Source organism: Shewanella sairae (genome assembly GCF_023283535.1).
Taxonomy (GTDB): domain Bacteria; phylum Pseudomonadota; class Gammaproteobacteria; order Enterobacterales; family Shewanellaceae; genus Shewanella; species Shewanella sairae.
This window is the reverse complement of the sequence record NZ_JAKILT010000024.1, coordinates 1-57671: the sequence shown is the minus strand read 5'-3', so window position 1 is coordinate 57671 and position 57671 is coordinate 1. Positions and strand designations below refer to the sequence as shown.

At 42.6% G+C, this 57671-nt stretch carries 56 protein-coding genes and 4 tRNA genes (1 of these 60 running past the window's edge); 15 read left to right on the top strand and 45 right to left on the bottom strand.

Translation table 11 applies throughout. The features are described from left to right. The 3 genes from L2748_RS11770 to L2748_RS11760 form a co-directional block, all read left to right on the top strand. Positions 1–195, top strand: the end of a protein-coding gene (locus tag L2748_RS11770; protein ID WP_220782728.1) for a hypothetical protein. 1344 nt of this gene lie to the left of the window's left edge; the window shows 195 of its 1539 coding nt (coding positions 1345–1539); the start codon falls outside the window, past its left edge; it ends in the stop codon at positions 193–195. Positions 196–320: 125 nt separating this feature from the next. Then, the gene (locus L2748_RS11765) at positions 321–2141 is read left to right on the top strand and encodes a hypothetical protein (RefSeq protein WP_220782727.1); all 1821 of its coding nucleotides are present in this window, start codon (positions 321–323) and stop codon (positions 2139–2141) included. Positions 2142–2198: 57 nt separating this feature from the next. Then, positions 2199–3641, top strand: coding sequence for an OmpA family protein (locus L2748_RS11760; protein WP_220782726.1), 1443 nt, complete (start codon positions 2199–2201; stop codon positions 3639–3641). Positions 3642–3777: 136 nt separating this feature from the next. Here L2748_RS11760 and L2748_RS11755 read toward each other — a convergent pair whose 3' ends face one another. From L2748_RS11755 to L2748_RS11715, 9 genes are all read right to left on the bottom strand, one after another. Continuing rightward, on the bottom strand, positions 3778–4701 hold the full coding sequence (locus L2748_RS11755) for a hypothetical protein (RefSeq protein ID WP_220782725.1): 924 nt from the start codon (positions 4699–4701) through the stop codon (positions 3778–3780). A gap of 2 nt (positions 4702–4703) precedes the next feature. After that, on the bottom strand, positions 4704–5381 hold the full coding sequence (locus tag L2748_RS24545; RefSeq protein ID WP_220782724.1) for a tetratricopeptide repeat protein: 678 nt from the start codon (positions 5379–5381) through the stop codon (positions 4704–4706). Positions 5382–5665: 284 nt separating this feature from the next. Continuing rightward, the gene (locus L2748_RS11745) at positions 5666–5995 is read right to left on the bottom strand and encodes a YbaB/EbfC family nucleoid-associated protein (RefSeq protein ID WP_202719971.1); all 330 of its coding nucleotides are present in this window, start codon (positions 5993–5995) and stop codon (positions 5666–5668) included. A 99-nt stretch (positions 5996–6094) separates the two neighbouring features. Then, positions 6095–8992 carry a DNA polymerase III subunit gamma/tau gene (gene dnaX, locus L2748_RS11740; protein WP_220782723.1) on the bottom strand — a complete coding sequence of 966 codons (2898 nt, stop codon included), beginning with the start codon at positions 8990–8992 and terminating at the stop codon, positions 6095–6097. 199 nt (positions 8993–9191) lie between these two features. Next, the gene (apt, locus tag L2748_RS11735) at positions 9192–9743 is read right to left on the bottom strand and encodes an adenine phosphoribosyltransferase (RefSeq protein ID WP_220782722.1); all 552 of its coding nucleotides are present in this window, start codon (positions 9741–9743) and stop codon (positions 9192–9194) included. Between the two features lie 247 nt (positions 9744–9990). Then, entirely contained in the window at positions 9991–10359 is a 369-nt protein-coding gene (locus L2748_RS11730) for a YbaN family protein (protein WP_220782721.1), read from the bottom strand. Between the two features lie 282 nt (positions 10360–10641). Next, entirely contained in the window at positions 10642–11397 is a 756-nt protein-coding gene (locus L2748_RS11725) for an HvfC family RiPP maturation protein (protein ID WP_220782720.1), read from the bottom strand. Continuing rightward, positions 11397–12245, bottom strand: coding sequence for an HvfB family MNIO-type RiPP peptide maturase (locus L2748_RS11720; RefSeq protein WP_220782719.1), 849 nt, complete (start codon positions 12243–12245; stop codon positions 11397–11399). The genes L2748_RS11725 and L2748_RS11720 overlap by 1 nt, the downstream gene beginning before the upstream one ends. A gap of 79 nt (positions 12246–12324) precedes the next feature. Beyond that, on the bottom strand, positions 12325–12753 hold the full coding sequence (locus L2748_RS11715; RefSeq protein ID WP_220782718.1) for an HvfA family oxazolone/thioamide-modified RiPP metallophore: 429 nt from the start codon (positions 12751–12753) through the stop codon (positions 12325–12327). Positions 12754–13149: 396 nt separating this feature from the next. Between L2748_RS11715 and dusC the strand changes: the two genes are divergently transcribed. Together dusC and L2748_RS11705 are read left to right on the top strand one after the other, a co-directional pair. Continuing rightward, the gene (dusC, locus tag L2748_RS11710; protein ID WP_220782717.1) at positions 13150–14094 is read left to right on the top strand and encodes a tRNA dihydrouridine(16) synthase DusC; all 945 of its coding nucleotides are present in this window, start codon (positions 13150–13152) and stop codon (positions 14092–14094) included. Positions 14095–14223: 129 nt separating this feature from the next. Continuing rightward, positions 14224–14580: a TraR/DksA C4-type zinc finger protein gene (locus L2748_RS11705; RefSeq protein ID WP_220782716.1), complete on the top strand. Its 357-nt coding sequence runs from the start codon at positions 14224–14226 to the stop codon at positions 14578–14580. Between the two features lie 112 nt (positions 14581–14692). Here the strand turns inward: L2748_RS11705 and L2748_RS11700 are convergent, their stop codons facing one another. The 13 genes from L2748_RS11700 to trmJ form a co-directional block, all read right to left on the bottom strand. Next, positions 14693–17338, bottom strand: coding sequence for a TonB-dependent receptor (locus L2748_RS11700; RefSeq protein ID WP_220782715.1), 2646 nt, complete (start codon positions 17336–17338; stop codon positions 14693–14695). A gap of 928 nt (positions 17339–18266) precedes the next feature. Next, a complete protein-coding gene (gene ndk / locus L2748_RS11695; protein WP_220781760.1) occupies positions 18267–18698 on the bottom strand; it encodes a nucleoside-diphosphate kinase in 432 nt (143 codons plus the stop codon). A gap of 229 nt (positions 18699–18927) precedes the next feature. Next, entirely contained in the window at positions 18928–19098 is a 171-nt protein-coding gene (locus L2748_RS11690; RefSeq protein ID WP_220781759.1) for a hypothetical protein, read from the bottom strand. 189 nt (positions 19099–19287) lie between these two features. Continuing rightward, the gene (gene iscX, locus L2748_RS11685; protein ID WP_220781758.1) at positions 19288–19485 is read right to left on the bottom strand and encodes a Fe-S cluster assembly protein IscX; all 198 of its coding nucleotides are present in this window, start codon (positions 19483–19485) and stop codon (positions 19288–19290) included. 262 nt (positions 19486–19747) lie between these two features. Further along, positions 19748–20086 (bottom strand): ISC system 2Fe-2S type ferredoxin, encoded by a 339-nt coding sequence (fdx, locus tag L2748_RS11680; protein ID WP_220781757.1) that lies wholly within the window; start codon positions 20084–20086, stop codon positions 19748–19750. A gap of 8 nt (positions 20087–20094) precedes the next feature. Beyond that, on the bottom strand, positions 20095–21957 hold the full coding sequence (gene hscA, locus L2748_RS11675) for a Fe-S protein assembly chaperone HscA (RefSeq protein ID WP_220781756.1): 1863 nt from the start codon (positions 21955–21957) through the stop codon (positions 20095–20097). 68 nt (positions 21958–22025) lie between these two features. After that, positions 22026–22550 (bottom strand): co-chaperone HscB, encoded by a 525-nt coding sequence (gene hscB / locus L2748_RS11670; RefSeq protein WP_220781755.1) that lies wholly within the window; start codon positions 22548–22550, stop codon positions 22026–22028. Positions 22551–22568: 18 nt separating this feature from the next. Continuing rightward, positions 22569–22892 carry an iron-sulfur cluster assembly protein IscA gene (gene iscA, locus L2748_RS11665; RefSeq protein WP_220781754.1) on the bottom strand — a complete coding sequence of 108 codons (324 nt, stop codon included), beginning with the start codon at positions 22890–22892 and terminating at the stop codon, positions 22569–22571. Positions 22893–22906: 14 nt separating this feature from the next. Continuing rightward, positions 22907–23290 carry a Fe-S cluster assembly scaffold IscU gene (iscU, locus tag L2748_RS11660; protein ID WP_028767228.1) on the bottom strand — a complete coding sequence of 128 codons (384 nt, stop codon included), beginning with the start codon at positions 23288–23290 and terminating at the stop codon, positions 22907–22909. Between the two features lie 41 nt (positions 23291–23331). Then, positions 23332–24546 carry an IscS subfamily cysteine desulfurase gene (locus tag L2748_RS11655; RefSeq protein ID WP_220781753.1) on the bottom strand — a complete coding sequence of 405 codons (1215 nt, stop codon included), beginning with the start codon at positions 24544–24546 and terminating at the stop codon, positions 23332–23334. Between the two features lie 82 nt (positions 24547–24628). Beyond that, positions 24629–25090 (bottom strand): Fe-S cluster assembly transcriptional regulator IscR, encoded by a 462-nt coding sequence (gene iscR / locus L2748_RS11650; protein WP_220781752.1) that lies wholly within the window; start codon positions 25088–25090, stop codon positions 24629–24631. A 196-nt stretch (positions 25091–25286) separates the two neighbouring features. Beyond that, the gene (gene cysE, locus L2748_RS11645; protein WP_220781751.1) at positions 25287–26108 is read right to left on the bottom strand and encodes a serine O-acetyltransferase; all 822 of its coding nucleotides are present in this window, start codon (positions 26106–26108) and stop codon (positions 25287–25289) included. Positions 26109–26129: 21 nt separating this feature from the next. Then, positions 26130–26894, bottom strand: a complete 765-nt coding sequence (gene trmJ / locus L2748_RS11640) for a tRNA (cytosine(32)/uridine(32)-2'-O)-methyltransferase TrmJ (RefSeq protein WP_220781750.1) — start codon at positions 26892–26894, stop codon at positions 26130–26132. Positions 26895–27051: 157 nt separating this feature from the next. Here trmJ and suhB point away from each other — a divergent pair, with 157 nt between their 5' ends. The 3 genes from suhB to L2748_RS11625 all read left to right on the top strand — a co-directional run bounded on the left by suhB (position 27052) and on the right by L2748_RS11625 (position 29104). Beyond that, positions 27052–27852, top strand: coding sequence for an inositol-1-monophosphatase (gene suhB, locus L2748_RS11635; RefSeq protein WP_220781749.1), 801 nt, complete (start codon positions 27052–27054; stop codon positions 27850–27852). A gap of 380 nt (positions 27853–28232) precedes the next feature. Continuing rightward, a complete protein-coding gene (locus L2748_RS11630; RefSeq protein ID WP_220781748.1) occupies positions 28233–28640 on the top strand; it encodes a phosphate-starvation-inducible protein PsiE in 408 nt (135 codons plus the stop codon). A 212-nt stretch (positions 28641–28852) separates the two neighbouring features. Continuing rightward, entirely contained in the window at positions 28853–29104 is a 252-nt protein-coding gene (locus L2748_RS11625; RefSeq protein WP_220781747.1) for a PilZ domain-containing protein, read from the top strand. Positions 29105–29170: 66 nt separating this feature from the next. Here the strand turns inward: L2748_RS11625 and L2748_RS11620 are convergent, their stop codons facing one another. Then, a complete protein-coding gene (locus L2748_RS11620; RefSeq protein WP_220781746.1) occupies positions 29171–29413 on the bottom strand; it encodes a YecH family metal-binding protein in 243 nt (80 codons plus the stop codon). Positions 29414–29647: 234 nt separating this feature from the next. On the opposite strand from L2748_RS11620, the gene L2748_RS11615 reads away from it, so the two are divergent. The 3 genes from L2748_RS11615 to L2748_RS11605 all read left to right on the top strand — a co-directional run bounded on the left by L2748_RS11615 (position 29648) and on the right by L2748_RS11605 (position 33608). Then, entirely contained in the window at positions 29648–31327 is a 1680-nt protein-coding gene (locus L2748_RS11615) for a sensor histidine kinase (protein WP_220781745.1), read from the top strand. Continuing rightward, the gene (gene btsR / locus L2748_RS11610; RefSeq protein WP_220781744.1) at positions 31324–32034 is read left to right on the top strand and encodes a two-component system response regulator BtsR; all 711 of its coding nucleotides are present in this window, start codon (positions 31324–31326) and stop codon (positions 32032–32034) included. The genes L2748_RS11615 and btsR overlap by 4 nt, the downstream gene beginning before the upstream one ends. A 134-nt stretch (positions 32035–32168) precedes the next feature. After that, complete coding sequence (locus L2748_RS11605; protein ID WP_220781743.1) at positions 32169–33608, top strand: carbon starvation CstA family protein; 1440 nt, start codon at positions 32169–32171, stop codon at positions 33606–33608. Between the two features lie 106 nt (positions 33609–33714). On the opposite strand, the gene L2748_RS11600 is transcribed toward L2748_RS11605, so the two are convergent. The 10 genes from L2748_RS11600 to L2748_RS11555 all read right to left on the bottom strand — a co-directional run bounded on the left by L2748_RS11600 (position 33715) and on the right by L2748_RS11555 (position 42108). Next, positions 33715–34263: a YaeQ family protein gene (locus tag L2748_RS11600; RefSeq protein WP_220781742.1), complete on the bottom strand. Its 549-nt coding sequence runs from the start codon at positions 34261–34263 to the stop codon at positions 33715–33717. 99 nt (positions 34264–34362) lie between these two features. After that, entirely contained in the window at positions 34363–35274 is a 912-nt protein-coding gene (locus L2748_RS11595) for a precorrin-2 dehydrogenase/sirohydrochlorin ferrochelatase family protein (RefSeq protein ID WP_220781741.1), read from the bottom strand. A 54-nt stretch (positions 35275–35328) separates the two neighbouring features. Then, positions 35329–35688, bottom strand: a complete 360-nt coding sequence (locus tag L2748_RS11590; protein ID WP_220781740.1) for a rhodanese-like domain-containing protein — start codon at positions 35686–35688, stop codon at positions 35329–35331. Beyond that, positions 35688–36005: a putative signal transducing protein gene (locus L2748_RS11585; protein ID WP_220781761.1), complete on the bottom strand. Its 318-nt coding sequence runs from the start codon at positions 36003–36005 to the stop codon at positions 35688–35690. Before L2748_RS11585 ends, L2748_RS11590 begins: the two co-directional genes overlap by 1 nt. A gap of 256 nt (positions 36006–36261) precedes the next feature. Next, the gene (gene secF, locus L2748_RS11580) at positions 36262–37209 is read right to left on the bottom strand and encodes a protein translocase subunit SecF (protein ID WP_220781739.1); all 948 of its coding nucleotides are present in this window, start codon (positions 37207–37209) and stop codon (positions 36262–36264) included. A 13-nt stretch (positions 37210–37222) separates the two neighbouring features. Further along, the gene (gene secD, locus L2748_RS11575; RefSeq protein ID WP_220781738.1) at positions 37223–39073 is read right to left on the bottom strand and encodes a protein translocase subunit SecD; all 1851 of its coding nucleotides are present in this window, start codon (positions 39071–39073) and stop codon (positions 37223–37225) included. A 17-nt stretch (positions 39074–39090) separates the two neighbouring features. Then, a complete protein-coding gene (gene yajC / locus L2748_RS11570; protein ID WP_012154722.1) occupies positions 39091–39423 on the bottom strand; it encodes a preprotein translocase subunit YajC in 333 nt (110 codons plus the stop codon). Between the two features lie 30 nt (positions 39424–39453). After that, the gene (gene tgt, locus L2748_RS11565) at positions 39454–40587 is read right to left on the bottom strand and encodes a tRNA guanosine(34) transglycosylase Tgt (protein WP_220781737.1); all 1134 of its coding nucleotides are present in this window, start codon (positions 40585–40587) and stop codon (positions 39454–39456) included. Positions 40588–40772: 185 nt separating this feature from the next. After that, complete coding sequence (gene queA / locus L2748_RS11560) at positions 40773–41810, bottom strand: tRNA preQ1(34) S-adenosylmethionine ribosyltransferase-isomerase QueA (protein ID WP_220781736.1); 1038 nt, start codon at positions 41808–41810, stop codon at positions 40773–40775. A gap of 124 nt (positions 41811–41934) precedes the next feature. Next, positions 41935–42108: a hypothetical protein gene (locus L2748_RS11555; RefSeq protein WP_220781735.1), complete on the bottom strand. Its 174-nt coding sequence runs from the start codon at positions 42106–42108 to the stop codon at positions 41935–41937. 163 nt (positions 42109–42271) lie between these two features. Here L2748_RS11555 and L2748_RS11550 point away from each other — a divergent pair, with 163 nt between their 5' ends. Further along, positions 42272–42865: an acyl carrier protein phosphodiesterase gene (locus L2748_RS11550; RefSeq protein ID WP_220781734.1), complete on the top strand. Its 594-nt coding sequence runs from the start codon at positions 42272–42274 to the stop codon at positions 42863–42865. 107 nt (positions 42866–42972) lie between these two features. Further along, the gene (locus tag L2748_RS11545) at positions 42973–43626 is read left to right on the top strand and encodes an RluA family pseudouridine synthase (RefSeq protein WP_220781733.1); all 654 of its coding nucleotides are present in this window, start codon (positions 42973–42975) and stop codon (positions 43624–43626) included. A 64-nt stretch (positions 43627–43690) separates the two neighbouring features. Here L2748_RS11545 and L2748_RS11540 read toward each other — a convergent pair whose 3' ends face one another. After that, positions 43691–44101 (bottom strand): hypothetical protein, encoded by a 411-nt coding sequence (locus L2748_RS11540; protein WP_220781732.1) that lies wholly within the window; start codon positions 44099–44101, stop codon positions 43691–43693. Positions 44102–44384: 283 nt separating this feature from the next. On the opposite strand from L2748_RS11540, the gene L2748_RS11535 reads away from it, so the two are divergent. Continuing rightward, complete coding sequence (locus tag L2748_RS11535) at positions 44385–45755, top strand: Gfo/Idh/MocA family protein (RefSeq protein WP_220781731.1); 1371 nt, start codon at positions 44385–44387, stop codon at positions 45753–45755. 107 nt (positions 45756–45862) lie between these two features. On the opposite strand, the gene sstT is transcribed toward L2748_RS11535, so the two are convergent. The 7 genes from sstT to L2748_RS11500 form a co-directional block, all read right to left on the bottom strand. Beyond that, a complete protein-coding gene (gene sstT / locus L2748_RS11530) occupies positions 45863–47086 on the bottom strand; it encodes a serine/threonine transporter SstT (protein WP_220781730.1) in 1224 nt (407 codons plus the stop codon). A gap of 183 nt (positions 47087–47269) precedes the next feature. Next, positions 47270–48196 (bottom strand): chemotaxis protein, encoded by a 927-nt coding sequence (locus L2748_RS11525; RefSeq protein WP_220781729.1) that lies wholly within the window; start codon positions 48194–48196, stop codon positions 47270–47272. 66 nt (positions 48197–48262) lie between these two features. Continuing rightward, positions 48263–49804, bottom strand: a complete 1542-nt coding sequence (locus L2748_RS11520) for a phospholipase D-like domain-containing protein (protein WP_220781728.1) — start codon at positions 49802–49804, stop codon at positions 48263–48265. A 26-nt stretch (positions 49805–49830) separates the two neighbouring features. Beyond that, positions 49831–50301: a dual specificity protein phosphatase family protein gene (locus tag L2748_RS11515; protein ID WP_220781727.1), complete on the bottom strand. Its 471-nt coding sequence runs from the start codon at positions 50299–50301 to the stop codon at positions 49831–49833. A 226-nt stretch (positions 50302–50527) separates the two neighbouring features. Next, complete coding sequence (locus L2748_RS11510) at positions 50528–51847, bottom strand: DEAD/DEAH box helicase (RefSeq protein WP_220781726.1); 1320 nt, start codon at positions 51845–51847, stop codon at positions 50528–50530. A gap of 129 nt (positions 51848–51976) precedes the next feature. Further along, a complete protein-coding gene (locus L2748_RS11505; RefSeq protein WP_220781725.1) occupies positions 51977–52513 on the bottom strand; it encodes a methylated-DNA--[protein]-cysteine S-methyltransferase in 537 nt (178 codons plus the stop codon). Then, the gene (locus L2748_RS11500) at positions 52510–54033 is read right to left on the bottom strand and encodes an AlkA N-terminal domain-containing protein (protein ID WP_220781724.1); all 1524 of its coding nucleotides are present in this window, start codon (positions 54031–54033) and stop codon (positions 52510–52512) included. The genes L2748_RS11505 and L2748_RS11500 overlap by 4 nt, the downstream gene beginning before the upstream one ends. 211 nt (positions 54034–54244) lie before the next feature. On the opposite strand from L2748_RS11500, the gene L2748_RS11495 reads away from it, so the two are divergent. Further along, positions 54245–56074: an ABC transporter ATP-binding protein gene (locus L2748_RS11495; RefSeq protein ID WP_220781723.1), complete on the top strand. Its 1830-nt coding sequence runs from the start codon at positions 54245–54247 to the stop codon at positions 56072–56074. A gap of 918 nt (positions 56075–56992) precedes the next feature. On the opposite strand, the gene L2748_RS11490 is transcribed toward L2748_RS11495, so the two are convergent. The 4 genes from L2748_RS11490 to L2748_RS11475 all read right to left on the bottom strand — a co-directional run bounded on the left by L2748_RS11490 (position 56993) and on the right by L2748_RS11475 (position 57670). After that, positions 56993–57068, bottom strand: a tRNA-Ala gene (locus tag L2748_RS11490). A gap of 46 nt (positions 57069–57114) precedes the next feature. Next, positions 57115–57190 (bottom strand) — tRNA-Glu (locus tag L2748_RS11485). A gap of 76 nt (positions 57191–57266) precedes the next feature. Continuing rightward, positions 57267–57342 (bottom strand) — tRNA-Glu (locus L2748_RS11480). A gap of 252 nt (positions 57343–57594) precedes the next feature. Continuing rightward, a tRNA-Glu gene (locus L2748_RS11475) sits at positions 57595–57670 on the bottom strand. Position 57671: the final 1 nt, after the last annotated feature.

Below are 57671 nucleotides of genomic sequence, written 5' to 3'. Positions count from 1 at the left end.
TCTAGTGCAATTAGTATAAATGACTTAGCTGAATGTAGCAGACTCGCCAAATTAACTGAGCATAATAATGTTGCCGTTATATACAAGGGTCAAGAGCCGAGTGAACTCGTAAAAACGATGGCACAAGTTGATAGTGGCGCTAAGTCAGTCATGGTTATGACTGACTGCACAAGTGAACAGGTTGGCGTTAACTAAAGATTTCAACACTCTTAGTCATTTTATTAAGCTCAACCATCCTTTAGGATAATTGTATAAAAATACTCAATTTGGATAATTAATAACTCAACACTACAGAGCTTTCTATTTGTAAGGAAACAAATATGTTTGTCAAAAAATTAGGACTCGTTTTACTTTCTTCCAGTTTATTAATCGCTTGTGGCGGTTCAGACTCAGAAGACGTTACACCTCCAGTTGAACCTCAACCTGAAGTCACACCGCCAGTAACAGGTACACCTGATCCAACTGAATATAACCATCAAGTACAAGGTGTTCTTGCTTTTGAGGGCGCAATTGCTGGCGCAGATATTTGTGTCGACCTCAATACAAATACCCTTTGCGATACAGATGAACCCACCTCAACAACCGATAATGATGGCCGCTACCAAATTGACTGGAACAGCGAAGTAGAGACACCTAATTACTACCTTGTTGCAAACTGGATTGATACCACACGTAGCAATGTCTCGCAGCCAAAGATGCTATCTCGTTCATTTAAAACAAATAAACTAAACCTAGCCAAGGTTGATGGCAAACATTCAAATCGTACTGACATTTTTAATGATGGCAATGCCAAACTCGTTGCATTAAGCGACCACCAGGGTGCAATTAACGCATTAACTCATATCGATTTTAAGCGATATGAACAAATGCTCGCGCAAGACTTAAGCGAAATTGAAATAGCAGATTTGCGCTTGCAACTCAGCTGGTTAATTGATGGGTTATACGCTCCAGATTCAAACATTGCATACCAAGTGACGCCAACTCTATCTAGCTCTGAACAGTTTAACACTACCTATCAGACACATATGCACGTTGCAGCGCTGATAGGCGACCAACTCAATGCCACTTTAGCGATTGAAAAAGTACTGACTTTCAGCGGACCTACCATCACAGCACTGGCTGATGAAAACCAAGTTTCTATGAGTGAGTTCTTAGCAGATGACCCAATTGAAGTGAGGTATATAGTTAGCGATAGTCTTATTGCACAGGGGTATATTGAAACGCCTTTCGATGAGAAAATCATGAATGACAACGACTGGCAAGTTCTCCGTGACAACCTATTTAATGATGGAGTAAACCACGACTTCAGTTTAAATCCACCGAGTAGTTTAAGTACATTTACACTCGAATATGGCGAGGCAACAAAATTCATCGTCGGCTATGTGCATGAAGGTGGCTTAATCGGCAAAGAACATGAACTCACAATGAGTTCACGTGAGGAGCTATGCTGGGATAATCAATCTAACTCTTGGAAAGATTCAGATACTAGTTACCCTAGCAATGGGGAAACGACCAACAACACTATCAGCTTCTCCACTTCTGGTACCAGTGTTCAAACCAAATTAAAGTTTGAAAAATATAATACAAACAGCGATACCTGGCTTTCCATTATTAACGCTCAGCCCGCTGCATTTAAATTCAATCAAGTGGATTGGCCAGAATATGTTTATCGCTACTATATAAAACAAGATGACGATGTAATGTGCAAAGCTGCAAATGCATCAATCTTTGTCATGCCTGCTGCATCTGTAGATGCATTAACCTCTGATGATATCGCGAGAACCGTCTGGAGTGTGTTTTATCCTCATAACGTGATTACCGATGAAGATAAACGGGAAATCAAAGTGAGTTACACCGCTGGTGAATATAGCACTTTCATTTGGGAACACGATACCAGCCCTAATGGCTCGCCATTAATCCGCATTTCCGAACTCATAGACCCAACCAATGGTCAATCCCTGTCCACTTTTCAGGAATATATAGTCCAAGATGGATTTTTAATTGAGGTAGATGTTAATAAGTCATCTAGTTTTGACGACTTTAGCGACCACTTGCTAATCAGTTACGACGGTGAAACTAATGGTTTTAGTCAGCACTTTTTAGCACACATAAAAGCGCTGCTTTCACCAACACAACCTTAACGCCTAGAGAGTTTAATTTTAGGGGAGCAATGCTCCCCTTCTTCATGGAGAGAAACAATGGCTATTGCCAAACCGATGACAATCTTTATTGCCACAATGCTTATGCTGACTAACCAAGCAATTGCAGAGCAATCGTTATTTAATCCGATTAACGAAGCAAAAATTAATAAACAATCCAAGCGTCATTTCACCGAGTATGGACTTGTTTCAAGCATAAAAAAGTCAAAAACCAGTACGCTTAATGTCAAAGGAAAGTTAAGCCGCATTAGCTATAGAATCCCTATCAGTTATGAACCAAGCCATATTATTAATAGCTATAAACAACAATTTCACGATATTGGCGGCGAGTTAATATTTGAGTGCCTTCATGCTAGCTGTGGTAATGTAAAAACGCTTTATCGGACTCTAAAGCCACTAAACACGATACCGAGTCAAGCAGCAGCAATGTTTACCGGAAAAGTGCAACTAGATAAAAAACTGGTTTATGTCTCTGCTTTTTCAGCAAACTGGCATAAAGAAGCGGCATTACAACTAGATATCATCGAAGTGATTCCTGAACCGCTCGATTTAGTCAGTGTCAATCCAAACTATTTAAGTAGCGAAGTTAAACAGAAAGACTTTAAAGATCTGCAGCATAAAGATTTTCAAAACGCTAGCGACCACCCTATGCTGGCTCGTTTACCCGGCGCTTATATTCATGATTATGAGCAATATAACTTTGGTCAAACAACAGTGTTTACTGCGGTAAATAAGGGGCAGCACATCATAAAGCAACTAGAAGGTAAAATTACCGATATTAATTACAGATTGCCACGTGTTTACTCTGAGTATGAAGTTAATGCTAATTATCATTCGGCGTTAATAAAGCTTGGCTTTACGCAAACGTTTTCCTGTAAAGGTAATGCTTGTGGTAAATCACGCCACATTCATAATCGCATAAAATCTTTAGCTCATAATGGCTTTGATGAAAATCAATTCTACGGTCTTTATCAGTTAACCCGCCCTGAGGGTAATGTTTACGCAATGACTTACATCATAGGTTTCCCAGGCGCACTGTGGGGTGAAATTAAAATCGTCGAAGAAACCCAACTGATTAATGACAGAGTCAGTATCGATCTTGAGGGACTTACCGATAAAATCGCCCAAACAGGTCATGTCGCGTTAGATGGACTGCTATTTAAGTTTGATAGCGATGAAATGCTTGCTGAGGCGAACAGCGTTATTGACGTTGTTGCAACCTACTTAAAAGCGCAGCCTAAACAGCGCTTTTATGTCATTGGGCATACAGATGATCAAGGCAAGCAAAGCTATAACCAAGGCTTATCAGACAGACGAGCAAAGGCTGTAGTTAAGAAGCTGACCACTGTGCACAACATCCCTAAGAGTCAATTAATGGCTAAGGGCGTTGGTGAGTATGCTCCTGTTGCAAACAATAATAATGAAGCAGGTCAAAAGCTTAATCGTAGAGTTGAGCTAGTGCTACGCTCAGACAGTAAATAAATTAACAGTAAAGAAACTGGAAAAAGCTCAAGTTAATGACCTGAGCTTTTGTTACTGCCTCTCTCACGAGGCAGAATTAATCATTTAAGATACATAGCAGTCAGCTTAATGAATCCCAATATAGAACGCATCTCGATTACTTAAGCTCTATCGCTTTTATATTAAAGGCAATAGCTGAAGACTCACCTTGAGCAGTAGCGTGCATACCGGGGCTAATGACCTTCCAATAAGCTCTATCTTCAAGGCAAATTGCGCCAGAAAAATGCGCTATATTAACGCCGCCCTTGCAATTCTTGCCCCAATAATCTCGTCGTTTATCAGTAAAAGTAATATCCATATTCAGTGGCTTTGCGGTGATCTCATGCAGTAAGTGACAACCGCCTAAAATGATCGCGCAACTCAAAATAACATTACCGACTAATATCGCTAGGACTTGTCGACTAATGCTTTGCCCCACCATTGCAGCCTGCTCTCTTCCTTCTTGAGACAAAGCCTTAAATAACAATATCGGTAAAGTCATGGCGTAAGTCATGCCGGCAGCGATAAATGCGCTTTGAAAAAAATCATCTCGCCAAATCAAATCAGCAAAAAAGACTAATGACACAAGACCCAAACAAGCCCCGCAAATATAAGCAATGCCAGCATATTTAATCGCTTGGTTAACTTTAGTTTGTTTAGGGAAATAATATTCAACAAAATTAATCTCACTCTCGCTCAAGAGTCTCTGCAAATGTTGTTCTAGCTCGGCAAAACTCACAAAGCCAAATTCCTTTTGCCGCTGTTTACCTTTTTTAGCATTGCTGTAATACAACGCCAATAAACCTTCCTCTTTACTGAGCAAGTCGTAAGTAAAAGTTATTTCAACCTGTTTAATCTTTGCCTGCACAATCAGCATAGGCATCGTAAGTGCATCACCACTGGCATCAACTGCAAGCTCTTCAAAGACAACACTATCAAAGATCTCATTAAGTCGTTGCTTCAATCCCGTCTTATTGCTAACCCCACCAAACTGTTGAGTTTGACCAGACGCTAACTCTAATGACAGTAAGCTTATCTTCATGATTAAAATACCTGTTCTAACAGTTCGCTGATTTGCTCATCGTCCCAGCGATGCTTATCTTTAGTGTTTCTGTAAGTTTGGTCAGCATTGGCTTTTTCAGCTAACGGTAAGTGTTCGCCAGCTTGTTTAACAAGACTTCTTGACTGCGAAAAGTCATTCCCTCTCGCATACATTGCCCAAAGGTAGGACTCTCGATAATCGCCTAGATTAAAATAGTAAACAGCCAAATTATGTTGAGCGGCAGGGAAAGACTGGGCTGCTGATTTTTCAAGCCAAAAGAGCGACTTTAATGGGCTTTGTGGGACGTAATGACCAAAGTGGTATAACAGACTTAAATAATATTGCGCAAAAGCATTATCACTGTTTTGGCTAAACCAGCGATACGCTTGCTGATAATTGTCTTGAGTCGTCAGATCGTAGAAATACAGTGTTGCCAGCGCTAGTTGACTACCAATATCGCCTTGCTTTGCTGAAGGTTCGAAAAATACTCGCGCTTGGGGATACTGTTTATTGTTAAAGAGAATAAAACCTAACTCTCGAGCTTCTTCAATCGATACTTTATCACTGTATTTTTCAATGCCACTCAGTGCGATAGGCGGGGTACCAAACAGAGAGTCAAAAAGAACAATGCCGATGAATATAGCGATGGATAATCCTAACCCTTTAAGCTTTTGCTTCACACTTTCAATCCATTTAGGTTAATACTGATTAAGGTCAACTAAAACTACACAGCCAAGTAGGCGTAGCAAAGGTGAGTCATAAAACGGCTGCAGTCTGACACAAGGTCATTAAGCTCGCAAGGCATTGAATGTAATCATGTAAGAGCTTGAGATTTATATTTGTAGCGCTTTTACCAAAATGAATAGAAATCAGAAACAGAAAAGCCCAAGATAAACTTGGGCTTTATTATTTACCGCCAGCTATATCAGCCAACTAGGACTGAAGTAAACCGTTGGGAAATCAGTTAGAACGGCATCTTCATGCCTGGTGGTAGTTGCATACCGCCAGTCACTTCAGCCATTTTCTCTTTTTGGTTCTCTTCAACGCGACGTGCAGCATCATTGCAAGCAGCAGCGATAAGATCTTCTAGCATCTCTTTATCGTCTTCAAGAAGGCTTGAGTCGATATCAACTTTACGTACACTGTGAGAACCAGTCATGGTCACTTTTACTAGGCCTGCACCGGCTTCACCAGTGACTTCCATACGTGCGATTTCTTCTTGCACTTTAGCCATTTTGTCTTGCATCATCTGGGCTTGCTTCATCAAGTTGCCCATACCGCCTTTTCCAAACATACTCTAATTCTCTTCTATTATTTATCACATCAAATAAACTGAGCTAATCTTACTAAAAACACCGTGATTAGCAATGAAAGCTGAAATTCAATTGTAAAATTATGACTCAGTTAACCGCTTAAAGTTCGCAATATCGATTAACTCAATCAATTTTCCTTTCTGTACGAGTAACTCTGGCGTATAGGTTAATGAGTCAGGCGTCATTTGAGCGCCCATATTCTGCGTTAACCAACGTACATTATGATCTGTCATTAAGTCATGATGCGCCTGAGTTAAAATTTCTTTATGAAAACGGCGTCTTACCTCTAATGGCGTTTCTCGCTGCGCATCAACACCAACGGTGACACTTACACTACAAGCTTCGCCCAATGTTTCAGTCATCGCCTCTTCTAACTGCTTAATCGCAATATCAGCTGCTAAATGCTTTTGATCTGGCTTTAATAGCAATGACAATGGCTGTTCAAATTGATGGCAAACTGAGTTAACTGCAAGCTGCCTCACACGGCCGCCAACCTCTAGCTCTGACATAAACCGGTACCACTTTAAATCCACGTCGTTACCGGTTAACTCACCGCTTGGTAATGCAGGTAAGTTTAGCTCAATATCCTGAACAGGAGATGAACCGCTAACGCTTTGTGGCTGTTCGCTATCGATATCAGCTTGCTCGGCGGATACATTAGCAGTCGCTTTGCTGTCAACTAATGTTTCACTATCTGATTCACTATCTGATTCACTATCAAAGCGTGCACAGGGATCTTGTTCATGAGGCTCTTCCCATGGCGGTCTATCAATGATCTCTTGCTCTGTCTCAGCATTATCAATCTGTTTAGGAGCTGTAGCTGACGCCTCTGACTTATTCGAAAGCGGTTCACTGCTTTCAATATCATCACTGGTATTAACAGGCTCTTTTCTCACCGGTGGCGTAAAAGGCTTACGAACCTCTAATGACTTTTTTGATGCCCCTTCCTTAGGCTCATCCTCTCCTAGCCCTTCAAGTAAAGTCGCTCTCGCAGCTAAAACTGCGTCGAGAAGATCATCTCCCGCATCGATAGTTGAACTTTGTGAAGTATTGCTTAGCGCTTCAGCTTGCTCTGGTGCACTTACCTGCTGATGAGCTGGAGTTTGATTGGGCTGATAGCTTGTCTCTTGACCAAAGCCATAATCATCTTGATCGGTAGCTGCGAAAGCATCGCCATAAGCACCAGCATAATCGGCATAAGAAGCCAGCTCATTATCGGCATCATTAGCATACGAATGTTGCTGGTAATCGCCGCTATTGCTCGAGTCATCGCTAATCGTGCCGCTATGACTGCCACTGTGGTCATTAAAGTTATCGTCACTATAATTGGAGGCAACAGGCTGCTGTTTAATGCTGGCTTCAATCGCTGGGCTAGATTCAGCCTCTGTGCCCTCGACTGTATTAGCTTCTAACGCTAATTTGTCGCTTGCGACGCCAACTTGGTTCGATGCTGACGCCACCGAGTCTGTATGACTAATATCCAACTCAGGGCTGGAGCTCTCACTAGATTCTTGCTCTTGCTGCTGATTTAGCGCTGTATGTGCTTCTGAACTTAATTCACTGATGAGTTCTGGCAGGGCTTGCTCAAAGCCTTGGCTCTCAGCTTGACTCATTATCACAGCCATTTCGCTATTTAAGCTATCTAATGGCTCATCAACAGCTTGTTCTTTCTCATCCTGTAACGCTTCAGCTTGTTGCTGATTTGCCTCTGCCTCGTTAGCTTGAGAACTTAACCCCGTTAAGGCAGGTTTCGAGCGAGGTGTTACAGATTCAACTGTTTTTTTTTCAGCCGGTGCAGCTGCGTTGGGCACACTATTGGCTTCGGGATTGACTTCGGGATTCACATCGGGGATCTGAATCGTTGCTTGGCTATCAACAGCCCAACGAGTCACAGGCTTTTCTGGAACAAAAGTCACCGCTCTTAGCAGTGCCATTTCAAGACCCGATTTAGGATCCGGTGCATGGGGCAAGTCTTTACGACCCGTTAATAATAACTGGTAATAAAGTTGAACTTGTTCTGCTGATAGTTGTTGGGCAAAAGCACTTATTTGCTCACTATAAAGTGACATCTGAGCGGCAGCGGGTGCAAATTGCGTTAAGGTAATTTGATGCAACAGTTCAAGTAAGCTACGCAGTACTTCTTCTGGCTCCGCGCCAAATGATAGCACTTTAGCAGACACTTGCATCAGGTTCATAATATCAGCTTTGGTTAACGCCTCGAGTAACGCAATAACATGCTTTTCATCAATGCTACCCAGCATCGTTTGCACAAGCTCTAGCTTGACTTGGCCAGCACCAAAAGCAATTGCTTGATCGGTTAAGCTCAATGCATCACGCATACTGCCGTTAGCCGCTTTCGCTAGCAGTGACAACGCCGTGTTTTCATAGCTCAACTGCTCTTGCGTTAAGATATGCTCAAGCTGAGTGGTGATCTCCTCTTGAGTTAAGCTTTTTAAGTTAAACTGCAGACAACGAGATAACACAGTAACCGGTAAGCGCTGTGGATCAGTCGTTGCCAATAGAAACTTCACATGCTCTGGCGGCTCTTCAAGCGTTTTAAGTAAAGCATTAAAACTGCTACGCGATAACATGTGGACTTCATCGATAAGATACACCTTGTATCGACCACGACTCGGACGATACTGCACATTGTCGAGTAGCTCACGGGTATCATCAACTTTGGTTCTTGAGGCGGCGTCGACTTCAATAAGATCGACAAAACGGCCTTCTGCAATTTCAACACAGGCAGAACATTGCCCACATGGCGTTGCAGTGACACCTTGTTCGCAATTTAAGCCCTTAGCAAAAAGACGGGCAAGACTGGTCTTACCGACACCTCGAGTACCGGAAAACAAATAAGCATGATGTAATCTTTGCTGAGTGAGCGCATTGGTTAAGGCATGTAAAACATGCGACTGGCCAACCATTTGCTCAAATGTGGCAGGGCGCCATTTTCTGGCCAACACCTGATATGACATGGAACTCCCCAACGTGTCATTAATACGGTTTCGGGAGCACGCTCCTCGACATCTTTGAACAATAGCATGCAACGCTTTTACATGCTATCTCAAGCGCCTGAGGAGCGATTTGACGGTGATAAATTCACCTTTAAAGATTAAAGAGTAAACAAAATCGCTTATTCTTTAATAAAGGGATTTTACTACACCGCTGAAAGGCTTATTCGCCTTCGAACTCACAAAGGCTTAATAGATTCAAATCCATTGCCTTTAGACGTTCTTCACCACCTAAGTCTGGCAATGAAATAACAAATGCTGCATCGTTAACAGTGCCACCAAGCTTACGGATAAGCTTAACAGTTGCTTCGATAGTGCCGCCCGTTGCCAGCAAATCATCGATAACCAGTACTTTATCATCAGTCGTGATTGCATCAACATGGATCTCTAACACGTCATGGCCGTATTCAAGCTCATAACTTTCAGAGATCGTTTCTCTTGGTAACTTACCTGGCTTGCGCACTGGTACAAAACCAATACCTAATTCAAGTGCAAGTGGCGCACCGAATAAAAAGCCGCGAGCTTCAGTACCGACAACTTTGGTAAAACCTTGGTCTTTATATTGCTCAGCTAAAAGGCCAATGGTGAGTTTATAGGCTTGTGGATCTTCTAATAAACTAGTCACATCTCTAAACAAAATCCCCTCTTTAGGGTAGTTAGGGATGGTTTTAATGCTGTTCTTTATTAGTGCCAAGCTGTCAGTATTCATTACCATAATTCTTTACTTAATCTTATTTAATTTGCTGACCCAAACTCAATGGCTGAGCTTGTGATTGTCATCGAAGTGTAAAAATCGGCATAAAGCTTAAGCCGCTTTATTGTGAGTTGCAACTAAGTAACTGCAGAAGTGTAGGCTCTGTCTCTGCGATTTTTTCATTTTATTGTTCGCTATCGCAAAGTCTGTCTATAAACTGGCTAAATAGTGTCTTGTTTTCAACATTATGACCGATTACAGCAAATCATTAATCTTCCAGTTCAGGAATGCTTTTAAGGTAAAAAAATAATCCTGTGCATATGCAAGCTAACAAGATTTTTACCCATATTAATGGCACAACAACAATACTAACCAAAAAACTAAGCCCACTTACGATATAAGCCTTTTTCTTTAAACTCTTGCGAATAGCCCCTTTTGCTTGCCAATCTCGAAGTGAATCAGCAAACCAAGGATGACTCATTAACCATTGATAAAGTCTGTCGCTAGACCGAGCAAAACAATAGGCCGCAAGTAAAATAAACGGCACTGTAGGCAAGATTGGCAACACAATCCCTAAAAGCCCAAGTCCAAGACTACAAAGGCCGATAACTAGAAAAAAGCCACGTTTTAATGCCATTAACTTACCCTAAAAACAAAAAAGCCACTCATTAAGAGCGGCTAGTATACATAAGCTAGACTTAAAGGCGGATTAAATTAACCCCATCACCTTTAACCAAGACAAACTAGCAGGTAGTGTCGGGATCAGCATAACTAGAATATAACCAATAAAATAAACAATGTTGAATGGGTCTTTAAACGGCTGACTCATAGTATCCTCTAATTATTATTGTTAACTGCATTTATTGATCTAGATCAACTTTTGAAGTCATTATAGAGATACGACACAGCAATAGAAAGACTATTTATCAATAAATTGTCTAATAATCCCTCTATCACTTAAGTCAATAAGCAACTGCAAACATCCCTGCTCGAGTATTGGTGCTTCAATATGGCTATACGTCTGTATTAACCAATCGAGGAGTTCAGGAAACACGATATATTCATACTGTGTGATATAAGCTAATACCTGAGCTGTTAGCGGATTTAAGTGTAAAAAGCTGACTTCTTCATCAAGATCGCGATAAATACAAAAAAATTGCGGTGTCTCCCCTGGGACTTTTGGCACATATTCCGTACTAATATTCTGCACATCATAAGCATATTGGGCTATTTGAGAGGCGGCTGACACACACAGTTTTATTGACTGTAAGTCTACTTGTTCAATATCAATTAAATGTTGCTGACCATCGTCACGAGCCACAGCGACTACCAACTCTAACCATTCATAATGAGCAAGTTCGAGCATAAAATCAGGATCTTTTACGCTGCTTTGGTATTCAGTTTGTAGAAACAGTAAAAACTCCTGCGCGATCTCTATAAAGATAGGCGTATGGCAATTGTGAGTGACAAAAAATGTTTGTACCAATTGCTGCCAGTCTTGGGGGGTATAAAGACTTTTTAAAACAGGAAAGGCGTTTGAGACAAAACCATCGATATTATTGAAAAACAATTCTCGATAGACATTCATCCGTCGAGCTTCAATCCCCTCTGGTAGCGGCAAAGAGGGATCTTTAATGTAATCCATAAAGTTTTGCTGGACTTCAACAAAGCTCATTAAGCGCTCCTTTTTAAACTAGCGATGTGACGATTCTGATAATCATGAACCTTGTTGATCTCAAGTAGCAATTCACTGGTTTGTGGAATATTAAAGTCACGCTCTAATAACGTTGGGAATACACCATGAAACTGATGACAAGCATCGAGTAACTTCCATACTGGCTCAACGATATCTGCGCCATGGGTGTCAACGATTAAATCTGCCGCTTCTTCATAATGTCCTGCAATATGCAAATACGCGATTCGCTCAGAAGGCATCGCTTTTAAAAAATCAACTGCATCGTATTTATGGTTAATCGAATTAACATAGATGTTATTAACGTCTAGCAACATCTTACAATCTGCTTCTTGCATCACTGCTGTTACAAATTCTGCTTCCGACATTTCTGCGCCCGGCGCGGCATAAAAAGAAACATTCTCTAGTATTAACGGCCTTTCGATAATGTCTTCGACTTGCTTCACCCTTTTTGCAACGTGCATAACGGCTTCAGAGGTAAATGGGATCGGCATTAAGTCATACATATGACCGCTGCCGGAGCAATAACTGAGATGCTCCGAATAAGTACCAATTTGATGGACATCTAAAAAATCTTTGATGTTTTTTACAAACTGTAAGTCTAAAGGTGCAGGACTGCCGATAGAGAGTGACAAACCGTGACAATAAAACTCATGCTTCTCTGTGAGTTCTCTAAACTGGCGACCAAACTTGCCTCCTAAAGTCATCCAGTTTTCTGGTGCCACTTCAAAAAAGTCGATATCACTAGGCACAGTTTGGCAAAACTCATCGAGCATCTCCCGCCTCAGCCCAAGACCAACTTGCCCATGATTCACCTTGTTATTTGTCATACTACATACCCACTAAATTAGGGATTTATAAACAAATAGGGCCAGCATTTTGCTGACCCCGTTTTAGTGCAGGGAAAGCTTACTTAGCACCACCGCATTTACCTTCACCACACTTACCTTCTTTCTTAGCTTTGTCGCCACCACATTTACCTTCGCCGCACTTGCCTTCTTTGGCTTTAGCTTTGTCGCCGCCACATTTACCTTCACCACACTTACCTTCTTTTGCTTTAGCTTTGTCGCCGCCACATTTACCTTCACCGCACTTACCTTCTTTAGCTTTGGCTTTATCGCCGCCACATTTGCCTTCACCGCACTTACCTTCTTTAGCATCTTTCTTCTCGCCACCGCACTTACCTTCGCCACATTTTCCTTCGCCTACGAATAATTGGTAACCGGCTGACATTTCACTATAACCAAATGGACTTGCTTGCACACTAGCAGTCATTGCACTACCGATAACAACAGCACCAACAGCGACAGTCATTGCAGTTTTATTTACTAATTTCATAATATCTTCCTTTTCTTTAATCAACTTTAATATCGGTTACCAACAGCACATTTTGTTGGCTTGCTTAACTAGACCTTGTTGTTAGCAATTTAATTTCAATTTATATACATCTATCACATTTATGGCTCATTAAACCTGCTAGGTCAAATAATGTCCTAAACATATATCTACGATATCTCGATGTTTAACTGTCATTTTTCCAGCAATAGGGGCAAGCACTTCAATATTAGTCGCAGCCTGTTTAATAAGCTTAAGATTAAATTACGATTTAGAAGATAACTGGAAGCCTGCACTAAGCAGCTCTCTGGCCCTCCAAGACTCGTGTTTATGTTGGCCTAGAAGTTTGCGATGAGGTAGAATGCTGCGCCTTAAAATAGCGATATATTGGATAAGTCTGTGCGAATAATTTTGGCGCCTATGGAAGGCGTAGTTGATGATTTAATGCGAGAGATCCTCTCTGCAATCAACCCTTATGATCTTATGGTCACCGAGTTTGTTCGCGTGGTTGACCAGCTATTACCTGAAAAGGTGTTTTATCGTATTTGCCCTGAACTACAAACCGGTGGACAGACCTTATCGGGCACGCCAGTTCGAGTGCAGCTACTAGGCCAAGAGCCAGGCTGGATGGCAGAAAATGCCATCAGAGCAATTGAACTTGGTTCGAAAGGTGTCGACGTTAACTTTGGTTGTCCAGCAAAAATGGTTAACCGCAGTAATGGCGGCGCAGTTATGTTGCAGTATCCAGAGCAGCTTTATAATGTAGTCAAAGCAATGCGAGATGCAGTGCCAAGTGAGCACCCTGTCACCGCAAAGATTCGCTTAGGCTTTAATGATAAGTCACTGTATATGGAAAACGCGCTTGCAATATATGAAGCTGGCGCAAGCGAACTTGCCGTACATGCCCGCAGCAAAGTCGATGGCTATAAACCACCAGCGTACTGGGAATACATCACGGATATCAACAATAAGCTGCCGATACCTGTGATAGCTAATGGTGAGATCTGGAATAAAGATGATGCCGAGCGCTGCATGCAGGTTACTGGCTGCGATACCGTTATGGTTGGCCGTGGCGCCATCTCTTTACCTAACCTTGCAGCGAGTATCAAAGGGGCCACGCCGTATACATGGCAGCAATCACTCGAACTCATGCTTGATTATACCGACCGAGAACTAGAGGGCAGAAAAAGTACTTACTATCCTGCACGCATAAAACAGTGGTTTGGCTATTTAAATCGCCAATATAGTGAGGCCGATGAGCTGTTTCGTGAGCTTAGAGTCTTTAAAACCGCAGAAGAGATCATCCAGGTACTTAAGACAGCACGGGCCAAACTACCGGACTAGATCAATCTTAAGTGCGATTTACGTCGCTTAAGGTACAAAATATTACCCAGAGTTGATCTTCATCATAACGTGCTTTGCCTACAGCATTAGACTGACAAGCCGTAAAGTCAATAATTGTAGGCAACTGAAGTGAGTACGAACCAAATCCAAGTAACCTTAACCGCTATCGAATCGGATCTAAGAGTAAAGATTGGTGCACTCCCGGATATGCAAGCCAAGCTAATGGACCAGCATAATTATTCGCTTTGTGAACTGATTCAACTCATGACTGAAGTTCATTTATGTGAACATCCATTATTCTTTGAACTGATGCGTTTAGATGCAGCACGCTGTCAGTTAGAAATTGGTTTGTATGGGGTATGTAGTGATTGTGAGAATGAAATTGAAGCTGCGCGCTTAGCAAAAGACCCTCTGGAGCAGCGCTGTATGACTTGCAGTAGCCATTTTAGTCAGCAACATAGGCAAGAATTAAGACTAAATCATTAATCTCCTTGCCTGTTGTATCTTTAGCAAGCACCGATGAGCGAACGCTGACCAATAAGCATAAAAAAACCTCCTAATGGAGGTTTTTTATTATGTACTAAACATTATTTTTTGATTAGAACTTTACACTTGCTCTTACAAAGAAGTAGCGGCCAAGTACGTCATAAGTGTACGGGTCGGTATTTGAATCATTGTTACCAGTGTAATATGGCGGCTGTTCATCAAATAGGTTGTTTACACCACCTGATAGACGAACAGTTTCAGTTAGGTCATATGTTGCTGATAGGTCATGATACATAACGGCATCAACACTTGGCGCATAACAATCTGCAGGGTCATCTTTACAAGCAAATGAATCCATACCGTCGATATAGCGCGCTTCGTATGTTGCGCTCCAGTCACTACCGGTAGCAGTCAAGTTAAAGTTAGTCTTTAGTTTAGCGTAAGCACCTACACCACCTGTGATGTAACCACGGTAATCTACTGCTGTACCATCTTGATCAAATTCTTCATATTCATTTAGAAGTGAAGTATCTAGACCCGCTCTCCAGTCTAAACCTAATCCTTCAAATACATATGCTACGTTAACATCGTAACCAGAAGTGTTAGTTTGACCAACATTTTGAAGTCCGTTATCGAAACGAATACGGCCGGTATTATCGATTGAGATATTTGCAGACTGACAAAGCGCAGTATCGGTATTAATCTTATTACCACCAGCATCTAAACACTGGTTAGCAACATAGTTTGAGTCTACTTTTGTAATCGTATTGCTGATCTCAATATCATAATAATCTACTGTTAGCGATAGGCCATCAACAAAGCTTGGAGAGTAAACCAAACCAAGTGTTGTGATATCCGCTTCTTCAGGTGTTAGGAAAGGGTTACCACCAACAGTTACTTCAGCTTGAGTTTGCTCGGTTGCAGGGTGAACAATTTGGTCAAATGATGGTGACTTACCGCCATATAGCTCACTTACAGTTGGTGCGCGGAATGCGGTAGACATACCACCACGTACCATTAGGTCGTCGGTCATGCGCCATGTTAGGCCAAGCTTCCAGGTATTGTCAGAGCCAAATGTGCTGTAATCAAAGTAACGAATTGCAGCACTTAAATCTACTTGCTGTGCTAGAGGTAAATCGCTCAAAAGTGGAATAGCTAATTCAGCATACGCTTCATTTACATCAAAAGAACCTGCAGTAGGTTCTACTCGAGGATCATTCGCTAATCCCTGAGCCGTTAATGAATCTGGAGTGTAGTAAGCAGACTCTTTTCTGAACTCATAACCTGCGGCAAAGCCCATTGTACCTGCTGGTAAATCAACGATATCACCAGATAATGAAGCAGCCATAATATCTAATTCACTACCACCAGCATTCAGCTCTGTGTAGATGAAAGGAGCAATGCTGTCACCTTCCCATGAAGACTGCAGGAATGGGTCAAACTCTTCCGCTAATACAGCATCATTGATAGAACCAATATTGTGCAAATTAGCTAGTGTATCAACTGAATCGTTCTTACCTTTGTTGTATGAAACATCCCAAGTCCATTCGTTTTCAAACTCACCTTCAAGTCCAACAACAACACGGACAGTGTCAACAACTTGAGAGAAATCACGTGAGCCAGATTCAACCATACGGCGGCCATAACTTACTTCTTCACCATCCGCAACCCATGGAAGAAGATCGTCAGTCATCCAGCCGCCTGCAGATTTCGGTTGATATACCCAAGGAGAGCTATTCCAAATAGGCTGAGGAGCCATCTGCTGATCAGACCAACGCTTCGAGTACATTGCTTCAGAGAAAAACATAACTGAATCAGAAAGCTCGTAAGTACCAGCCATGCTTAGATTGATACGCTCCATCGGGGTAGATAGGAAACTATCTTTAGAGTAGTTATAACGATCTGCATCAGTAAACTCATGATACTCACCGCCACGACCGCTTAAATCTGCACCGTTAGCGCCCCAAATGTGACCGCCTTCAGAGTATGAGCTACCTGCACAGAATAACTCTTTATTACCAGCTTCACCTTTTTCTGCGATTGGGCAATCTGAAAAATCTCTATCTGCTTGGCTAGCATCACCACGCTTAGTGTATTGAGCATTAAGTACAACATTACCTTTATCGAACGTGTTACCTAAAGTAAAGTCAACGCTGGTTTCATCTGCGTCGCCGTGACCAGACATACCAGTTTGTACATTCATTTCAAAGCCTTCAAAGTCACGCTTTAAAATTACGTTTACCACGCCAGCAATTGCATCAGTACCATATACTGCTGACGCACCATCTTTTAGTACTTCAACACGTTGGATCATTGAAACTGGAATAGTGTTCAAATCGACAGAAGATGCTGCACCAGTACCCGATGCAATCATTCGGCGACCGTTAACCAATACCAGAGTACGGTTAGAGCCTAAACCACGCAAGTTTACGCGAGCGTTACCACCAGAGCCATTGTTTACGGCAGCGTTAGTCATTGCACCGCCAGATGCAGTCATTTTCTGTAAAACATCATCAATAGATGTTGCACCTGATGCCATAATAGCTGACGCATCAATTACGCTTACAGGGCTTGAAGTTTCCATGTCTGCACGCTTAATACGTGAACCGGTAACTTGAATACGCTCAACACTCTCTTCTGCTGTATTTCCTGCTGCAGATTCTTCTGCATAAGCGAATCCAGATAAAGCAACGCTTGTTGCAGCCGCAGCAATTAAGCTGCTACGAATAGCTTTTGCTGTTAATGATACAGAGCTCATATTAATTCCCTCAATTCCAAAATATATAATGGAATGGTTAAATTTATTTTAGTTTTATTTAAACGAGCGGTTAACGCTTCTGAGTTAAATACTGTTTAAATTTAACTTTTATGTCAACAGTCGCAACATAAAAATAACCGCAAAGATATTAATTGATACATTTAGAAATAGATAGACAACATTAAAATGTTGATTAAAAGGAACTTTTAATTAACGTAGCATTTGAATCTAACAGTAATAAATATAAATAAATAACAACAACAATGTATCAGAAAAATTAACTTTGTTAATTTTTTGTGAATACAATCTAAAAACGCAATATAGAGGAAACGAAATGCTAACACAATACAAACAGTAAAACCCAAACCACACAACCTTAAAGCGCAAAATACAACCAACCAAATCAACAACAAGCTTCCAATAATTTCAAACAAACATTAAAAGTAATAAAAAATTATAAAATCTAGCTTGTTGCTAGAGCAATATTTGACCTACCTAGTTGTTATGATACAAAGTCATTAATTGGTTTCACTCAAATAGGTAGCAACTTTCAGAATTTTTAAGTGGAATATACGTAAATAATTTATTGTTATTATTAACGTAATTTTAGTGAGATAAATGGAAGCAGTGATGTGGCCTACCATTAGACATCATGAAATAACATAAATTTTTGAGCTTCAACTTCCATATAAACAAAATAGAACTATGTACCCCACTTTTTATCAATTGAAGGTAAAACGATATAAGTAGTTACTCTATAGAAGATACTTTAGATTGAAGGTAAAGGTGAACATAAGCAGAGTGGTAAGCTATTTAAAGCGACTATCATTTATCTAAACATGTACCGCAGAAAGTAAAGAAAGCCTTACAGAAAGAGCAGAAAACAAAAAAGGAGCCATTAGGCTCCTTTTTGTTTAACACGTTCGAATTAACGAGTACGTGCACATAGCTCGTCTGCGCTGAAGAAGTATGCAACTTCACGCTCAGCAGATGCTACAGAATCAGAACCGTGAGCAGCGTTCTCATCGATGCTTTCAGCGAAATCGGCACGGATTGTACCTTCCGCAGCTTCAGCTGGGTTTGTCGCACCTAGGATTTCACGGTGAGCTAAAACAGCGTTCTCACCTTCAAGCGTTTGAACCATGATAGGACCAGAAGTCATGAATGCAACTAGAGCACCAAAGAAAGGACGCTCGCTGTGCTCAGCGTAAAAGCCTTCAGCTTGTTCTTTGCTTAGGTGGATCATTTTAGAAGCGATGATTTTCAGGCCAGCCGTTTCAAAACGGTTATAGATAGCGCCAATGTGGTTTTTTGCAACTGCATCAGGCTTAATGATAGAAAAAGTACGTTCGATAGCCATGAAAAGCTTCCTTCTTAAATATAGGGTTTTTAATTTTCGCGCGGATTATACGAAATAATGACCCTATTGCCTACCCTTTGGCAGCCATCTAATTGAGATAAGTCTGATATCCAAATACAAAAAAGCAGGATGCATCACACTTTCGCGCAGCAGCAAGAAGAAATAGACCGCTAAATTAACCAATGCTAAACGATTGACCAACTAAATTAGCCAACCGTTTATCACTCTGTTACTTACGGTTTTTAACCCATACAAAACCAACCGCAATAACCGCTAATAGCGCTAGAGCCGGCGCTAAGTCCATAAAATGATGAAAAAGCCCAACACCACCGTGGCCTTCATGAGCAAAAACAGCAGTTGGTGACAACAACATTGCTAGTGTTAATAATGACTTACGCATGCCAACATCCTTTTTAGAAAATGATTCTAGCCGATGGTTCAGGGTTAAACACATCAGAATACCCATCCAAATTTAGACCAATTTGCGTAAATATAATTGATGCGGATCAACTCAAAGTGTCATTGCATGCTTAATAATCAATAGACAGGATCGAGATCACACAATTAGCTAATGCGGGGTCAATTTGTCTTATTTTTCTGCAATCCAGTTAGCTTGAATCGCCTCAAGCACCCTTTCATTACAATGATTTGGGTCATCGTCAAAACACTCTAATGCCAATACCCACTCGTTAAGATCGGTAAAACGAATAGTTTCAGGGTTAACGTCGGGGTATAGCTCTAACAGTTCTAACGCGATCTCTAATGAATCGATCCACTTAAGCTTCATTGCACTTCCCCTTTTAACTTGCTTAATTTGAGCCGTTGAATTGAGTAGCATTGAATTGAGTATAAGACACCTAATACCAATTGCATTCTGTAATAATCAATTGCCATTAATAGCAATCGTATATTGACTGGTAAAGCTCAGCATGCCCGTACGGTTTGGGTAGATCAAATTCTTATACTGTTTGGTATAAGACAAAGGAAACAAAAAAGCCAGTCGCGAATGCGACTGGCTTTTCAAAGGTATATAGCAAGCTTATTTATTGCTAGTTGCCTTCACTTACCATGTTAATGGTGTACTTAGGGATATCGACCACTAAGTCAGAGGCTGGCACTCGTGATTGGCAAGATAGACGGCTTTCAGGCTCTAGGCCCCAAGCTTTATCTAGCATATCGTCTTCAAGCTCATCGCTTTCTTCTAGCTCGTCAAAGCCTTCACGAATAATGACGTGGCAGGTTGTACAAGCACAAGACTTTTCACAAGCATGTTCAATATGAATACCGTTACGTAGTGCAACGTCTAAAACCGTCTCGCCTTCTTGCGCTTCAACAACAGCGCCATCTGGACATAACTCTTCATGGGGTAAAAATACAATTTGTGGCATAACCTTACCTATATATTGTCAACCGACTGCCCTTTTAGAGCTAGCCTGATTGAATTATCCATACGCTTAGCAGCAAAGTCCTGCGTCGCTGTATCTAGTGCTTCAATCGCTTTTTCAATCGCATCAGCGTCATCTTCACTTGCGGTTTGAGCAAGTGTAGCCATATCAGCTTTGATGACTGTGCGTTCTTCATCTGACAGTAAATCACCGTCTTTATTTAAGGCAGCGCTTAATGACTCAAGCACGCGTGCTGCTTCAACTTGTTTTTCAGCTAACATGCGGCGAGTAATATCCTCTTTAGCATTTGCCATCGAGTCTTTTAGCATGCTACCGATTTCTTCATCACTTAAACCAAATGATGGTTTAACTTGAATACTTGATTGTACGCCAGTCGACTTTTCCATTGCCGTTACGCTAAGCAAGCCATCAGCGTCAACCTGGAACGTCACGCGAATATGCGCAGCGCCAGCAGCAAGGGGTGGGATCCCCCTTAAGGTAAATCTCGCAAGCGAGCGACAATCAGATACTAATTCACGCTCACCTTGCACAACATGGAACGCCATCGCCGTTTGACCATCTTTAAAAGTGGTAAACTCTTGTGCGCGCGCAACTGGAATAGTGGTATTACGTGACACCACTTTCTCAACTAAGCCGCCCATGGTTTCGATACCTAGCGATAACGGAATAACGTCAAGTAATAATAAATCTGACTCTGGCTTATTGCCCACTAATATATCAGCCTGAATTGCAGCGCCAATGGCAACTACGCGGTCAGGGTCAATAGAGGTCAGTGGTGTTTTGCCCATGAAGTTTTCAACTTCTTGGCGCACCAAAGGTACACGAGTTGAACCGCCAACCATCACAGTTTCTAGCACTTCATCAGTACTCACGCCTGCATCACGCAGTGCACGACGACAACTTGCAACGGTTTTCTTTACAAGCTTGCTAATCAGGCTATCAAACAGCTCTCGGGTAACTGATAGCGATAAGGTAGCGCCGTTATCATCAATCACATTCGCAACCGTTTCAGCTGAATCTGTAAGCGCTTCTTTTACCCGGCGAGCTTCAATTTGCATCGAACGGTTTAAGCTGGCGCTAACATTAGTTAACTGCCATTGTTCAATAAAGTGCGCTTGAAGCTGATGGTCGAAATCATCACCACCTAATGCAGAATCACCACCGGTGGCCAATACTTCAAATACGCCTTTGTTTAAACGTAAAATGGAAATATCAAAAGTACCACCGCCTAAGTCATAAACGGCAATCACACCTTCTTGACCAGAGTCTAAACCGTAAGCAATCGCTGCCGCTGTTGGTTCGTTTAATAAACGTAAGACTTTAACGCCAATCAGCGATGCCGCATCTTTAGTACCTTGACGCTGTGCGTCATCAAAATAGGCTGGAACAGTGATCACGACACCTTCTAGCGTACCGCCAAGTGTTGATTCAGCACGCGCCACCAACGGCTTTAAGATTTCCGCTGAAATTTGTACCGGATTAACTTTACCTTGAGGCGTAACAAAAATAGGTAAACCATTTTCGCTTGCTTCAAACGCATAGGGCAAAGACTGCTCGCCAGACTGGATGTCGTTAAGACTGCGACCCATAAAGCGCTTAACAGATACTATGGTATTTTGTGGGTCTTGGGCAGAAAACGCTTCGGCTGCTAGACCTACTTGTACGCCATCTTGTGTATATCGAACAACAGAAGGTAATGAATGCTGATCATCTTCATTGGGTAAGGTGTTCGCCACACCACTACGCACTGCAGCAACAAGTGAGTTAGTGGTGCCTAAATCGATCCCCACTGCGAGACGATGTTGGTGGGGAGCAGCGCTCTGTCCAGGCTCTGCTATCTGCAAAAGTGCCATAAATATCCACTTAAAAAAATGTTGGCTCAAAAACTTGAGCCAACAATATTAAAAATTAACGCCGCTGGCTAATCTAAGAGTGCGTCTTCCACTCTAGCCAACTCGTCTTGTAATTTTGCCATAAACTTGAGTTTACGAATTTGATCTGCAGCCTGCAAATGTTCCGCTTCGAGATCGCTCACTAACAGCACTTTTAGTTGTGCTGTGATCTGTTTAGCGTATTGCTCAAACGAATCATATAAAGCAGCGATTTCATCATCAGGCTCATCGCAATGGGCAATATCTTCAAGCGACTCACGCCATTCCATCTGCTGCATTAAAAACGCGGTGTCTTTAAGCGTGGTGGTTTCATGGCTAATCTCTATTCCTTTAAGTGCAAGCAAATGCTCGGCGCGCTGAATAGGATTTTTAAGCGTTTGAAAAGCGTCATTGATTTGCGCAGTGCGCTGCACTGAAAGACGTTTATCTTGTTCGCTTGCGTTGGCAAACTTGTCGGGATGAACCGCCCTTTGCAGTTCGCGGTAGCGATCTGCAAGTAAGGCGGTGTCGACATCATAGGAAGGAAGTAAACTAAACAGCTCGAAATAATTCATAGTTTAACTTTAAGTGATTTAAACGGTAAAACTCTCGCCGCAACCACATTCACCTTTCGCATTTGGGTTATTAAATTGGAAACCTTCGTTTAGACCTTCTTTAACAAAGTCCAACTCAATCCCTTGAAGATAGATAAAGCTTTTAGCATCGATAATGATTTTTACACCATCAATGTCATAAAGTTCATCGTCGTCATTAAGGTCATCAACAAACTCAAGTACATAAGCCATGCCAGAACAACCTGATGTCTTAAGTCCTAAGCGTAAGCCTAAACCTTTGCCACGGCTAATTAAGAAACTCTTAACACGTTCAGCCGCAGCGGGAGTGATACTAATTGCCATCTTAACTCCAGGTATTACTTAGATTGCTTTGTCTTGTACTCTTCAAGAGCGGCTTTAATCGCGTCTTCAGCCAAAATTGAGCAATGAATTTTTACTGGTGGTAATGCTAACTCTTCAGCAATGTCAGTGTTTTTAATCGCGCCAGCTTCTTCAATTGTTTTACCTTTAACCCACTCAGTCACAAGCGAGCTAGAAGCAATGGCACTACCACAGCCATATGTCTTGAATTTAGCATCTTCAATAATACCGTTATCGTCGATACGCAGTTGCAGCTTCATTACGTCACCACAAGCTGGCGCACCAACCATACCCGTTACTACTGACGGATCGTTCTTATCAAATGAACCTACGTTACGTGGGTTTTCGTAATGATCGATTACTTTTTCGCTATAAGCCATGATACAACTCCAATTTATCTATTCGTGAATTAAGTTAAGGGTTAGTGATGTGCCCACTGGACTGAATCCAGATCGATACCGTCTTTGAACATTTCCCAAAGCGGAGACATTTCCCTTAAATTACCAATAGATTCTTTAATCGTTTCTATTGCATGGTCGATCTCTTCATCTGTCGTGAAACGACCGATTGAGAATCGAATTGAGCTGTGTGCCATTTCGTCATTCAGACCCAATGCACGTAATACGTAGCTTGGTTCTAGACTTGCTGAAGTACATGCTGAACCTGAAGATACTGCTAAGTCTTTTAATGCCATCATCAACGACTCACCTTCAACGAAGTTGAAGCTCACGTTTAGGCTACCGCAGTGTCTGTTTTCCATATCACCGTTGATATAAGTCTCTTCGATATGGTTAATACCATTCCAAAGCTTGTCGCGCAGGCGACGAATGCGCTCGTTGTCCACATCCATATCCGCTTTTGCAATTGCAGCAGCTTCGCCCATACCCACAATTTGGTGAGTTGCTAGCGTACCACTGCGCATGCCGCGCTCATGTCCGCCACCGTGCATTGCTGCTTCTAGGCGAATACGTGGCTTACGACTTACATACAATGCACCAATACCTTTCGGACCGTACATTTTGTGGCCTGAAATAGACAGCAAGTCGACTTTAGTTGTTTGCACATCAATCGGCATTTTACCTGCACTTTGTGCAGCATCGACATGGAATACGATTTTACGTGAGCGACATAGCTCACCAATCGCATCGATATCTTGAATAACACCAATTTCGTTGTTCACTTGCATGATGCTCACTAAAATAGTGTCTTCACGCATAGCCGCTTCAATCATAGCAACTGGAATGAGACCACTTGGCTCAGGCTGAAGGTAAGTCACTTCATAACCTTCACGCTCAAGTTGACGACAAGTATCTAGAACCGCTTTGTGTTCTGTCTTACTAGTGATGATGTGCTTACCTTTCTTGTGGTAGAAGTGAGCAACACCTTTAATTGCAAGGTTGTCAGACTCAGTTGCACCAGACGTGAAAACAATTTCACGTGGGTCAGCATTGATAAGATCGGCAATTTGGTTACGCGCAATATCAACCGCTTCTTCAGCTTGCCAGCCGTAACGGTGAGAACGAGACGCTGGATTACCAAAAATGCCGTCCATTGTCATGCACTTCATCATTTTCTCTGCAACGCGAGGGTCAACCGGCGTCGTCGCAGCATAATCTAAATAGATAGGTAGCTTCATCACACACTCCGTACTTTGTAGTCTCTAACAGAGACCACTTACAACGTACAAAAAATAATTTTTATATTCATAACAAAAGCTGCTAAATGCTGAGCCTTTGCTCCTGCTGCAATTTATCCTGTTTAACGGAGATAAACTGCACATCTCTTTTATGCATTAATCCTGCTAACGATATGCCATTCAAGAAATCGGAGATTTGATTGCTTAAATCTCCCCAAAGAGAATGGGTTAAACATCGCGTTCCACTCTGGCAGTTTCCCTGACCTTGACAACGAGTTGCATCGACGGACTCATCAACCGCACGTACAACCATACCAACAGAGATTTCACCTGCGTCTGTACCTAGGCGATATCCACCACCGGGCCCACGGACACTTGAAACCAAGCCGTTTTTTCTAAGTTTTGCAAAGAGTTGTTCGAGGTAAGATAGAGAGATCCCTTGACGCTCAGAAATATCGGCTAATGGTACGGGACCATTTGTAGAATGCATAGCAACATCTAGCATTGCTGTGACTGCGTACCGACCTTTCGATGTAAGTTTCATGCTACTACGTCTCCCAAAAAAGCATAGGCTAATTTCAACATACCCGACTGTTTTAGTCAAGTATAAAACCTAGCGATTTGGTCAGGTATTAATAGGATCATGACAGGAAATTAAATACCCCGTCATTTTGCTGGGGTATTTAACCTGTTTATTAGGCAAGATTCAATGGCATTTAAGATTTTAAACGCACATTCTGCTAGATAATGGGATCAAACTCATCTATTGACTTCTGACGCTTCTGCGCTGCCGCAATTTCTGCGTCGCTGAAATCTTCAACATCAAGCTCTGGCAGCTTCTCAGTACAGACACTACCGCCTAAAGTTTGTACCGCTTGGCACACTTCTTGGACTTTAGAATCCATCAAATGCATATGATCGAGCATCTGACCAATGGCATTAGCAACCGGATCAGGATTATCTGGTGATACCGCGTAAGCATCAAAACCATACTTTTTAGCCATTTCGGTGCGGCGCTGTGAGGTTTCTTTAGACTGCGCCGACGGCGTTGCCACCACTCGACCAGGAATACCTACAACAGTGGTATCTGCCGGTACATCTTTTACTACTACAGAATTTGAGCCGACACGGGCACCGTCGTTCATGGTGATCGGACCTAATATCTTAGCGCCAGCACCAATCACCACATTATTACCTAATGTCGGGTGACGTTTGCCCGCTTGCCAAGTGGTACCACCTAAGGTCACACCATGGTAAAGCGTACAGTCGTTACCGATATTGGCGGTTTCACCAATCACCACGCCCATACCATGATCGATGAAGAAGCGATCACCAATGGTTGCACCAGGATGGATTTCAACCCCAGTTAACCAACGTGAAAAGGTTGATAGACATCGCGCTGAAAGTCGCCAATTTCTCACCCACAGTTTATTGCTTACCCTGTGGATCCAAATCGCCTGCATTCCCGGGTAATTGAATAGAATTTCAATGGTTCCGTTAGCGGCGGGATCTCTATGGTAAATAGAGGCTATGTCGTCTTTCAGTCTTGCGATAACACCCATATAGCTACTTCCTTTTTAGTGCTACTTATCTTTAGTCTCATTTTTAGCGACGACTTTATCAATCGAAGTCAAAATACCGCGCAAGATATTCATCTCTTGGCGTTCAATACGGGTACGGCTAAACAAACGACGTAACTTAGTCATTATCTGGCCTGGATGATTTTTAACGATAAAATTAGTCGACAGCAATGTGTTTTCTAAATGCTCGAAGAAATTCTCACGCTCTCTTGAAGATGGAAAAGCTTCGAGGTTTTCATCATTTTCATCAACAGGTACTGGTTCAACACCGCTTTCAACTTGAGCTAAGTGCGCAACTCGCGCTTCATAACAAATGATTTGCACAGCTTGTGCTAAGTTGAGCGAGGTATATTCTGGGTTAGCCGGAATTGCCACGTGGTAATCACAGCGCTGTAGCTCTTCATTAGTCAGACCGTTATTTTCGCGACCGAATACAATCGCCACTGGACCATTAAGCGCAGACCCCACAAGCTTTTCACCCGCTTCGCGCGGCTCAAGCATCGGCCAGTCCAAGGTACGGCTGCGCGCACTGGTTGCGATAACTAAGCTACAATCTGCAATGGCTTCTTCTACAGAGCTAACTGTTTTCGCATGCTTTAAAATATCTGAAGCACCTGCCGCTAGGGCAATAGAGTGCCCATCAGGCTCTACCTTTGGCTCAGCCAGATATAAAGTGGATAACCCCATGGTTTTCATAGCACGGGCTGTTGAACCTATATTCCCTGGGTGGGAAGTACCGACAAGAACGACACGAATATTGCTGAGCATGAAACTACTTATATTTTCTGAGAGAACACGTGAAAGAATGTTACCACAAGCACCTCATTTTGCTTATACAAAAATCAACATTTGATATAACTGTCAAATAGAGTATAATCCGCCTCCGATAATTTATATCCGTTCTTTTACATCCAGGGGATTTGCAATGCTTCCAATGCATACCATTGCTGTGCGCGCTGCTCGCGCTGCCGGCCAAACTATTGTACGCGCCTATGCGGAACTAGACCGTATAGAAGTCACCTCTAAAGGTGTTAACGACTACGTGACTAACGTAGACAAGGAAGCTGAAGCTGCAATCACGTATCAGATCCGTAAAGCTTACCCTGACCACACAATCGTTTGTGAGGAAAGCGGTGAGAATAAAGGAACTAACAAAGATTACGTTTGGATTGTTGACCCTCTGGATGGCACTAATAACTTCGTAAGAGGTATTCCTCACTTTGCTGTATCTATCGCGATGCAGTTTAAAGGCAAGACCGAAGTTGCAGTTGTTTACGATCCTATCCGTGACGAATTGTTCTCTGCTGTACGCGGTAAGTTCGCTAAGCTTAACGATTTCCGTATCCGTGTTAAAAACACAGATTTGAACGAAACTATCATTGCGACTGGTTTCCCATTCAAAGCTAAGCAACACACTGAAACTTACATGAAATTGTTTGCTGCTGCATTCACTCAGTCTGCAGACGTACGTCGCGCAGGTTCTGCAGCACTTGATCTAGCTTACCTTGCAGCTGGCCGTGTTGATGGTTTCTTCGAAATCGGTCTTAAGCCATGGGATATCGCTGCTGGCGACCTAATCGTACGTGAAGCTGGTGGTACTGTTACTGACTTTACTGGTAACCACAACTACCTAGTGTCTGGCAACATCGTTGCTGGTACACCAAAGACTACGATTGCACTACTTAAGACTTTCCGCCCATTATTGAGCGAAGCACTTAAGCGTTAATTTGCTCTAGTGATATATTTAAACCGCCTTTATGGCGGTTTTTTTATGCCTGTTTTTAGCTCCCACCAAGCATGCCCAGGTTGTCTCCTGCTCTTCTACAGTGTATATCGAGCACATTAACCACTATCGTCATATCATTGTTGTAAGATTATCGGCGGTAAACACCAACACCGTCACGATACAATTAAAAAAATAACACGGCAAAATCGTACAAGCTGTTACCAGTTCGTGTCGCCACACCTCAAAGCGATTACAGACTATATTTAATTTGAAAAGCCCAAAGAAAAAACAAATGCAATTGTGAATGGCATCACATTGATAATGTCACATTATCTCAATTTGCTGATACCCTTTATCAAACGACTGTAATAGGGAATACCATGGATAAAATGTATCGAAAATATGGCATTAGCAGTATTAAAGCCATTGAGCATCTCGTATTAATCATTATTGCCATTTCGACTGTAGTCGCAATTGGCCAAGAAATTAAACATATTTTCGATGTAGGCGCAGTAACACTGGCCGATCTACTTCTACTGTTTATTTATCTTGAAGTACTGGCGATGGTGTCGCACTACGCCGAATCGGGCAAACTGCCTATTCGTATGCCACTGTATATTGCTATCGTGGCGTTAGCTCGTTATCTCATCCTTGATATGAAAGCTATGGACGACTGGCGTATCATTGCGATATCACTATCGACACTGACTCTTGCAGCAACAGTCATAGTAATCCGCTGGGGACAGATAAAACTGCCATACCCGCGTCCTCAAGACGATATCGATTAAACTCAACTGCTAACAGTTAGTTACAATAAATGCCTGAACATCTGTTTCAGGCATTTTTTTATCTACGTTTTTTATCTAGGAAAATTGTCTTAATCTACGTCGACTTAACAATTTTAGCTTTAATTATCTGAATAAGCGTTTTAAGCTAGTAACTAGGCTCTAGAAGGATAAGTCAGTATGGAAAGCTATCAAAAAGAAAGACGCGCGTTGATATGGAGTCAGAGACTGTCAGCATAGCAATACAAAGTGAGGTCGATGTTATCACTAAACCTAGTGATGCCTTATGTATTGACCTCTCTCGTAAAGGGGCACTATTACAATGCCAGCAAGCCATGCCCTTAGGCACCTTAATCGCTGTCACTTTTAATGCAGGCCGAGACAATCAAAATACCGTAAAGGGCCAAGTATGTCGTTGTATTACGGTTGATAAGCAAAAATTTAATGTCGCATTGCAGCTTATCTGAACACCCTTATATGATGCTAAAAAAGCCTGCAGTGCAGGCTTTTTTAGCATTAATTCAATCACAAAATTAGTGATTACAAATTCTATCAGCCGCGGTTTCAATGCCCGCTTCTGAATGAATAAATTTGCCTTTGTTTTCTAAAAATTCAATCAACTCGTCTGCATTCATCTCTGAAGCTGAACACGTGTGATAATACGCTTGCTCACCGAAAGTGGTCTGCATTAACTGCTTTAACGCTTGTTTTGTTATTGATTGACCCTGTGCGAGCATAAGCTCCATCACTTGATGACCATGAACTGACTCTGACATACTTTATCTATCCTTACTCTGCACATACTAACCCGCATATATTAAGCATGTTATACGCTATCTATTACCACAAAACTTTGATCTGCTTAGCAGTCGCACTATTCTTGCTAAAATTTCGTAGGCAGATTTTGGCTAAACGCATAATATTAGCTAACCGAATTAAACTCACCTGCATGCTATGACTTGCCAGTATCTAAGGCGATAGCACCAGCAAGGCATGACTATGAGCCTCTGATGTCACTAATTTTACTGCTAACTCAACAAATGAGCCTTTATATGGTGATCGTTTATCTAGTGAGTAAAACACCATTATTTAAGCTATTTACCGAAGCAGCGACTCGCCTGCCCCATAAAATCTATATCTACTTTATCTTTTCAAGTTTTTGCATCATGGCGACTTATTTCGGCGAACAAACCAATGACGCCATTGCAAACACCCGAGCGATGGGTGCTGTTTTAGGGGGACTTCTAGGTGGTCCCATCACAGGTTTTTTAGTTGGCTTAACCGGAGGTTTACATCGCTACAGTATGGGCGGTTTTACCGATCTCGCTTGCGCTATTTCGACAACCCTTGAAGGCTTATCGGCCGGGTTATTTAGTTATTATTTACGCCGTATTGGTCAGCAAGAGTTAATCTACTCACCGCTAATGGTTTGCATCATCACTTTTATCGCCGAAATTATGCAAATGCTGGTGATTGTCTCAGTTGCGAAACCCTTTGACGATGCTTGGCTATTAGTCCAGCAAATCGCTCTGCCTATGCTAGTGATTAACTCTATTGGTGCGGCGCTATTTATGAGCATTATTCGCGACCAAAAAGCCATGTATGACAAAATGTCATCGGTATTTTCAACTCAGTCACTGCGTATTGCTGAGCGCAGTGTGGGAATACTGTCGACCGGCTTTAATGAAGAAAGCTGCATGCAGGTGGTAAAAATCGTCAAACAAGAAACTCAAGTGGGCGCGGTGGCGATTACTGATACTGAAAAACTATTGGCATTTTGCGGCATCGGTGACGACCACCATATTGCGGGTACACCGATTTCTTCGCAATTAACCCAAGATGCCATAGAACAAGACAAAGTTATGTTCGCAGACGGCGTTAACATGCCCTACTCATGCTCTATCTCAAATGATTGCCGCTTAGGATCATGTTTAGTGATCCCACTTCGTTCTGATGCAGAGGTTATTGGCACAATTAAACTGTATGAGCCGAAAAAGAAACTGTTTCTGAATATCAATCGCAGCTTAGGTGAAGGTTTAGGTCGCCTGCTGTCGAACCAAATTTTATATGGTCGATTCGCAGCACAGCAAAACTTGCTGACCCAAGCCGAATTAAAGCTGTTGCAGGCGCAGGTGAATCCACACTTTTTATTTAATGCTCTTAACACAATTGCTGCAATTATTCGCCGCGATCCCAATACTGCGCGGCAACTAATCCAAAACTTATCTCAGTTTTTACGGATCAACTTAAAACGCACGACAGGGTTGGTTACACTGGCTGATGAACTAGAGCATATCGATTCTTATCTCACCATTGAAAAAGCGCGCTTTATTGACAAACTCACCGTCATTATCGAAATACCGGATAATTTATTACACTTTAAATTACCTGCTTTTACTCTACAGCCCATTATTGAAAATGCGGTTAAACACGGTACATCCAATATGTTAGAACCTGGGGTAATAACGGTTAGAGGCGAGCAATTAGCTGATGCCTCGATACGATTATCCGTTACTGACAATGCCGGCCTTTACCAACCTAAAGCACAAAGCGAAGGATTAGGGATGAATATTGTCGATAAGCGTATTCAAAATATGTTTGGCAGCCAGTTCGGCGTCGCTATCGACTTTAAGCCCGGCGACTATACTAAGGTCAATATTCATCTCCCCATCTTGGAGGCTAACGTTTGATTACTTGCATTATTATTGACGATGAACCTTACGCCAGAGATGAAATAGCCATGTTACTGGAGCAAGAACCCGATATCGAAATTGTTGCTCAGTGCAGTAATGCCGTTGAAGCCATCCAAGCAATCACTAAATTAAAGCCACAGCTGATATTTTTAGACATACAAATGCCAAAAATATCGGGGCTTGAATTAGCGGCTATGCTGGATCCCGATGACTTACCGCGCATTGTCTTTGTAACAGCGTTTGATGAATATGCGATCACAGCCTTTGAAAAGCAGGCTTTTGACTACCTATTAAAACCCATCGATGACAAGCGTTTTGCCAATACCATTGCCAGACTGCGTAAAGATTTAACGCCTAAGGTGTTAACGCCAATAGCCACAGAAAAACTTGCTCATATCCCTTGTTTTAGTGGCAACAAATTAAAAGTTATCGCAACAGAAGCCGTGCAATATGTCTATAGCGATGTTAGTGGTGTCCATGTGGCAACTAAGAATGAGCAAGTACACACACATATGACATTAAGGGTGTTAGCAGAAAAAACCTCACTTATCTATTGTCACAGGCAGTATTTAATTGCTCCCACCGCGATTGCTGAAATTGAAATTCAAGAGGGTGGCGCAGAGGTAACCACTCGCTCTGGTGCAAAAGTTCCCGTATCTAGGCGTTACTTAAAGCAGCTAAAACAGCTGTTTGGCTTCCTCTAAGGAAAAATGGATAACCGCTAAGGTCAGTATGTTGCCACTGACCTTGGTTATTTGACCGCTTAGCTATTTGCCGCTTTCCCACTAAATAAATATGTTTACACTCCCGACCATTATAAGATTGGAGAGTGTTCATTATGTCGTGGTTTTTCCTTTGCGTCGGTCTATTGATCGGTGGTTACTTTATCTATGGTGCATTTGTTGAAAAAGTTTTCGGCATCAATGCCAAGCGCCAAACCCCTGCTTTTACCAAAACAGATGGTGTTGACTATGTCCCCATGTCAAAAGGTAAAGTGTACTTAATTCAGCTATTAAATATTGCAGGTGTCGGTCCAATCTTTGGTCCAATCTTGGGTGCGCTTTACGGACCAGCAGCAATGCTATGGATTGTGCTAGGTTGTATCTTCGCTGGTGCGGTCCACGACTACTTCTCTGGTATGTTGTCTGTACGCAACAATGGTGAGTCTGTACCAAGTCTTGCGGGAAAATACTTAGGTAAAGGCGCGAAGCACTTTATGAACGTATTTGCCATTATCCTACTGCTACTTGTTGGTGTGGTATTTATCTCTGCTCCAGCGGGCCTACTCGGTAAGCTAACAGGTTGGGATGTGAGTATTTTTGTCGGTATCATTTTCTGCTACTACTTAATTGCGACTATCGTACCTGTAGACAAGATCATTGGCCGTCTATACCCATTCTTTGGCGCACTATTAGTATTCATGTCTGTGGGCTTAACCATCGCTTTAATCGTATCAAGCGAGCACAGCTTACTGCCAGGTGTAGAAATCGGCGACTTCCTGACAAATCTTAATCCAAATGATATGCCTCTTTGGCCAGCCCTATTTATCACCATTGCTTGTGGTGCAATCTCAGGTTTCCACGCAACTCAGTCACCATTGATGGCACGTTGTGTTGAAAACGAATCAAATGGCCGTTTCGTGTTCTTTGGTGCCATGATCGGTGAAGGTATTATCGCACTGATCTGGTGTGCTATCGCATTGTCATTCTTTGGTGGTGTTGAAGGTCTAAACGCGGGTATGGCGGGCAACCCTGCAAACGTAGTTTATGAAGCTTCTACAGGACTTCTAGGCGCTGTAGGTGGTTTCCTCGCAGTTTTAGGTGTAATCGTATTGCCTATCACTTCTGGTGACACCGCGTTCCGTAGTGCGCGCCTGATTCTAGCTGAGTTCTTCAAAATGCCACAAACTGAGCTACCAAAGCGCTTAATGTTTGCAATACCATTGTTTGCAGCTGGCGCAGTATTGACTCAAGTGGACTTTGGTGTGATTTGGCGCTACTTCGGCGTCGCAAACCAAGCGACTGCGGTAATGATGTTATGGACAGCATCAGCTTACTTACTGCGTCTAAACAAGTTCCATTGGATCTGTACGATTCCGGCCATGTTTATGACCACAGTAGTGATTAGCTTCCTATTAAGCTCACCAACGCTTGGTGCAGGTTTGCCAATGACGCTCTCTACAGTGGCGGGTGTAGTATCGACCTTGATTGTGACCGCGCTGATTATGGTTAAGACTAAAGGCAAAGGCGACATAGAGTCAGCTGCTGAAGAAGCCTAATTACCAATCTAGACCCACTAAAAAGCCAGTCATTTGACTGGCTTTTTTAATTTGCATTCAGGTGCACCCAACTAAAATATGCTGAGTTGTTCAATTAGCTAAAGTGCTATTCCTGCACGCCCTTAAGTAACTCAGGCTCTACAAGTACCGAGTTATCATTATCTGAGATCCAGATCTGCCCTTCACAAATGTTAAACTGCAGCGACATATTACGTCCCACCAACTGCCCCATTGCTTTAACTGCTTCTTCAGGGATGTTCCAAATTGTTAGGTTGCTATAACGCTCAAGTAGCGGTTCATTTTGCTTCCACCAAATCGGCACACTACGGCCGCCATAGGTAATAAGCTGCACTTGTTTTGCACGGCCGCAAGCTTTACGCAGCCATTTCTCATCGCTTTGGCCGAACTCAACCCATAGGTTAATTTCATCTGATAATGACTTATCCCAAAGCTCTGGCTCGTCATCGACGCACAGTCCTTTACTAAACGTCAGTGAATCACTGGCGTTCATAGCAAAAGCAAGGAGCCTTACCATCATGCGTTCATCGGTTTCTGATGGATGCTGAGCAACCGTTAATTGATGGTCTTGATAATAGCCACGGTCCATATCGGCGATTTGGATAGCGATTTTAAATACGGTAGCTTTCTTAGCCATGAGTGATGTTCACAATAGAATTTGCGCCAAGTTTACCTCAATTTACTGGCGCAACACATGATCACGCCACTAAAAAGTAAATCAGCTGAATAAGCAGAATTAAAAACTTCCTGCCTGCAGATGTTTTGCTGCGGGAAATAGCTTCATTAAATGCGTGATCTCAGCGGTGTCACCATACACTAGGCATGACTCTCCTTTTGCCAGTAACTCGGCAATTGTTGATTCATCATAGTCGTCACTATAGCTTGCGTCGCGTCTTAAGATCTCATTAAGCGCAAACGGCACTGACGCTCGAGAAAAGGTGACTTCTATTTTTTGTAGATATGGCATAGCACCTATTGGCAGTAATTCAGGTGCAGTACCCGAATCAATCAATAAAAGCTCACCCTGCTGTGCTTGCATAGCAAAACTGGCGTCATAATGGCTTAGCGTATCGGCATCAAAGCGGGAATCATTGCGACTAAAGAACTGTTCCCAAAATACGCGTCTTTGCTTAAATACCGGTAGTCGCTGCTGCACCTCTTCACGGCGCTCAGCAATAAAATCAAATAACGGATTTAACGACTGTGGAAGCCAAGATTCTAAACGAGCACGTAATTCTCTAGCATAAACCGGCGCAGCGCCTGCTGTACTTATAGCGATCTGCAAACGACCGCGATCGACAATTGAAGGCGTTATAAAACGGCAGAACTTAGGATTATCAACAACGTTAGCCCAAATACCTTGCTGTTTTGCGAAAATAGCTAGCTGCTCATTAAGCGCGGTATCGGCGGTGCAAAGATATAATAAATCGACTCCATTAATATCAGCTTCAGTCACAGCGCGCAGTTCAAGCGAAATACGGCCTTGCTCTGCATAATTAAGGGTGTCCTGACACGCTTCCATTGCAATCACGTTAATCTGTGCTTGAGTGCGGCTAAGTAAATCTAATTTACGACTAGCAACATCGCCAGCGCCAATAACCAGAACTTGAAGTGATTGTGTATCGACAAACAGCGGAAAATATTGCATTAAACACTTACACCTTTGCGAATAATAGCGAGGTTAATCGACTAATACAGTAGCTTAGTCGTTTTCAATCGGCAATTGTCGCTCAAGCCAAGCTTTATAACCACCCGCTAAGGAGACCACTTTGGTATATCCCATAACCTGAAGGTTATTTGCCGCTAACGCTGAACGATAACCACCACCACAATATAAAACTAAAGGTGTGTCTTTTTCAGGATAAAGCGTTTCAATGTCTCGCTCTATAATACCGCGGCCAAGATGTTGAGCTTTAGGTAAATGGCCTTTTTGCCACTCAGAGTCTTCTCGAACATCAAGTAATGTCCAGCCTGACATTGATTGGTACTGTTCTACATTGACCTCGGTAACCAGAGGTAAAATACTTTCTACTAACGCTAAAAATGCGGGATTATGTTGCATTAACTGTATTTCTCACTGCGTTCGGCACTGCAATTCCAGCAAAGCTCGAAACTCGATTCATTGACTTCATGACAGCTTACACACTTCCACTGTGGACACTGCACATTTAAAGATGCCATTTGGGTTTTAGCTAAATCATATTGACTCTCAGCAACCCATAACTCCACGTTTTGCAGTCCTGTAGGCAGTTCACCAACACCACCTAGCAAGGCTTCGCCTTTAATCTCTACTTGCACACCGCAAGATTCTAACATACCTTTCCAAGTATGAGCTTCTAGCAAATTTCCTGTTGCCACTAAACGTGTTTGCTCTTCCATTTGACTTCCTACTGCTATTTGCTCTACTGGCTCACCTAAAGTCGGCACCGAACTCTCATTAATAAGATGATGTTAAAATAGAGTTCCATGCTACTGCTAAACTATCTAGCCTGTCGAGCGCTGTTTTTTCGAACAGCACACTCAGCCCAGTTAAGTCTATTTTAATAGTTTTTTAAGCTAACAAAACCATTTGCTCAAGAATATTACAGGCATAAAAAAAGCCACCTTGTGGTGGCTTTTCATTAATGCCCTATCACTAAGGCATCAGCGCATCTTGATCTGCGCCTTCTTTTTCAATTTCTACAGGCATCATGTGTTCACGATTGATACCTAGTTTGATTGCTAAGAAACTCGCAACGTAGATTGAAGAAAAAGTACCGACAAAAATACCCATTAGCAATGCTGTTGCGAAGCCATGAATCATGGTGCCGCCTTTAAGGAACAGCGCAACAACCACAACCAAAGTTGTACCCGTCGTAATAATGGTACGGCTCATGGTTTGGGTAATTGAAATATTCACAACTTCTTCCGGTAAGCTCTTACGCAGCTTGAGGAAGTTTTCACGAATACGGTCAAATACTACGATGGTATCGTTAAGCGAGTAACCGACAACGGTCAATAGGCCCGCGAGTACAGTTAGGTCAAACTCAAGTTGTAATACTGAGAATACACCTAAGGTAACGATGATATCGTGTGCAAGTGCCGCAACTGAACCTAACGCTAAGCGCCATTCGAAACGGAATGACACATAGATTAGAATACAGATTAACGCCACTAAAACCGCTAGACCGCCTTGCTCAGCAAGTTCTTTACCCACTTGTGGTCCAACAAATTCAACACGCTTTTGAATTACGGCAGAATCAAGTTGAGTAACAGCAGCCATGACGTCGTTAACTTGATCTTCACTCTTAAAGTCATCTTTAACAGGAAGACGAATAAGTACGTCACGGCTAGAACCGAAGTTCTGTACAACTGCACCGCCAACCGCTTCAGTCACTAAATCACTACGAATAGCATTTAAGTCTGCAGGCTTAGAGAATTCAAGCTCAACAACCGTACCGCCAGTAAAGTCTAGGCCCCAGTTAATGCCTTTAGTCGCTAAACTTGCAATTGAGCCAAGTACCAACACAGCAGAAAAAATACTGATAGGAAGAGCATGGCGTAGGAAGTTGACTGTACCTTTAACATTTAAAACTTGTAACATTATCAACGTCCCCTTAAATAGACAGTTTCTTCACGCGCTTACCACCCCAAATCGCATTCACGATTGAGCGTGTGCCAACAATGGCTGTAAACATAGAAGTGGCGATACCAATCATTAGCGTCACCGCGAAACCTTTAACCGCACCAGTACCGACAGCAAATAAGATCAGTGCCGTCATAAAGGTAGTAATGTTCGCATCAGCAATGGTTGAGAACGCGTTGCCGTAACCTTCATGAATCGCTTGCTGTACGCTACGACCATTACGCAGTTCTTCACGAATACGTTCGTAAATAAGTACGTTACCGTCAACCGCCATACCAACGGTTAATACCATGCCGGCAATACCTGGTAAGGTTAATACCGCGCCCGGGATCATTGACATCACACCAACAACCATCACCAAGTTAGCCGTAAGGGCCAAGTTAGCAATAAGACCAAAACCACGGTAGTAAACCAACATAAAGATAAGCACTACTGCCATACCCCAGATCATGGCTTGCATACCGTTTTCGATATTTTCCTGACCAAGGCTTGGACCAATAGTACGTTCTTCAACAATATAAACTGGCGCAATTAGCGCACCTGCACGTAGTAACAATGCTAGGTTCTGTGCTTCAGCATGCTCAAGACCGGTAATAACAAAGTTACGGCCTAAACGTGCTTGAATAGTAGCAACTGAGATAACTTCCTCAATCTTCTTCATCTTTACGCTACCATCAGCATTCTTTTCACCGGTATCTTTATACTCGATAAATAGCGTTGCCATTGGGTAACCAATGTTATCTTTGGTTACGTTAGAGAAGATCGAACCACCTTTAGCATCAAGGTTAATTGCCACTTGTGGACGACTGTATTCGTCAAAACTTGGTTGCGCGCCTTGAATATGATCACCGGTCAACATAACCGCTTTCTTCAAGACAACAGCACCACCGCCACGACGTTCGTAAAGCTCTGAACCCGCTGGAACACGTCCGCTCATAGCAGCTTGAACATCGGCTTTTTCGTCAACCATATGGAATTCTATCGATGCTGTCGCACTCAAAATTTCTTTTGCGCGGGCAGTATCTTGAACACCTGGTAACTCAACGATAATACGTTCAGCACCTTGACGTTGCACTACAGGTTCAGCAACACCTAACTCGTTTACACGGTTACGTAGTGTAGTGATGTTCTGTTGTAGTGCTTCTTCTTTAACTTGCTGTAAATACGTTTCGCTTGGATTTGCAACAAGAACATAGTCTTCACCAACAGTCTTGTCTACGAAGACCATGTCATTGCTACGAGACTTTAGGAAGCTTTCAGCTTTTGCCAAAGTCTCGGCATCACGAAATTTGATTTCGATGCCTTTGGCGCCATTGCGAATACCCGCGTAGCGAATTCTCTCAGCTCGTAAATCCGTTCTGAAGTCAGCGACTTTGGCTTCGGTCATCTTACGAATCGCTTCACCCATGTCCACTTCCATTAAGAAGTGCACACCACCGCGTAAGTCTAAACCTAGCTTCATTGGTGAACCACCCATGGCTTCTAACCATGCTGGAACCGCTGGTGCTAAGTTTAATGCTACGGTGAACTTGTCGCCTAACGCCTCACTAATGGCTTCTTTAGCAACAAGTTGTGCTTCACCATTATTGACACGTACTAACAACTGACCATTTTCAAGCTCAGAACGCTTAACAGCGATACCTTTGCTCTTTAATACTTCATTTACTGTCGACATCGTCGACGCTGAGACCTCGGCTCCTCGTGTGGCAACCACTTGAACTGCGTGGTCTTCACCGAAAAGGTTTGGTATCGCATAGAATGCACCGACGGCGATAACGAGTATCACCATCAGGTTTTTCCACATCGGGTATTTATTCAACACGCCTTTGCCCTCTTGGCTTAAAGTGACTTAATAGAGCCTTTTGGCAATACGGCCGCAATATAATCCTTCTTAATCGTGATTTCACTTGTCTCGTTGATAGTCAACAATACGTAATCGTTTTCATCACTGATTTTTGCGATCTTACCTAGAATACCGCCGCTTGTTAGCACTTCATCACCTTTGCTCAAAGAGCTCATAAGGTTCTTGTGCTCTTTTACACGCTTAGACTGTGGACGGAAAATCATAAAGTAAAAAATTAGGCCAAAAATGACCAACATGAAAATCAGTTCCATGGTACCACCAGCGCCACCAACAGGTGCATCAGCTGCATATGCGTTTGAAATAAACATAGTATTCTCTTCTTATTGTCTAAGTAAAAATTAATCGGATAATTCAGGAACTTCAGGTACTTCTCGACCTTGGCTGGTATAGAAATCCTCAACAAAGGCGTCTAATGTACCTGTCTCGATTGCGCCACGCAAACCTTCCATCAATCTTTGGTAGTAGCGAAGGTTGTGAATGGTGTTTAATCGAGCACCCAAAATTTCATTACAACGATCTAAGTGGTAAAGATATGCCCGTGAGTAGTTCTTACAGGTATAACAATCACACTTATCATCGAGTGGTGAAGTGTCATCACGATGACGTGCGTTACGGATCTTAATAACCCCTTCACTGGTAAACAGATGACCATTTCGGGCATTTCGCGTTGGCATAACACAATCGAACATGTCTACACCACGACGTACACCTTCAACTAAGTCTTCTGGCTTACCGACCCCCATCAAATAACGTGGTTTGTCAGCTGGAATTTTTGGACAAACATGCTCAAGAATGCGGTGCATGTCTTCCTTTGGCTCGCCAACTGCTAAACCACCAACAGCGTATCCATCAAAACCAATGTCAACGAGACCATTTAAGCTCTCATCACGTAGGTCTTCATAGACACCGCCTTGAATAATACCGAATAAAGAATTCGGGTTCTCAAGTCTGTCAAACTCATCACGTGAACGCTGCGCCCAACGCAATGACATCTGCATTGATTTGCGCGCTTCGTCTTCAGTTGCTGGGTATGGTGTACATTCGTCAAAAATCATTACCACATCACTGCCTAATGAGTCTTGAATTTGCATCGACTTTTCTGGGTCCAAGAAAATCTTTTCACCGTTAATTGGTGAGCGGAAATGTACGCCTTCTTCAGTGATCTTACGAATATCACCCAAGCTAAATACTTGGAATCCACCCGAATCAGTCAAAATAGGACGTTGCCAGTTCATGAAGTCATGCAAGTCACCATGCTTACGCATGATCTCTTCACCTGGACGTAGCCAAAGGTGGAATGTATTACCCAACAAAATATCTGCGCCAGTTTCACGCACTTCTTCAGGCGTCATACCTTTAACAGTACCGTAAGTACCTACAGGCATAAACGCTGGCGTTTCAACAGTGCCACGTTCAAAAATCAAACGACCACGACGTGCGCGGCCTTGAGTTGTATCTAATTCAAATTTCATTTTTTCACCTCGCCAGATAAACAGTCTGACCTGAGTTAACTCAAGTATTTGAGTCTAAGATTATGACAAACATAAGGGCAAACAATTCAGTATCAACCCTCAATGCCAAAATATGCATTAAATCTGCGGATAAAAAAATACCCACTTCATATCATGAACTGGGTATTTTAAAGCAATTTGGATAATTAGTTCGCTTTTTTGGTCACAAACATGGCGTCACCATAGCTAAAGAAGCGGTATTTTTGAGCGATCGCGTGCTGATAGGCGTTTTTTACCTCATCGAAGCCGGCAAATGCACTCAGTAACATAATCAAGGTCGATTCTGGCAGGTGGAAATTTGTCACCATTGCATCGACAACTTGGAACTGGTATCCAGGGTAAATAAAGATATCGGTATCACCGCTAAATACTTGTAAATCATTCTGTGATGCTTTAGCTGCGCTCTCTAAAGAACGCACTGATGTGGTACCTACTGCAATGACACGATTACCCGCGGCTTTCGTTGCCGCGATTAGGTCGACAACTTCTTGTGGTACTTCTGCCCACTCTGAATGCATTTTGTGGTCGAGAATATTATCGACACGCACTGGTTGGAATGTCCCCGCACCTACGTGCAAAGTCACAAAAGCAGTATTAACGCCCTTGTCTTTTAACTTAGCCAGCATGGCATCATCAAAATGCAAACCTGCTGTAGGTGCAGCTACTGCGCCTGGGTTTTGGTTATAAACCGTTTGGTAGCGTTCTTTATCCGCGTCTTCATCTGGTCTATCGATATAAGGTGGCAGTGGCATGTGCCCCACCTCTTCTAGCACTTCAAGAATGGTTTTATCACCTTGTAGCTCTAGTTCAAACAAGGCGTCATGTCTAGCAAGCATTTTCATCTTGTAGTCAGCATCTAGGCAGATAATGTTATCCACTTTCGGTGACTTAGAGCAACGCACATGTGCAAGCACACGCTTGTCGTCAAGCATACGTTCAACCAAGATTTCTAACTTGCCACCAGACTCTTTGTGGCCAAACATGCGTGCAGGAATAACCCGAGTATTATTAAACACCATCAAATCGCCAGGATTGACTCGTTCTAAAATATCGGTGAACTGGAGATCAGCTAGTGCACCACTATTACCATCAAGTGACAGCAATCGAGAGGCAGTTCGCTCGGCAGTAGGATAACGGGCAATTAACTCATCAGGGAGTTCAAACGAAAAATCAGCAACGCGCATGGAAAGTCTCAACAGTATCTAAATCGGTCGCTAGTCTATGACTAGCGTAATAGAAGATCAACAATCCAGACTTAAAAAACCGTCAATTAACGATTTAAGCTTAACTTGCGCGTGCGTAAAGCACCTAGCTTAGTGATTTAAACGAATCCGATTTATTTTGAACAGGCGCGTTTGAACTTTTATTGTCAAAGTCTTCTTTGCGATAGCTATGCTGTTGGTAGGGAATATCTATATTGACTTTTCTACGAGTGACTTGCTCTTTTTTAGCAAGTTTTCGGGTTAACCAGTTCCACATCATCCATGATCCTCAAACCGTTTATTTGATGGTATTGCCTATTTTTGATGCACATCCTTTAAGAAAATCATTTGTTTCAGCATTATTTAGTCACTTAAACAGAAACAATTTCCTTCGCATCCTCCCGCATGATACCGTGAAGTACGCGTATCACCAAGTATAAAATATGAACTTTCTTGCACACCTGCATTTAGCAGACAATAGCCAAACTTCATTGGCTGCCAATATTGCTGGGGATTTTGCAAAAGGCAGTATTGAGCATTTCCCGAAACACCTGCAACAAGGTATTTGGCTGCATCGCCAAATAGACCAACTTACCGATAGCCATGAATTGACGAAAGAGTTACTTGAGCTCTTTCCTAAGTCACTCACTCGCGCAGCACCGATCATTATCGACTTAAGCTTTGATCATATGCTTGCCAAGTATTGGGATGAGTATCATCACCAAAGCCTTGAAGAGTTTGCAGGCAAAGCTTATGACGCTATAGATAACTGTGCAGAACTTCCTGAAGCACTCACATTAATTGCACCGAAAATTCGCCAAGAGAACTGGTTAGTGGCCTATCAAACACGTGACGGGCTAAATAAAACACTGGCTTCAGTTGCGAAGCGCGTATCAAAGCCAGAGATTTTTAACGGCGCACAAGAGTGCGTTAAAAAGCTCGACACTGAAATTGAAATCGCATTCCGCACATTTTATCCTCAATTGATGGCTTATAGCCGCTTATGGACACGTAACACTCCACCGGAGTATTTATAGCTATTGTGGTGCTTTGTTTCATTACAGCGCACAAGCTGCCAAACAGTTGAATTAAGTGCATGTCTAAAAGCTAAGTATTTGCTAGAATCCCGCCTATAGGAGAACACATGCAAATATTTAGCTATCAGCCCCCTAGTATCCCTTGGTTAGATATCCGTTATATCGACCGGGATATTATCGTTATCAATAAACCCTCTGGCTTACTATCGAACCCAGGCATCGCTGAGTACACTCACGATTGCGCGCTTACACGTTTGCAGCAGCGTTTTAAAAACACTATTTTGGTACATCGATTAGATTGTACAACGTCAGGCATAATGGTATTTGCCCGCAATAAAAAAGCGGAATCGAGTTTGAAAACACAATTTCAAAACAGGCAAACAGCAAAAACCTATATTGCAGAAGTTCAAGGACTGTTATCAGAGCCAAGTGGCGTGATAGATCTTGCTATTGCAGCAGATAAGGAAAACCCACCCAAACAGATGGTGAGCGAAACAGGAAAATCTGCAATCACTCACTATCAAGTCTTGCAGCAAAATGATGGTAATAGTTTAGTGGAGTTAAAACCTGTTACAGGCAGAACCCACCAGTTACGCGTGCATATGCTAGCACTCGGTCACGCTATCTTAGGTGATGACTTCTACGGCGATGAGACGGTGATTCGTGCCGCTAAGCGCTTACAATTACATGCTCAGAGTTTACAGTTTACTCATCCCTATTCGGGTAAAATAATGGAGTTTAGCAGTAAGCATCCATTTTAAAGCCCTGTACTCTCAAATACCTAAAAGGGGCTCTGGCCCCTTTTTAGTATCAAAGAAGCACTGCTTAAGCTGCAGCCTCATCAACTTTTGCCGTATAATAACAGTGAGTTGAATTACAAAACTTCAGTTCATTATCGGGGGTTAACATAAAGAACTCACCAAAGATATTCCCCCCTTTATCTTCCAGCTTGATGCCATCAGTGGTAACTTCACAGGTCATTTCATCCAAACTATGGCAGCCATCGAGATACCAAGTTTCAAGAAAGTATTTACCTTCTTGCTTATAAACGGTCAGGTTGTCGCCTAACAGAGGTCTTTCGTCAATCCAGTGACCGACTACCTCTCGTTCAACCAGCTCCTCTTCACGCCATGATAGACGCTTGCGCTTTTCAACCACTGACATTTCCATCTCCTTGAGTTTTGTTGCTTTCTCAATTTGAATCACTTCATCTGTCTTACTACGCACAAGAGTCATCTGTTCATTTCCCTATTAAAAACATGTGTAAACTTTTTGTCGGTAAATCAGGCGTTAAATAACGAATCTCAACTCACACAACCTTAAATTTTAAAATTAAGTGTATCGCACTAACAATTTTAAAACGCGATATAAATCACTTTAATATACATTACTTTAGCCAATCCGCATTAAAAGACAAGCCAATAACAACTCATACCTGTTTTTGGCCTTTTTTCCACCAAAATCTGTTATAACCCTAGGTTCTTGTTAAATAATTGATAAAAATACTACAGGACTCACAATGAAGTACAATCGACGACATTTCTTAAAAACAGCAGGTGTCACAGCAGCAGGCATCATCACCTCACAAATCCCTTTATCAACAGCTCACGGCGTTTCACCTAAGCCTACTGGCGGGCGTACTGTTATGGGGTTAATCGCTCCCCAAATGGATACCGTCAGAGTCGGGTTCATCGGTGTTGGGCAACGAGGTTCAGGGCATGTAAAACACTTTTGTCATCTTGAGGGAGTCGAGATCAAAGCGATTTGTGATACTGATGAAAGTGTATTAGATAAGTCGATTGAGTTTGTCACAGCCCAAGGTCTAGCAAAACCGGCTCGATACACGGGTAGTCCAAAGGCTTATAAAGGGTTACTCAACCGCGATGACATCGATATTGTGATTATTTCGACGCCTTGGGAATGGCATGCACCAATGGCAATTGACACTATGGAAAGCGGTAAACACGCCTTTGTAGAAGTCCCGCTAGCACTAACCGTTGAAGAATGCTGGCAAATCGTCGATACCGCTGAGCGAACCCAGAAGAACTGTATGATGATGGAAAACGTCAACTACGGCCGCGATGAGTTAATGGTGCTGAATATGGTACGTCAGGGGGTATTTGGCGAACTACTGCATGGCGAAGCAGCTTACATTCATGAACTTCGTTGGCAGATGAAGGAAATTGACAGTAAAACCGGCTCATGGCGCACGGGCTGGCATGCAAAGCGTAATGGCAACTTATACCCGACCCACGGCTTAGGGCCAGTATCGCAATATATGAATATTAACCGCGGTGATAGGTTTGATTACCTGACATCAATGAGCTCACCAGCCCTTGGCCGCGCTTTATATGCCGAGCGTGAGTTCCCTGCAGATCATCAGCGTAACCAGCTCAACTACATCAATGGCGATATGAACACCTCACTGATAAAAACCGTTAAAGGCCGATCCATTATGGTTCAACACGATACCACTACGCCTCGACCTTACAGCCGCCATAACCTAATTCAAGGCTCTAACGGTGTGTTTGCCGGCTTCCCCAATAGAATTGCCATTGAGCAAGGTGGCTCAGGTAACTTTCATCAATGGGATATGGACATGACAAAATGGTATGAAAAGTATGACCATCCATTGTGGTTACAAATGGGTAAAGAAGCTGAACGTAATGGCGGCCACGGTGGCATGGACTTCTTAATGTTGTGGCGTATGGTGTATTGCTTACGTAACGGCGAACCACTGGATCAAGATGTTTATGACGGCGCATCCTGGTCTGTGGTCAATATTTTAAGCGAAGAGTCAGTCAATAACCGCAGTAACTCGGTCAACTTCCCTGACTTTACCCGCGGTGCATGGAGAACCGGTAACCCCCTAGGTATTGTAGGCGCATAATCATTGACTCTTTATATAACAAAAAGCCCACTCGACTGAGTGGGCTTCTATTATGCAGTGGCGTTCAACAATAGTTAACCGCGATTGCATTTCAGCGTTAAGCTTTATTAAGCGTTCTCTTTTCGCTCAGCAGCTTCACAAGCGGCAGCGGTAAAGATAACGTCAGTAGAACTGTTTAAACCTGTCTCGGCCGAATCTTGGATCACACCAATAATGAATCCAACTGCAACAACCTGCATTGCAACATCATTTGAAATACCAAACAAGCTACATGCTAGTGGGATTAATAGTAATGAACCACCTGCAACACCCGATGCACCACAAGCAGAAACACCTGCTACTACACTGAGCAAAATAGCAGTAAGAATATCCACTTGAATGCCCATAGAGTTAGCCGCAGCTAAAGTCAAAATAGTGATGGTAATTGCCGCGCCGCCCATATTAATGGTTGCACCTAATGGAATTGATACTGAATAAGTATCTTCGTGAAGCTTTAACTTTTCACATAATGCCATATTCACGGGGATGTTCGCTGCACTTGAACGAGTGAAGAAGGCTGTAACACCACTTTCACGTAGGCAAGTAAATACCAATGGGTATGGGTTACGACGTATTTTAAAGTACACAATCGCAGGGTTGATAATTAACGCCATAATTGCCATTGCGCCAAGTAGTACTAGCAACAGATGCATGTAACCGGCAATAGCTGAAAAACCTGTAGTTGCGAATGTTGCAGCGACTAGACCGAAAATACCAATTGGCGCTAAACGGATAATAAAGCGTACCATTTGCGAAACACCATGGCTCACATCAGCAAAGACTTGCTTGGTTGAATCCGTTGCATGATGCAGAGCAAGGCCAAGCCCCACACCCCACGCAAGAATACCAATATAATTACCTGTCATTAATGCATTAACTGGATTATCAACAAGTTGGAATAATAAAGTATGGATCACTTCACCAATCCCTTCTGGCGGTGATGCCTGCGCAGCATCCAGTGATAAAGCTAATGTTGTAGGGAAAGCAAAACTCATCAATACCGCGGTGACAGCTGCCGAAAATGTACCAAATAGATAAAGGATCACAATGGGACGCATGTTGGTTTTAGCGTTTTTCTTTTGATTAGCGATTGATGCCGCGACTAAGATGAAAACCAAAATAGGTGCAATCGCTTTTAATGCACCAACAAAAAGCTCACCTAAAAAAGCAACATTTTCAGCACCGGTTTTAGATACCGTAGCTAACACCACACCCGCAATAATACCAATAAGAATTTGCAACACTAAACTGCCGTCTGCCAATCGGGCAAACAAAGATGGTTTTTGATTCATTATTTAACCTGTCGTTTTTATATTATGTAGAATCTCTATTAAATGAGCGAATGCTACAGCACGCATTAATTAGAGTTAATCTCCCTTCTATACAGTTTGTATCGGATGCAGCAACGCTTGTCTACCTTTGCTAGGTAATTAGGCTTGGATATTACTCACAGTTAACATATTGCTAATAAGGTCCTAAAGATTGGCCTTTGCTGTGGCTTTTTCAGCACCTCTTAACATGGCTTCTATTAACTCGTGAGCACAAAATTTAGTTAACGCTTCATTAGCGCCCACTTGGTGAGCCTGGCTAACGCTGATCTCACTCGATAACGAGGTATGCAAAATAATATAAGCTGGCGCAATAGCTGGGTTATTCTTTACTTCGAAAGCCAGTTCATAGCCATCAAGACCAGGCATTTCAATGTCGCTAACCAAAATATTAACTGCTTGCTGATTGCGCTCGGCCTGCTCCATAATTGCAAGCGCCTCTTTACCATCGGCCGTTACCTGGTATGGAATATTAATACTGTCTAACGCATCGCTTAATTGCTTACGAGCCACCTTTGAATCATCAACCAATAAGATGTTCATTGGCTTTAAGTATTCACGCTGCACATCGGTCAATATTGCGCGAGTGGTTTCAGGGCTTAGTGGAAACACTTTTGACAGCAGCAGCTCAACATCTAATAGCTGTACCAATTTATCATCGATCTTTGTAACACCGGTAAGAAACGCGTTTTTCCCTAGGCTACTTGGTGGTTTTTCAATATCTCGCCAATTACATTCGATGATTTTATCTATCGAACGCACCAGGAAACCAATCACCATTCTTTGACAATCAGTAATGATAATGTAGCTGTCTTTTAGCTCTTGTTGACTAATTGGCCTATATCCAATCGCTGCGGCCATATCGACGATAGGAATGGTCGCACCTCGTATAGTTGCAGCACCAAGTATTGTCGGGTGAGAGTGCGGAATGGCACTTAACGGGCTATAAGGCACTAATTCACGGATTTTCAACGTTCCCAGCGCAAACAGCTGAGTTAACGACAGTTTAAACAGCAGCAAACCTTGGGATTGGTTCGCTTTACTTTTGGTTTTATTTTTAGTTATTGCGTCCATACCACTATCGCCGTAAGTATTTTACTTAATAAAAGAAACTCTAACCTAACCACTTAAATCAAACAATTAAAGCTGAGATTCAATCGGCAATAATGCGATGCAATCGACAAGAAACTTGCGCCATAGCCCTGCATCAGGTTCGCTGTATAGTTTGCGTTGGCTAAAATCGTCATACCAAACAATTTCATCATCTTCTAATGCTAATCGATAGGTATTTTTTACCAAATTTGTAGCAACGCCCTCCACAACAGTTTCAGCAAATTGCGGATTATCTATAATTAAGCCCATTTCAGTATTTAACCATGCTGAACGAGGATCAAAATTAAAAGACCCCACAAAAACCGATTCTTTATCAATCACGAACGTTTTTGCATGTAAGCTACTTTTAGAACTGCCACTCCAACTGCTCGTTTGCTTTACATCTGGGTTGGCTTTCACCTCAAAAATCTTCACTCCCGCGGCTAACAAAGCTTGCCGATATGCTCTGTAACCAGCATGCACAGCCAATACATCAGTCGCCGCTAGGCTATTGGTTAATATGGTAACATTGACTCCAGAATGGACAGTTTCAATAATACTCTGAGTACCACTGCGCGTTGGTACAAAATACGGCGAGACAAGCAGTACCTCATGTTTTGCCGCTTGTAAAAACTCACCCAGGTCGGCCAAAATGCTATCAGAATCTAACTGATGATTTTGCTTATCGGGTTGATCATAAACCAGCTTTGATGGCCCCCAAAACCAAGACAATGACTGGCTCTTCATTTTAGCCATAAGGTCACTATTGAGTAATCGCGTAACATAGGGGTTATCGTTATAGGCTTGCTGCTGCGACTTAGCGATTGCAAGCTCTTGTTCCACCTCTTCATTAGTGACAATAATAGAACTGAGCGCTTCAATCTCAACCGTTAACGGCGCATTCCAATATAGGTCAAATTGATCGGACACTTCATCAACCGCTGTACCTATCGCCATCAAGTCAAAATCACCAAACTCCACATCAGTATTATTAGAAAAGTATTCATTACCAATATTACGCCCACCCACCACAGTTATGGTGTTGTCTATCGTTAACGACTTATTGTGCATTCTATGGTTTAAGCGCGAAAAACCTACAACAAAAGCAAGATTACGAAAGCTACGCTCAAAAGAAGGGTTGTATAATCGCACTTGGATATTTTCGTGCTTTGCCAGCATCGTTAGAGCTTTATCAGCATTTTTTATTGCCATGTCATCAAGCAATATACGCACTCTAACCCCACGCTCTGCGGCCTGCATAAGATGCCAAGTCAGCAACCTACCGCTATCATCGGCACGATAGATATAATATTGCAGATCGATACTCGCCGTTGCAGAGCTGACCAAAGCTAAACGTGCAATAAAAGCATCGACACCATCGCTTAACGCAATGACCCCAGTCTGTTGTGGGTGTGCTAACACATCGGGCTGGACAAACTTTGCTAGCGGCCATGTATTTTGTTGCTGAAGCTTAAATGAAGGGTGTTTATCGGGAAAAACAGCAGAAGCTTGGCAGCCGGTTAATATCCAAACTGCCCAAAGTAATATCAATCTAAATGGTGTTAACGTCTGCAATCCATTTGCAATCATTTTATTATTCTATTTGCGAACCTTAGTTAATCTTGTAGCGCATAAAGTACATCAAATGCAAATTGATCCCACCCTTCAGAACTAAACGCGATGTCCCTCACCGCGCGAACCTGACTTACAGCGTGCAATGGTGCTGCACCATTATCCATTAAATAGTACGCCATAATCAGTCCCGTTCTATCTTTACCTGAACGACAATGGATTAATACTGTCTTATCTTGTGCTTCACATTGTCTGATAAAAGCCAGCGCTTTGGGAACCTGTTCTTTACAAAGTGTTAAATCTTCTTCTTTAGGCGGGATGTTGCTAGAAAACGGCACACATAGATAATCTAAACCTAAATCAGCGATTTCTTCAACGTTACACTCTTCACCATGATTAACCGATAAAATTGCATCAATGCCAGACGCCTTAATTTGTGCAAGATCCCAAGGGTCTTTATTTGGGCCGCTGCGTCCTGCAATTTGCCCCTCAACTAACCAAAATAGGTGCTGCATAGTGTTTCCTAGATAAAAAATGTGTTGTAACAGACAATAAATCGACAAGAGCATACCTAATGCCGAAATGTTGCGCTATCGCTTTGTCTCTCTAGATGACCATCGGTAGTTAAAAACTGGTGCTACGCCGCAAAATTGCTGGTACAGATGTTAAAAAGGGCTCAATATGAGCCCTTTAATATTGCGCGACATGCTGAAAAGTGCCGCGCGATGTAATCTTTTCGATTTAAGACTTCTTAGCCCAAACCTCAGCATTGACTTTTTTACGGTGCTTTTTACCGGTACCGGCAGGTTTTGCCATTGGTTTAAGATCCCGTGATGGGCAGTCTTCTGGCGCTTCAAGATCGGCTTCAAAGCCAGGAATTTGCTCACGCTCTAAACGCAGTTTATTTTTCTTCTCTATCAACTTAAAGTGTTGATATTCATCATGAGAGATTAAGCTCATTGCGATCCCCGCCTCACCAGCACGGCCGCTTCGACCAATACGATGCATATAATCTGCAGGACTTCTCGGTAATTCGAAGTTGATTACAATTGGTAGCTTTTCAATATCAATACCGCGCGCCGCGATATCCGTTGCAATCAGTACACTGATCTCGCCGGACTTAAAGCCATCAAGTACACGATTACGCGCGCCCTGACCTTTATCGCTGTGAAATACTTCAGCTGTTATACCGGCATTTTCTAACTTCTGCGCTAAGCGATTACAGCTATATTTTGCACTGGCAAAAATAAGCACTTGTTGCCACTGATTATCTTTAATCAATTGTGCTAACAACGCCGTTTTACGGTTACGGTTAACGGTGATAACACGTTGAACCAAAGTACTTTCTTCGCTACTTTGTAACTGTATTTCTACAGGATTATTTAATAGCGAATCGGTAAGTTCACGTACTTCTTCAGGGAAAGTAGCAGAGAACAATAAGGTTTGCTTAGCTTTAGGTAGCTTAGCTAAAAGCGCGTTCAGCTCTTCAGTAAAACCAAGGCTCAACATGCGATCGGCTTCATCCAATACCAAAGTCGCGGTGTTATCTAGCTTAAGCGCATTGCTTGAAATCAGATCGATTAAACGACCCGGTGTAGCCACAACGATGTCAGCGCCGCCACGAAGGCTTTGCATTTGCACATTCGTCGACACACCACCATAAACAGCAAGGGTTTTAAGATTAGGTTTAATCAACTGCGAGTAACGCATAAAGCTATCGCTAACTTGCTGTGCTAGCTCACGAGTAGGTACTAAAACCAAACAAGAAACAAAGTTGCTTCCCGCTTTACGAGGTGATGCTTTAGCAAGCTTTTGAATAATGGGTAGAGCAAAAGCAGCGGTTTTACCCGAACCTGTTTTAGCGCCGCCTAGCACATCTTTTCCCGCTAAAACTGCTGGAATGATATTAGACTGAATTGCGGTTGGCTTGGTATAACTCAGCAGTTTAAGCGTTTCAAGCAACTCAGGGATTAACCCTAGTTGGCTAAAATCACTGTGGGCAGTTGTGCTCGCTACAGTTTGCGTTGCTACTTGGTCTGTTGAAGATACTGGCTGAGTCATAATTTACAGGTTAATGCCTAATCAAAAATAAGGCACTTATTCTACGCTAATATCAGTTTAAAAGCTTATTTTTCTTCTGCGTTAGCTTACGCTCAATAACGTAAACTATCGCTCCTCAAATAACGATGATTACAGCCCTTCAAGCTTTAACAACTTTTGCTTTAACGCCAAGCCATATGCATAGCCCGTTAAGGTACCATTTTTACCAATAACGCGATGACAAGGAACCAGTATGGCGATTGGATTTGCTCCATTGGCGGTGCCCACCGCCCTCACCGCCTTAGGACGATTAACTTTATTCGCGATATCGCCATAACTACAACTTTGACCAAAATCAATCTCAGTGAGAGCTTGCCACACTTGTTGCTGAAACTCGGTGCCTTTAGGGGCTAGTGCCACATCAAAATACTGACGCTTGCCATCAAAGTACTCTAGCAGCTGTTGCTTTGCCTGCAGTAAATGCGTGTGAGCTTGTTGCTGCTCAGTCGCTGTATTGAGTTTATTTTGTTGAAGAACTTGGCTATCTATTTCCCGTGACAACCATTCATCATCCGTTTGTGGAATAAAATTTAAGTGAGTGATCCCGTCTGCATTTGCGCAGATTGAGATAAACCCATAATCCGATTCAAAATTTAGTTTTGCCATAGGCAAAGAGAATTTATTCATGACAAGTTCCACAAATGAAAAGTTAAATAACTCCCCCAAGGAGCACTCTTTTGCGCAAGCTGTTGGCTAATGGCCAAGTAATCGTAGTCGTTATATTCTGCTTGCTCAGAATATAACGCTAACACTCGTTTTTTCACCACTAGATCGCCGCATAACAAAATATTAGGGTCGCTTAGCCCACGCATTTTGGCATAAGCAATCGTCCACGGACCTATGCCTTTAATGGCGATCCATAAATCAGGCTCGGCATGCGTATTTTTATCAACAAATTGCGCGAGTGCATTAAGCGCTTTCTTTCTAGCTACTGGCATTTTAAGCTCAGTTAATTCAGCTATCGCAATCGCCTCTGGAGTTGGAAATAACTTAACGTATTTATCACCAATTAAGCGCTCTTCACCATAAGCGAGCACTAACTGATTAAGTAACTTCGAGGCTTGTACGATACTAACTTGTTGCCCTAATACCGCTCGGCAGCCCGCTTCAAAAACGGACCAAACGCCAGGTAATCTTAGCCCTTGACTCATTTGCTCAGCTAACGGCGTAATCGTTTCTAACACGTTATCAATCTGGCTAATATTGGCATCGAGATCCAGTACGCGGCGAATACCGTTTATGACCGCACCTAACTGTGTCAACCCAGATTCATTCTCAAGTACAATCTCAACGTTGAATAAGTGCCTGCTCGCATCGAGCCTCGCGCTAAAGTAACCACTTACCTCATTAATCGTAAAGCTACGACCGTAGCTAAGCTCATCATCTAACCATTCCATTTCGGAGACTGCACGTACTTGATAGAAATGATGCTGCTTTGCCCATGAAAAGGGCGGCCTAAAGCTCATCTGTAGCTTCAATGCCACTACACCAATACTATTATTGGCACTATTAACACTGTTGACGGTGACATCATTGTTTGCTTGATGATTCTGCTGCGACTTGGCAGTTCTTTTGCGGAGTTCTGAAGGCGTTAGCTGCAAAGTCTGCTGAAAGGTTTCATTGAAACGTCGAATACTGGTAAAGCCTGCCGCAAAGGCCACTTGAGTAATAGAGAGCTCTGTTTGATGGAGCAGCTGTTTCGCGAGTAAAAGTTGTCGGTACTGATTATACCCTTTTACGGAAATCCCCATTTTATCGTTAAACAGTTTCCGTAAATAGCGGCTACTGATCCCTAACCGCTCAGATAAAGTTTCAACACTCTGCCCTTCTGGACCTGACAATACGCCCGCATCAATCAGTGCTTTTGCCCTGTTTAACGTGGTTTGTGTGCCCTGCCACGCATAGGATCTGGGTGCAGAATCGGGCCTGCAGCGAAGGCAAGGTCTTAAACCAACACAGGCAGCTTGCTGTGCTGAGTCAAAATAACGTACGTTTTGTTCTTTTGGGCTAACTGCGGGGCAGATTGGCCGGCAATAGATTTTGGTTGTCAGCACGCCAATAAAAAACTGACCGTCGAATCGAGGATCTCGAGCGAGCCGAGCTTTACGGCAGACCTCTTTATCTAACTGGCAGTCTTGTTGGAGCATATTCACACCTAAAATCAACGGAGATAAGCTAATCTTACGTAACAAACCTCGGTATCACTAGCGGAAAACGGAACTCAATAGCACTGATATTTCATTGTGACCGTTAACCACAATAAATATTTACTATTAATATCCCCCAATCAATGCGTTATTCCTATATGCTGTGCTTTCATTAGAGTTTTCTAACACGCAAATATTATTGAGTAGAAACATGTTCAAACGATTTGAATCTTGGGTTGATCCGCTTCCTAGCGAAGAGCCACAACAGCCCCCGAAAGGGATCTATGCATTTTGCCGTCATTACACCCGCGGCTTTGAAGTGCCATTAGTTATTATGTCTATTCTTACGGCATTATTGGCAATTCTGGAAGTGTCTCTCTTTGGCTTTATGGGCGATCTCGTCGATTTACTCGTTAAACATGATCCTGAGACCTTATTTGAGCAAGAAGGCCTGCGTTTGCTTGGTATGACTCTGCTAGTACTTGTGGTGATCCCACTGCTGACCTTGTTACATGCGCTTATTGTTTATCAAGGATTATTGGGTAATTACCCCATGTCAATTCGATGGCTTGCTCACAGATACTTGTTAAAACAGAGTGTGTCATTTTATCAAAATGACTTTGCAGGCCGCGTCGCAACTAAAGTGATGCAAACCTCATTAGCAGTCAGAGAAACTGTGACTAAGTTATTAGATGTATTGGTTTATATCTTAGTTTACTTCACCGCAATGGTGGTGATGATTGCCAAAGCCGATCTGAGATTAATGGTGCCAATGCTTATCTGGTTAGCTGTTTACATCGCTTTGCAAATTCGCTTTTTGCCTCAACTCAAGAAGGTATCAACTGAGCAAGCTGATGCTCGCTCAACGATGACTGGTCGCATTGTCGACAGCTACACCAATATTGCGACAGTGAAGTTGTTTTCCCATACCCAAAAAGAAGCTGAATATGCTAAAGGCAGCATGAAAACCTTCCTGCATACAGTTTACAAACAAATGCGTTTAGTCACTTGGATTAATGTCAGCGTACAAGTAATCAATTACATGTTGGCTTTTTCAATCGCGGCCGTATCGATTTGGCTATGGCAAGACGATGCCATTACCGTAGGTGCTATTGCGATTGCCATCAGTCTCGCGCTCAGGCTAAACGGTATGTCACAGTGGATCATGTGGGAGGTAAGCTCACTATTTGAAAACATAGGCACTGTCGCAGACGGCATGAATACCCTATCGAAGCCAACTGACATCAATGATATTGAAAATGCACCAGCACTTAGCGTCACCAAAGGTGAAATCGATTTTAATAATGTTAGTTTTCACTATGGTGAGAACACGGGAGTTATCGATGAACTAAATCTAAATATTAAGCCTGGTGAAAAGGTGGGATTAGTCGGCCGCTCTGGTGCTGGTAAGTCTACTCTTGTGAATCTATTAATGCGCTTTCATGATGTTGAGTCCGGTAATATTGCTATCGATAAGCAAGATATCACAGAGGTCACTCAAGATTCTTTGCGTGCTCATATCGGCATGGTGACCCAAGACACGTCGCTACTACACCGCTCTATTCGGGAAAATATTCTTTATGGTAACCCTGATGCCAGTGATGAAGAACTAGACGCTGCAATAAGAAACTCACAAGCTTATGAGTTTATCCAGACCTTAAGTGATCCAGAAGGCAATATAGGGCTTGATGCTCAAGTAGGTGAAAGAGGCGTTAAACTCTCTGGTGGACAACGTCAACGTATCGCCATTGCCCGAGTACTACTTAAGAATGCCCCTATCCTGCTATTGGATGAAGCCACTTCAGCGCTAGACTCTGAAGTTGAAGCCGCGATTCAAGAGAGTTTGTATCAGCTAATGCAAGGCAAAACCGTTATTGCCATCGCACATCGATTATCGACCATTGCAGCAATGGACAGGTTAATCGTTCTAGATGAAGGTAAAATTGTTGAGCAAGGTACCCATCAAGAGTTAATTAGCTCTGGTGGGATCTATGCGCAGCTTTGGGCTCATCAAACAGGTGGCTTCCTCGGTGTTGATTAGTTTCGAAACCAAAATTCAGGCAACACTTGGTATTTATAATCGATAACTGATGCTAGTTATTGGCTCGTCACTGAGAATTATCAACAAAACAAGAGCATAAAATAAAAGCCGTCAGCAATGATGGCTTTTTTATACTACTTACAACTAGCTTTAATATAGCCAAATACACTTTATAAAAGCCTTTCTAACTATCAACGTCGACACAGCATCAGTTCATGACTAACTAGCCTCTATTTCATTGACGAGTTGTTCCATTCGTTGGAGCTTCAGTCTTTATTAACAGTGCTGACGCTAAAATATAAGTGAGGATCTAGTTGATCCGCCCTGCCCTCGCTTTTAGCTTCTTAAGCTCGCATAACAAAAGCCACTTACACAAGTGCATAATAAGTTATGCTGCCCCCTAATTCCTGAAGCAAATCTAAAACATAACAGCTCTATCGAGACGAGAGCAGAGAAGCTGACAACTCGCTGCTTAACGTACATTAAATATCATTATTGTATTTTGGCCTAGAGTTACAACGTTAGGTTTGTCGCAAATTGACGGCCAAACAAGGAATTTAGATTAATACCAATCAGTACAAGGATTTGATCTACTCAGAGTGTTTTTGGCAAACTAATTCAAGGCGAATAATTGAAAGAATGGTCGCTCCCTTTTGAAGTTATTCAACGCAGAAGTAGGCAGCCAAAAACGCTCCAGAATGGCGAGTTTTAGCGGCTTTGATGCTGTGTTAACGAGCTTGAACGTAGAATAACTATGCTCTTCACTCGTTGCCTTGCCTCAAAGCCGCTAAATTCTCGCTGAGCGACCAAATATTTATACTTATTGGTATAAGGAAGCCAAAGTCATATAAGCCGAATTTTAGATATAAAAAAACCACCCTAAGGTGGTTTTTTTACTTACTACGTAAAGCAGTAAAATGGTGGAGCCTAGCGGGATCGAACCGCTGACCTCAACACTGCCAGTGTTGCGCTCTCCCAGCTGAGCTAAGGCCCCATTTCTGGTGTACATTCAAGTCACTAAAAACATGAATAAAAATAAGTGGTATCCCCAAGGGGATTCGAACCCCTGTTACCGCCGTGAAAGGGCGGTGTCCTAGGCCTCTAGACGATGGGGACCCGGACTGCATTAGACTCTGCAAAGAGTGAATACTCATTAAGTTCTGTAGGCTAAAACTCAACGCTTTAAAATAAGTGGTATCCCCAAGGGGATTCGAACCCCTGTTACCGCCGTGAAAGGGCGGTGTCCTAGGCCTCTAGACGATGGGGACCCGGACATATTGTTTTACTTCCAATATAACGAAGACCTATAAGTGACACTTTAGAAGGCTATAAAAGTGAAACCGCCGTGCTGATCTTAATAAAAAAGTAGCGCGGTGTCCTAGGCACCATCTAGACGATGACTCTTTATAAACAAGAGCTAGGACTGCATTAGACTCTGCAAAGAGTGAATACTCATTAAATCCTGTAGGCTAAGATTTAACGCTTAAACAACCAGACCGAAATCTCATCGTTATAAATAGTGGTATCCCCAAGGGGATTCGAACCCCTGTTACCGCCGTGAAAGGGCGGTGTCCTAGGCCTCTAGACGATGGGGACC

Coding starts and splice junctions, on each gene's coding strand:
- L2748_RS11765 (WP_220782727.1), top strand. CDS start 321: ATGTTTGTCAAAAAATTAGGACTCGTTTTACTTTCTTCCAGTTTATTA.
- L2748_RS11760 (WP_220782726.1), top strand. CDS start 2,199: ATGGCTATTGCCAAACCGATGACAATCTTTATTGCCACAATGCTTATG.
- L2748_RS11755 (WP_220782725.1), bottom strand. CDS start 4,701: ATGAAGATAAGCTTACTGTCATTAGAGTTAGCGTCTGGTCAAACTCAA.
- L2748_RS11745 (WP_202719971.1), bottom strand. CDS start 5,995: ATGTTTGGAAAAGGCGGTATGGGCAACTTGATGAAGCAAGCCCAGATG.
- dnaX (WP_220782723.1), bottom strand. CDS start 8,992: ATGTCATATCAGGTGTTGGCCAGAAAATGGCGCCCTGCCACATTTGAG.
- apt (WP_220782722.1), bottom strand. CDS start 9,743: ATGGTAATGAATACTGACAGCTTGGCACTAATAAAGAACAGCATTAAA.
- L2748_RS11730 (WP_220782721.1), bottom strand. CDS start 10,359: ATGGCATTAAAACGTGGCTTTTTTCTAGTTATCGGCCTTTGTAGTCTT.
- L2748_RS11725 (WP_220782720.1), bottom strand. CDS start 11,397: ATGAGCTTTGTTGAAGTCCAGCAAAACTTTATGGATTACATTAAAGAT.
- L2748_RS11720 (WP_220782719.1), bottom strand. CDS start 12,245: ATGACAAATAACAAGGTGAATCATGGGCAAGTTGGTCTTGGGCTGAGG.
- L2748_RS11715 (WP_220782718.1), bottom strand. CDS start 12,753: ATGAAATTAGTAAATAAAACTGCAATGACTGTCGCTGTTGGTGCTGTT.
- L2748_RS11700 (WP_220782715.1), bottom strand. CDS start 17,338: ATGAGCTCTGTATCATTAACAGCAAAAGCTATTCGTAGCAGCTTAATT.
- ndk (WP_220781760.1), bottom strand. CDS start 18,698: ATGGCTATCGAACGTACTTTTTCTATCATTAAGCCTGATGCAGTTGCA.
- L2748_RS11690 (WP_220781759.1), bottom strand. CDS start 19,098: ATGCGTAAGTCATTATTAACACTAGCAATGTTGTTGTCACCAACTGCT.
- iscX (WP_220781758.1), bottom strand. CDS start 19,485: ATGAAGCTTAAGTGGATCGATTCATTAGAGATCGCGTTAGAACTGTTA.
- fdx (WP_220781757.1), bottom strand. CDS start 20,086: ATGCCACAAATTGTATTTTTACCCCATGAAGAGTTATGTCCAGATGGC.
- hscA (WP_220781756.1), bottom strand. CDS start 21,957: ATGGCACTTTTGCAGATAGCAGAGCCTGGACAGAGCGCTGCTCCCCAC.
- hscB (WP_220781755.1), bottom strand. CDS start 22,550: ATGAATTATTTCGAGCTGTTTAGTTTACTTCCTTCCTATGATGTCGAC.
- iscA (WP_220781754.1), bottom strand. CDS start 22,892: ATGGCAATTAGTATCACTCCCGCTGCGGCTGAACGTGTTAAGAGTTTC.
- iscU (WP_028767228.1), bottom strand. CDS start 23,290: ATGGCTTATAGCGAAAAAGTAATCGATCATTACGAAAACCCACGTAAC.
- L2748_RS11655 (WP_220781753.1), bottom strand. CDS start 24,546: ATGAAGCTACCTATCTATTTAGATTATGCTGCGACGACGCCGGTTGAC.
- iscR (WP_220781752.1), bottom strand. CDS start 25,090: ATGAAACTTACATCGAAAGGTCGGTACGCAGTCACAGCAATGCTAGAT.
- cysE (WP_220781751.1), bottom strand. CDS start 26,108: ATGGGTGTTATCGCAAGACTGAAAGACGACATAGCCTCTATTTACCAT.
- trmJ (WP_220781750.1), bottom strand. CDS start 26,894: ATGCTCAGCAATATTCGTGTCGTTCTTGTCGGTACTTCCCACCCAGGG.
- suhB (WP_220781749.1), top strand. CDS start 27,052: ATGCTTCCAATGCATACCATTGCTGTGCGCGCTGCTCGCGCTGCCGGC.
- L2748_RS11630 (WP_220781748.1), top strand. CDS start 28,233: ATGGATAAAATGTATCGAAAATATGGCATTAGCAGTATTAAAGCCATT.
- L2748_RS11625 (WP_220781747.1), top strand. CDS start 28,853: ATGGAGTCAGAGACTGTCAGCATAGCAATACAAAGTGAGGTCGATGTT.
- L2748_RS11620 (WP_220781746.1), bottom strand. CDS start 29,413: ATGTCAGAGTCAGTTCATGGTCATCAAGTGATGGAGCTTATGCTCGCA.
- L2748_RS11615 (WP_220781745.1), top strand. CDS start 29,648: ATGTCACTAATTTTACTGCTAACTCAACAAATGAGCCTTTATATGGTG.
- L2748_RS11605 (WP_220781743.1), top strand. CDS start 32,169: ATGTCGTGGTTTTTCCTTTGCGTCGGTCTATTGATCGGTGGTTACTTT.
- L2748_RS11600 (WP_220781742.1), bottom strand. CDS start 34,263: ATGGCTAAGAAAGCTACCGTATTTAAAATCGCTATCCAAATCGCCGAT.
- L2748_RS11595 (WP_220781741.1), bottom strand. CDS start 35,274: ATGCAATATTTTCCGCTGTTTGTCGATACACAATCACTTCAAGTTCTG.
- L2748_RS11590 (WP_220781740.1), bottom strand. CDS start 35,688: ATGCAACATAATCCCGCATTTTTAGCGTTAGTAGAAAGTATTTTACCT.
- L2748_RS11585 (WP_220781761.1), bottom strand. CDS start 36,005: ATGGAAGAGCAAACACGTTTAGTGGCAACAGGAAATTTGCTAGAAGCT.
- secF (WP_220781739.1), bottom strand. CDS start 37,209: ATGTTACAAGTTTTAAATGTTAAAGGTACAGTCAACTTCCTACGCCAT.
- yajC (WP_012154722.1), bottom strand. CDS start 39,423: ATGTTTATTTCAAACGCATATGCAGCTGATGCACCTGTTGGTGGCGCT.
- tgt (WP_220781737.1), bottom strand. CDS start 40,587: ATGAAATTTGAATTAGATACAACTCAAGGCCGCGCACGTCGTGGTCGT.
- queA (WP_220781736.1), bottom strand. CDS start 41,810: ATGCGCGTTGCTGATTTTTCGTTTGAACTCCCTGATGAGTTAATTGCC.
- L2748_RS11555 (WP_220781735.1), bottom strand. CDS start 42,108: ATGATGTGGAACTGGTTAACCCGAAAACTTGCTAAAAAAGAGCAAGTC.
- L2748_RS11550 (WP_220781734.1), top strand. CDS start 42,272: ATGAACTTTCTTGCACACCTGCATTTAGCAGACAATAGCCAAACTTCA.
- L2748_RS11545 (WP_220781733.1), top strand. CDS start 42,973: ATGCAAATATTTAGCTATCAGCCCCCTAGTATCCCTTGGTTAGATATC.
- L2748_RS11540 (WP_220781732.1), bottom strand. CDS start 44,101: ATGACTCTTGTGCGTAGTAAGACAGATGAAGTGATTCAAATTGAGAAA.
- L2748_RS11535 (WP_220781731.1), top strand. CDS start 44,385: ATGAAGTACAATCGACGACATTTCTTAAAAACAGCAGGTGTCACAGCA.
- sstT (WP_220781730.1), bottom strand. CDS start 47,086: ATGAATCAAAAACCATCTTTGTTTGCCCGATTGGCAGACGGCAGTTTA.
- L2748_RS11525 (WP_220781729.1), bottom strand. CDS start 48,196: ATGGACGCAATAACTAAAAATAAAACCAAAAGTAAAGCGAACCAATCC.
- L2748_RS11520 (WP_220781728.1), bottom strand. CDS start 49,804: ATGATTGCAAATGGATTGCAGACGTTAACACCATTTAGATTGATATTA.
- L2748_RS11515 (WP_220781727.1), bottom strand. CDS start 50,301: ATGCAGCACCTATTTTGGTTAGTTGAGGGGCAAATTGCAGGACGCAGC.
- L2748_RS11510 (WP_220781726.1), bottom strand. CDS start 51,847: ATGACTCAGCCAGTATCTTCAACAGACCAAGTAGCAACGCAAACTGTA.
- L2748_RS11505 (WP_220781725.1), bottom strand. CDS start 52,513: ATGAATAAATTCTCTTTGCCTATGGCAAAACTAAATTTTGAATCGGAT.
- L2748_RS11500 (WP_220781724.1), bottom strand. CDS start 54,033: ATGCTCCAACAAGACTGCCAGTTAGATAAAGAGGTCTGCCGTAAAGCT.
- L2748_RS11495 (WP_220781723.1), top strand. CDS start 54,245: ATGTTCAAACGATTTGAATCTTGGGTTGATCCGCTTCCTAGCGAAGAG.